The sequence below is a fragment of the Pseudomonas morbosilactucae genome, assembly GCF_023241665.1.
GTDB lineage: Bacteria > Pseudomonadota > Gammaproteobacteria > Pseudomonadales > Pseudomonadaceae > Aquipseudomonas > Aquipseudomonas morbosilactucae.
This window is the reverse complement of the sequence record NZ_JALQCX010000002.1, coordinates 1-56,316: the sequence shown is the minus strand read 5'-3', so window position 1 is coordinate 56,316 and position 56,316 is coordinate 1. Positions and strand designations below refer to the sequence as shown.

Sequence of the window (56,316 nt, the reverse complement as noted above, 5' to 3'; positions counted from 1 at the left end):
TACGCGGGCGCATCGCCGAGCACATGGCCCAGGCCGCGGACCTCTAGCCCGGGCTTGCGCCGGGGTGAAAGAGAGCACGTACATGCAATTTTTCCGTGACGGCCCATCGCACACTGCATGCCATTGATCACACCGACGCAGTGAAAGGAGGGGCCTTCATGGTGGCAACAGGGGAAGAGCGGGCCCAGGACGTTGGCCTGTTGTTTCTGCGGGTCAGCGCGGCGCTGTTCCTGCTTTGGGTCCATGGCTTGCCCAAGCTGCTGCACTTCAGCAGCGAGTTGCAGCGCATCGAGGACCCCTTGCACCTGGGGGCCCAATTGACCCTGTGCCTGGCGATTTTCGCCGAGGTGCTGTGCCCCTTGCTGATACTCGTCGGAATTTTTGTGCGCCTGGCCTGCGTGCCTATTCTCTTTCTGCTGGCGGTGGCGGTGTTCTGGGTCCACCCGGAATGGAGCCTGGAGCAGGGCCAGTTCGCCTGGCTGCTGTTGATCCTGTTCAGCACCTTGCTGTTGACCGGGCCAGGGCGCCTGGCCGTCAGTTCACGTTTGCCCGGAGTGCTGCGTCATGCCTGACACCCAGAACAACAGTGAAGTGGTGACCCTGGTGGTCAAGCACCGGATCAAGACCGGGCAAGAGACCGCCTATGAAGCCTGGCTGCGGCGCATCGTGCGGGTGGCGGGGCAGTGGCGGGGGCACCTGGGGGTGGATGTGGTACGCGGCAAGCAGGGCGGCCTGGCGCTGTTCACCTGCGTGCTGCGCTTTGCGTCCACCGCCGACATGCAGCAGTGGCTCGACTCGCCTGAGCGCCAGGAACTGATTAGCGAAGCCGAGCCGATGCTGGCCGACGGCGACCAGACCGAAATCGCCCCGCTCAAGGAGTTCTGGTTCGCCCCCCTGGCCGACGCCGCAACCCCGCCGCCGCGCTGGAAACAGGCGGTGGTGACCCTGTGCGTGATCCTGCCGCTGACCTTGCTGATTCCGCTGCTTTGGGGCCCGGTGCTGCATTTGCATCCGTTCCTCTCCAACTACCTGGTGAGCACCTTTCTGGTGACCCTGACCATCGTCCTGCTGGTGGTGTACCTGCTGATGCCGGCGCCACCCGGTTGTTCGCGCCGTGGCTGCAAGCCTCTGCCGCCCATGAACACCTGGAGGCCGAACATGGCCAATAAGGATGACCCCAGCGACCCGCTGCGCCGCCAATTGCTGGCTGCCGGCTCGTTGCTCAGCGCGGCAGCGGCGTTCTGGCCGCGGCTGTCTTTTGCCTCTTCATCCCTACAAGGAAATCCGATGAACGCCGATCTGATTCTGTTCAATGGCCAGTTCCACACCGTGGACCGGGAAAACCCCCGGGCCAGTGCCGTCGCCATCAGCGGCGGGCGTTTTGTCGCCGTGGGCACCGACGCCGAGGCCATGGCTTTGCGCGGCAGCGGCACCCAGGTCATCGACCTCAAGGGCCGCACGGTGATCCCGGGCCTCAACGACTCCCACCTGCACCTGATCCGGGGCGGCCTCAACTACAACTTGGAACTGCGCTGGGAAGGCGTGCCGTCCCTGGCCGATGCCTTGCGCATGCTCAAGGACCAGGCTGACCGCACCCCAACCCCGCAATGGGTGCGGGTGGTGGGCGGCTGGAACGAATTCCAGTTCGCTGAAAAGCGCATGCCGACCCTGGAGGAACTGAACCAGGCGGCGCCGGACACTCCGGTATTTATCCTGCACCTGTACGACCGTGCCTTGCTCAACCGCGCGGCCCTGCGCGTGGCCGGCTACACCCGCGACACGCCGAACCCGCCGGGCGGCGAGATTGTCCGTGACAGCAACGGCAACCCCACCGGGATGCTGGTGGCGCGGCCCAACGCGATGATCCTTTACTCGACCCTGGCCAAGGGGCCCAAGCTGCCCCTGGAATACCAGGTCAACTCGACCCGCCAGTTCATGCGTGAACTCAACCGCCTGGGCCTGACCAGCGCCATCGACGCCGGCGGCGGTTTCCAGAATTACCCCGACGACTACGCGGTAATCGAGCAACTGGCCAAGGAGGAGCAGTTGACGGTGCGTATCGCCTACAACCTGTTCACCCAGAAGCCCAAGGAAGAGCTCAGCGACTTCAAGAACTGGACCGGCAGCGTCAAGCTGCACCAGGGCGACGACTACCTGCGGCACAACGGTGCCGGCGAGATGCTGGTGTTCTCGGCGGCGGACTTCGAAGACTTCCTCGAACCGCGCCCGGACCTGCCGCTGACCATGGAGCAGGAGCTGGAGCCGGTGGTGCGTCACCTGGTGGAGCAGCGTTGGCCGTTCCGTCTGCACGCCACCTACGACGAATCCATCTCGCGCATGCTCGACGTGTTCGAAAAGGTCAACCGCGACATCCCCTTCAATGGCCTGCCGTGGTTCTTCGATCACGCTGAAACCATCACCCCGAAAAATATCGAGCGGGTTCGTGCCCTCGGTGGTGGTATTGCGATCCAGGACCGCATGGCGTTCCAAGGCGAGTATTTCGTCGAGCGCTACGGCGCCAAGGCTGCCGAAGCCACACCGCCGATCAAACGTATGCTGGCCGAAGGCGTGCCGGTGGGCGCGGGCACCGACGCCACTCGGGTGTCCAGCTACAACCCCTGGACCTCCCTGTACTGGATGGTCAGCGGGCGCACCGTCGGCGGCCTGGAGTTGCACGCCGAAGGCTTGCCGCGCCTGACGGCCCTGGAACTCTTCACCCACGGCAGCGCCTGGTTCTCGTCGGAGCAGGGCAAAAAGGGCCAGATCAAGGTCGGCCAATTGGCGGACGTGGCAGCCCTGTCGGCGGACTTCTTCAGCGTCGACGAAGAAGCCATCAAGTGGATCGAATCAGTACTGACCGTGGTCGGCGGCAAGGTGGTCTACGGCGCCGGCGATTTCGACACCTTGGCACCGCCTAGCGTGCCGGTGCTGCCGGACTGGTCGCCGGTGGTCAAGGTGCCCGGGCACTGGCGTCCGACCTCACCGTTGCAGGCCCAGGTGCACCAGTGCAGCGGCCCTTGCGCGGTGCACTCCCACAGCCATGAGCGGGCCCGACTGTCGTCGGTGCCGGTCAGCGACTTCCAGGGGTTCTGGGGCGCCTTCGGCTGTTCCTGCTTTGCCTTCTGATTGGCCGATTTTTTACGCGTCGGCCCTGGTGCCGACGCCTTGCGCTGCATCCCTCTAAAAGGAGCTACCCCCATGAGCAAAGAATACAAACGTCTGAACAAAGATGACGCCGTGGTGCTGCTGGTGGATCACCAGACTGGCCTGATCTCGCTGGTGCAGGACTTCTCCCCCAACGAGTTCAAGAACAACGTCCTGGCCCTGGCCGACCTGGCGAAGTTCTTCAACTTGCCGACCATCCTCACCACCAGCTTCGAGCAAGGCCCCAACGGCCCGATCGTTCCCGAGCTGAAAGAAATCTTCCCGGACGCGCCGTACATTCCACGTCCTGGCCAGATCAATGCCTGGGACAACGAAGACTTCGTCAAGGCGATCAAGGCCACCGGCCGCAAGCAACTGATCATTGCCGGTGTAGTGACTGACGTCTGCGTAGCGTTCCCGACCCTGTCGGCGCTGGCAGAAGGTTATGACGTGTTTGTGGTGACCGATGCGTCCGGCACCTTCAACGAAACCGTGCAGCAAGCTGCATGGGTGCGCATGACCGAAGCCGGCGCGCAGATGATGAACTGGTTCTCGGTCGCCTGTGAGCTGCACCGCGACTGGCGCAACGACATCGAAGGCCTGGGCAACCTGCTGTCCCAGCGCATTCCCAACTACCGCAACCTGATGAACAGCTACTCGGCGCTGACCGCCAAGTAAGCCGCCCCGTTCCAAACAAGGCCCGCCTCGCGCGGGCCTTGTTTATTGGGCGAACACAGTGACACGGAGAGTCGGGTGCTGCAGGCCCACGCAGAGCGTGGGAACGATCGGGCAGGGGAGGCGGGTCAGCGCTTTTGCAGCCAGCTGAGAAAACCGCCTTTGCGGATGTCCACGGGTTTGCCCAGCAGCACCGAGCGGCTGCTTTGCTGGCGCACGGCTTGGAGCTTGTTCAGGGCGCGGCTGATTTCTGTGCGCTGGGCCATGCAACCCCGGGTCAGGGTCTTGTCCAGGCGGTAGACGATGCACGAGGTCAGGGCGGTAAAGCGCGCCTGGGACGGGGTGTCGGCGAGGATGCTCTGTTCGCCCATCACTTCACTGGGGCCCATGCGCCCGGCTTCGAGCATGCGGTTGCCTTCGGGCACGCTGGCGCTGACCACGCCAGTGGCGATCAGCAGCAGGCTGTCGGGCACTTCGTCCAGGTCGAGGATCACCTCACCCGCGGCGTACTGAATGGGGGTCATGGCCTGGGCCAGTTGCTCCCGTTCCGGGTTGTCCAGGGTGCGGAAGATCTTCACCTCGTCGAGCAAGGCCCTGGCCCGGGAAATCGGCTCGTTGTAGCCCTCGGGCTGGCGGGAAATCCCGGCCGCCTCCAGGTGCCGATGGGCCAGGTCGAACAGTTGGTTGCGCACCTGGCTCTTCTGCCCCAGTTCGGCGATAAAGCCGCTGGCCACGTATTCCGACAGGCTCTCGCCGGCCTCCTTGAGCACCACCTTGGGCGCCGGGTTGAGCAGCAGGCTGTTGCTGCCTTGCAGGGCGCGCTCCAGGGCATCCAGCACCCGCTGTGGACGGATGTGGTTGGGCACTTGGATGCTGATGGACACGCCGTGCATGTTGCTCGGCCGGCTGAGGTTGACCAGCTTGGCCTTGGCCGCCACTGAGTTGGGAATCACCGCCGTGGTGCCAGCGCTGGTCAGCAGGTGGGTAGCGCGCCAGTCGATGTCCAGGACCTTGCCTTCGACACCGTCGATCAGCACCCAATCGTCCACCTGATAGGGCTTGGTGGTGTTCAGCACGATCCCCGAGAACACGTCGCTCAGAGTGCTTTGCAAGGCCAGGCCGACAATGATCGCCATGGCTCCGGAAGTGGCGAGCAGGCCTTTGACCGGCAGCTCCATGACGTAGCCGGCGGCGGCCACCACTGCGGCAAGGAACACCAGGGCGCCGATCACGTCCTGTAGCAGCCGCCCGCTGTGACCGATGCGCCGCATCAGGATCAGGCCGATCAGTTCGGTCAGTACCCTGGCGGCGTACACCCACCAGATGATGGCCAGGGCCGTGGCCCCCAGTTGCAGCACGTTATCGTCGGCAAAGACTTGGGCCTGCAGCGGGCTGATGCCGGCGTTGATGATCAACGCGCTGTAGCTGAGGAACAGCACCAGGCGCAGGCCGACTCGGGTCAGGCGCTGAGGGAAGGGCGCCAGGTGCCAGAGCAGCACGTCCACCAGCAACAGAACGGCACTCCACAGCAGCGGGTGTTGGGTGACAAGGTTCATGGCAGTTCCTGGCGCAGGGAAAGGGGCAAGACGCGGTACAGCCGACCCGAAGGTCGGCTGTACGGTCAGTGGAGATTATCAGTTGAGGTGGGTCTTCAGCTCGGCGGCGGCTTGGCGCATGGCGGCCTGGACTTCCGGGATGCCGTTGAGCGGGTTGAGCAGGCCGAAATCGTGAATCATGCCGTTGTAGCGTACGGCGGTGACTGCCACGCCAGCGCTGTCGAGCTTGCGGGCATAGGCTTCGCCTTCATCGCGCAACGCATCGAACTCGGCGGTCTGCACCAGGGCCGGCGGCAGGCCGCGCAGCTGTTCGACGCTGGCTTGCAGGGGCGAGGCGTGGACCTCGGCGCGTTGCTGGGCGTCAGTGGTGTAGCTGTCCCAGAACCAATTCATCATGCCCTTGGTGAGGAAATGCCCCTCGGCGAATTGCTGGTAGGACGGGGTATCGAACCGGGCATTGGTCACCGGCCACAACAACAGTTGGAAACGCAGGGCCGGGGTTTTCTGTTCCTTGGCCATCAGCGCCACCACCGCCGCCATGTTGCCGCCGACGCTGTTGCCGGCCACGGCCAGGCGCTGGCCATCGACGCCGATCTCCTTGCCGTGCTCGGCCACCCAGCGGGTCGCGGCGTAGGCCTGGTTGATCGCGGTGGGGTAGTGGGCTTCCGGCGATGGCGTGTAGTTGACGTAGACCGCCACCGCGCCGGAACCCACCACCAGGTCGCGGATCAAGCGGGCGTGGGTCGGGTAGTCGCCCAGCACCCAGCCGCCACCGTGGAAGAACATGAACACCGGCAGCTCACCCTTGACCTTGGCCGGACGCACCAGGGTCAGTTGCACGTTTTGGCCGGCCACCTGGATGTTGCGCTCGCTGACGTCCACCCCCGAAAGGTCGACCTTGACCGAGGCCTGGGCGCCGGTCAGCACCGCACGGGCGTCTTTCGGGCTCAGTTGCTCCAGGGGTTGACCGCCGCCCGCAGCCAGGGCGTTGAGGAAGGCTTGGGTCTGCTGTTCCACGCCTGGGCTGCCGGCAGCGAAGGCGCTGTTCACGGAGAGGGCGAGGAGGCTGGCGGCGACAACTTTTTGCACTGGGTTCATGGTGGCGATCCTTTTCGATTAATTGAGTTTTTAGTTTCGAATTCAATGGGTTGCGCTGTGGCTTAGCGGCCTCAGCTGCAACCTGTGCTCAGATTAATCTGGTGCCTAAATGAGAAAAAGCCGCTATAAAGCGTTTGACTGTCAACTGAGGTGTGACAATGAACCCGTTTGAAGACATGCGCATTTTTTGCCAGGTGATGGAGTCCGGCAGTTTTACCCACGCGGCCGATCAACTGGGGTTGTCCAAGCAGTTTGTCAGCCGCCGCCTGATCCAGCTCGAAGAGCGCCTGGGCGTGCGGTTGCTCAATCGCTCGACCCGGCGTCTGGACGTCACGCCCCTGGGGCAGAGCTACTACGAGTCGGCCTTGCGCCTGCTGAGCGAAGTGGAGCAGGTGGAGCAGGGCATCGCCGGGCAGAACAGCGAACCCCGGGGCACCCTTCGCTTGAGCGCGCCGCTGTCGTTTGCCCTGGCGCACCTGGGCTGCCTGCTGCCGCAGTTTCTGCAGCGCTACCCGCAGGTCTCGGTGGAAGTGGACCTGAGCGACCGCCCGGTGGACCTGATCAGCGAAGGCTACGACTTGGTACTGCGTATCGGCGTGCTGGAGGATTCGACCCTGATTGCCCGGCGCATCGCCAGTATCCAGCGGGTGTACTGCGCCAGCCCTGATTACCTGGCCCGGCGCGGCGTGCCCCAGTTGCCCGAGGAAGTGAGCAGTCACGACTGCCTGCCTTACGGCCACGGGCGGCAGGTGCAATGGCGCTTTCAGGTCAAGGGCAAGCCCGTGCCGATCAATGTCAGCGGGCGCATGCGGGTGAATAACGGCGAGGTGTTGAAAGACGCGGCGATTGCCGGGCTGGGCATCACCTACCTGCCGACCTTTATTGTCGGCGAGGCGTTGCAGGACGGGCGGTTGGTGCCGGTGCTGGAAGACTTTGCCCCCGAGCCGTTGACGCTCTCGGCGGTCTACCCCCAGCACCGCCAGGGATCGCGGCCGGTGCAGGCCCTGATCGAGTTCCTGCGCGAGCGCCTGTAGACCGCCTCTCGTTCCCACGGTCGCCGTGGGAATGCCGACCGGGGCGCTCCGCGTCCCGCCTTTATGCCACGGAATCAGACGCGGAAGCGGCCCACCATGGCGTTCAGGGAGTTGGCCAGCTGCGCCAGTTCGTGGCTGGAAGCGCTGGTCTGGCTGGCCCCGGCGGACGAACGCACCGACAGGTCGCGGATGTTCACCAGGTTGCGATCCACCTCGCGGGCCACTTGGGCTTGCTCCTCGGCGGCGCTGGCGATCACCAGGTTGCGCTCGTGGATTTCATGCACCGAGGCGGTGATGGTCTGCAGCGCTTCACCAGCCCGCTCCGCCAGTTGCAAGGTCTGCGCGGTGCGGTTGGAGCTGGCCTGCATCGAGTCCAGGGCCTGGGTCGAGCCGTCGCGCATGCCCTGGACCATCTGTTCGATTTCCTGGGTGGACTGCTGGGTGCGATGGGCCAGGGCCCGTACTTCGTCGGCAACCACGGCAAAGCCGCGGCCGCTTTCCCCTGCGCGGGCGGCTTCGATGGCGGCGTTGAGGGCCAGCAGGTTGGTCTGCTCGGCGATGGCGCGGATTACCTCCAGCACTTTGCCGATGTCTTGGGACTGGTTGGCCAGGGACTGCACCAGTTCGCCGGTGTGACGCACGTCACCGGCCAGGGCACCGATGGCGTCCACGGTTTCGCTGACCCGCTCCTGGCCGGCCTGGGCCGAGGCGCTGGACTGACGGGTGGCATCGGAGGTGGACACGGCGTTGCGCGCCACTTCTTCCACGGCGCTGGTCATCTGGTTGACCGCCGTAGCCGCCTGTTCGATTTCATTGTTTTGCTGTTGCAGGCCCTGGCTGCTGTCCAGGGTCACCGCGTTCAATTCCTCGGCGGCGCTGGCCAGTTGGCTGGCGGAACCGCTGATGCCCTGCAGCGTGTCGCGCAGGGTCTGCTGCATGCTGGCCAGGGCCTTGAGCAAGCGGCTGACTTCGTCCTGGCCGTGGGTATCGATGGGTTGGGTCAGGTCGCCCTTGGCCACGCTTTCCGCGGCTTCCACGGCCTGGCCCAGGGGGCGCACGATGCTGCGGGTCAGGAGCATGGCCAGGGCCACTGTGGCCAGGGCCGCGAGGGCGATAAACAGGCTGACGATGGTCCGCGAGCGGGCATAGTGCTCGGCGGATTTCTGACTCTCGGCGGCCACTTGCTGGGCGAACAGTTGGGCCAGGTCGCCCAGTTGCTTGCCCGAGCCGTCGACCACGGTCTTCATGTCCACCAGCAGCAGTTTGCTCAACTCGTCGCGCTTGCCCTGGTCGGCCAGGGTGAAGGACTGGGCGATGCCCTGACGGTAAGCGGCGAAGGTGGTCTTGAACTGCTCATACAAGGCCCGGGCCTCGGGGGTGGTGACCAGGCGCTCGTAGGCGCTGATTTTCTCGCTCAGCTCTTTGTCCCGGGTGTCCATCTGGCTGCGGTACTGAGGAACGTTCTTCGGGTCCTGATCCAGAGCCATGCGCAGGGAGATGGTGCGAATGCGCAGCATCAGCTCGCGGATTTCGTCACCGCCACGAATGCTCGGCAACCATTGGTTTTCCACGGCGATCTCGCTGTCGCGGATGCTCGACATCTGGCCCAGGGCAAACACCCCCAGCAGGGCCACCAACACCGCAATCAAAGCGAAACCCAGGGCGGCGCGTGGGGCGATATTCAGTTGGCGAAGAAACATGCGATGGCCTTTTTTGTTCTGTGGGCAGATGAAGGAGGACCGGGTTCGGCAGCGGCCACTGGCAGGCTATCGGCTGGTTATCGGACGACTTGAGGTGGTGCGTGGCCGGTGTTCGGGGAACTCTCCGGCCGCGACCGAATCTGTTCGCAGGCACGTGCGCGGATAGGCTAAAGTCCGCGCCTTCAGGATGATCAGCTCAGGTAACAGGCTCATGATGGCGCTTTTTCTACGGCACTCCCGTTTAGGGTGGCTGGCGGTTTTTCTCGGTGCGTGGCTCACCGCGACCTTGGCCCTGGCGGACACCGCGCCGCCCCTGGGCTTGGCCAATGTGCCGTTGAACCAGCGGGTCATCGACCTGACCCAGACCCTGGATGCCGCCACCCGCGAGCGTCTGTCCCAGCAGCTCGCCGCCCTGGAACAACGCAAGGGCGCGCAGGTCGCCGTGATGCTGGTGTCCAGCACCGATGGGCAGAGCATCGAGGATTACGCCAATACCCTGTTCCGCGCCTGGCAACTGGGGCGCAAGGACATCAACGACGGCGTGTTGCTGTTGGTGGCCAAGGATGATCGCAAGATGCGCATCGAAGTCGGTTACGGCCTCGAAGGGGTGGTCACCGACCTGCTGGCCGACCGAATCATCCGTGAACACATGACCCCCGCGTTCCGCCAGGGCGACTTTGCCGGCGGCATCGAACTGGCGGTCAACGCCTTGGTGTTGCTGGTGGAGGGCGGCGAGTTGCCCGAGGTGGCCCCCGAGCCCTTGCCGAAGACCCTGTATGCGGTGATCCTGGCGATTGTCCTTGGCGCTATTGCCGGGCCGTTGCTGGCGGCGGGCAAATTGTCCTGGCGCTGGGCCCTGTTCGCGGTGTTGGCGATGACTGTCGGGTCGGTGCTGCTGGTGGGGGGCAAGGACTGGCCGGCGCTGTTGCTGCTGGTGCCGGTGTGCATGCTGGTGGGCGGCGCCACCTTTGCCGGTCTGTGGCAGGCGCCCAAACTGTTCTTCGCCGTGCTCGGCTTGCTGGCCTACATCGGCGTGCTGACCCTGATCAATCACTTTGTGGGCGGCGTGTCCTTTATCTACGGCCTGGTGCTGCCGCTGGCCGGGCTGATGCTGATCGGCGGGTACTGGTTGTTGTATCGGATCATGCGCAACACCTACGAAAACGACCGTGCCAGCTTTTTCATTCGCCTGTGGATCCTGCTCGGGGTGTACCTGGTGCTGGGCTTCTTGAGCATGTTACGCAACGGCGCGATGGCTTGGGTGGTGGTCCTGCCGTTCTGCTCCATTGTCGCGTTCTTCATCTTCCTGATGGGCAAAGGCTCCTCCGGCTCCGGCTCGGATGATTCCTCAAGCTCAGGGTCCAGCTCGGGCTCGAGTTCCAGTTCGAGCTCCAGCAGCTCTTCCGGGGGCGGCGGCTCCAGCGGTGGCGGCGGGTCTTCGGGGAGTTGGTGAGCCCGCAGCCTGTCAGCCAGCATCGGGGGCGGCCCCTTGCCGCGATTGATCGGATGAATCCCATGCCAAAACAACTGCTGTTCCTCCCGGGAGCCTCGGGTAATACCCACTTCTGGGAGCCGGTGGCCCAGCGCCTTGCACACCCTGCGGAACGCGTGCACGTCGGCTGGCCGGGGTTCGGCTCGGTGCCGGCGGAGGCAGCAGTGAACGGTATCGATGACCTGGTGGCGCGGGTGGTGGCGCAGATTGATCGGCCGACGGCATTGATCGGTCAGTCCATGGGCGGGGTGATCGCGTTGTTGGCGGCCTTGCAGCGGCCGCAGTGGGTGACGCACCTGGTGCTGACGGTGACCTCGGGCGGCCTGGATATGAGCGATCTGGCCGCCGAGGACTGGCGGGAGGGCTATCGCGCCGGCTACCCGGCGCTGCCTCACTGGTTCGCCGATTATCAGGTCGACCTCAGCGACCGCCTGGGCAGCGTGCAGGCACCGAGCCTGTTGCTCTGGGGCGACGCCGACCCCCTCAGCCCGGTGGCGGCGGGTCAGCGTCTGGCGGCCCTGTTGCCACGGGCTGAGCTGCGGGTGCTGGCCGGCGGCGATCATGATCTGGGTTGCACGCTGGCCGATGACATCGCGCCGCTGATCGACGCCCACCTGGCGCGTTAGCCGGGGCGGTTCAGCGCGGAAGGGGGAGAGGCGTGCCAGATGTGCTTAAGGTGTTGCTCGATGCAGGCCCGGGCGTCGGGGGCTGCTAGGGGACGGTCACACAGCGCACTCCAGGCCCCAGCGGGCGCTGGTCCTGGAGTCGCGTAGGGGCTGCGGTCAGACTTTTTCGCGGATCAGCGGTGCCCACTCGCCCTTGCTCAGCAGCTGCTGGGAGAACTTGCCTTCCTTGGAACCCTTGGCGTTTTCGTCGAGGTTCAAGGTCGCCAGGTTAATGGTGCTGGCGAAGTTTTCCTGGGTCAGGAAGTACTGGCGATTGAGGCTGTTGACTTCCTTGGCGTCGATTTTCACGAAGTCGATCGCCGCTTCCACGAACTGCTGGGACACATCCTTGAGGGCTTCATCGCTGTTGAGCAAAGCGGTGAGCTGTTCAGTGTCCTTGGCGCTCAGGTTGCCGGTAGGGTCGAGCACCACCAGTTCGCCCTTGGCGTCGACGCTGAAGCCGAAATCCTTGCTGGCCAGGTCGGGGTTGGTGTCTTTGAGGGTGGTCTTGAAGTTGTCGAACAAGGTCTTGAGGCGGCTGTTGACCAGCTCCAGGTTGGCTTGTTTTTCCTCGTACTCGGCCGAGGGTTCCTTGACTTCGCGGGTGTCGGTGTTGGGCACCACTTGCTCGATGACTTCCATGGCGGCCTGCTGGATAGCGGCGTCCGCGAGCTTGGTGCTTAGGGCGTTGGAAGGCTGGTTGATGGTGGTCTTGGAAGACGGGGCTACCAGGGATTCCATGGAAACTCGGTACTGGCCCGTGGTTCTAATATCCATTTCAGTGCGTCCATTTCTGTAGGGGGTACAGGTTTGTAACGGCCGCGATACGCAGAACTTGATAGCTGCCCGCACTTTGTTGGTGCGGGCGTGTCACTGGATGTTGCGAGGTGCGCGTCGAACCCCGCTAGTCAGAAGTCGATGGTGGCGCTCAGGCGTGCGCTCAACGGTGCGCCCTGGAACAGGTAGCCATCGCCCAAGTACTCGCCCACGTCCCGCCAGTAACGCTTGTCGAACAGGTTGTCCACGGTCAGCCGGAACACCGTGTCGTAGCCCTCGATTCGTGTGCTGTAGCGGCTGCCCACATTGAAGATGGCGTAGGCGCCGGTCTGCACCTCGCCCTGGCGGTTGGCGTATTTGCGGCCGCTGTATTGCACCCCGCCGAGCAAGGCCAGGCCGTCGAAGCCGGGCAGGGCGTAGTCGCCGTAGAGGCTGGCCCGCAGCTTGGGCACGTTGAGCGCCTGGTGGCCTTCATAGGCCGCGGTGCCGCTGCCGCTGACCCGGGCACGGATCGCCGCGACGCTGGCCGAGACCTGCAGGCGCTGGGTCGCCCAGCCGTTGGCCGAGAGCTCCAGCCCGGTGTTTTTCTGCTCGCCTTGCTGCACGTAAGTGAAGACCCCGGCGTCATCGGGCCTAGCGTACTGGTTGGCCTGGCGCATCTGGAACAGTGCGGCAGCCAGGCTCAGGCGTTACCAGTCGTACTTGACCCCGGCCTCGATCTGCCGCGATACCGTGGGCGCAAGCATCTGCCCCGGGTTGCTGGCAAACCACGGCGCCGTGCCGCCCAGGGACAGGCCCTTGCTGTAGCGGGTGTAGAGCGACAGGTTGGCCAGCGGCTTGTAGATCAGCGCCGCTTGCGGCAGGAACACATAGCGTTGGGTGTGGCGGTCGCTCTGGCCTTGTTCGTCGAAGGCTTCCTCGTCCAGGCGCACTTCGCGGCCGCCGATCAGGGTCTGCCACTGTTCGTTGAAGCTGATCAGGTCATTGGCGAACAGCCCGTACTGGCGGCTGTCCAGGCGCCGGTGGGAAGGGTTGAGGGCACCGCTGTAGCGGGCCAGGTCCTCGGGTTCGCTGTAGATGTTGCCGCTGCCGAGCCATTCGTTGACGTCCTTGCGCTTGTCCACCACCCGGCGCGAGGCGCTGGTGCCCAGGGTCAACTGGTGCTCCAGGGAACCGGTGCTGAAGCGTCCGTCGAGGCTGGCCTGGAGTTCGTCGTTGCGCCGGGTGTCGTCGGGGCTGCGGAAGTCGTAGATGTCGTAGTTGCCTTCAGGGCTGAAGCTGTTGCCCAGCGCACCGCCGCCGCCCCAGGCAAAGGAGCTGTAGTCGTCGATCACCACCTGGCTGCGGGCGGCGCTGAGGCTGCCTTGCCACTGTTCGTTGAAGCGGTACTGGAACAGGCCGTTGAGGTTCAGTGCATCGCTGCTCACCGGCTTGGAACCGCTCTGGTGGGCCAGGAGTTTTTTCGGCGAGGCGTGGTGCGGCAGTTCGTTGCCGCCGAGCAATTGGTAGCCCGGCACCGAGCGTTGCTCCTTGGCCTGGTACTCGGCGTCCAGTTGCAGCAGGGCGTCGGGGCTGATGTTCCAGTCCAGGGCGATGGAGGCGAAGTCCCGCTGGCCGTTGGCGTGTTCCACATAGGAATGCAGGTCTTCGTGGGCCAGGTTGACCCGCAGCCCCAGTTGCTGTTCGGCGCCGAACCAGCCGCCGACATCGGTGGCCAGGTAGCCGCTGCCGCGGTCGTCGGTGGACAGGGTCACCGAGCGCACCTCGGCCGGGCGCTTGGTCACGTAGTTGACCAGGCCGCCGGGTTCGCTGATGCCGCTTTGCATGCCCGACAAGCCCTTGAGCAGTTCCACCCGCTGCTTGTTTTCCAGGGCCACGTTCTGTTCGCCGGCGATGGTCCGGCCGTTGATCTTGTAGCTGCTGGCGGCGTTCAGGGAAAAACCGCGGACCACGAAATTCTCGTAGTAACCGACCGGCGCATAGCTGTCGCCCACCGAGGCGTCGTTTTTCAGCACCTCGCTGAGCAGGCGTGCCTGCTGGTCCTTGATCTGGGCGTCGTTGATCACCGCGATGGACGCCGGGGTGTCGAGCAGCGGCGCGTCGCCGAAACCGCTGAGCGTGGTGCTCTCGGCCCGGTAGCTGGTGGAGGTGTCGTCGCCGACCACGGCGGTGGCCGGCAGCTCCTGGGTGTCGGCCCGCAGTTCGGGGGTGGCGCCAAGCAGGGCCAGGGTCAATAGGTTGAACGCGAACCGGGGGGCGGTCCGTGCCGCCAGGGAAGTCCGGTCAAACATAGCCATGCAACGCTCCTTGAAATGCCATCCGGGTCGGGGCCGGGCCCGAGCAGGGGGCGCCGGGGGCCGCCATCATACAGAAGAGCAGGACGCCGGGTGGCAGGCGCATCGGCGCACCCGGGCCAAACCCGGGCGCGCGGGGCCGTCAGAACAGTTTGGCCAGGCGCAGGTTGAGCCGGGCCTGTTCCTTGAAGCCCTGTTCCACCTGGATGTCGCGGCCCAGCTCGACCTGCACCTGCACCGACGGCGTGAGCATCTGGGTCAGCATGCCGCGCACGTAGGTGGTGCCTAGGCGGTCGTCCTGGTCGGCGCCGGCCACCGTGCTTTGCGCGCCTTCAATGCGGCCGACGCCGACCGCCACCCGGGTCTGGGGCGAGAATTTGTAGCTCAGGTGGGCCTGGTATTCGTAGCGCGCCTGTTGCTTCTGGGTCACGCCGGCGGGGCCGAAGTCGTTGTTGTGGCTGAACCAGGACACATCCGCCGCGGTGTCCAGGGCCCAATGCTCATCGAAGTGGTGGATGTACACCGCTTGCAGCAACAGGCGCCAACGGTTTTCCCCCAGGTTCAGGGCGTCGTCACGGTCGTAGCTGCCGGTGGGCAGGTAGACAAAGGGTGCGATGGAAACCACGTCCTTGTGCGCGGTGCCCAGGGTCCACTTCACCGGCACCCCGAGGATCAGGTCACCCACGCCGGTGGTCTGGCCCAGGGCGCTGGCGTCGCCGGACGCGTGCAGGTGGCCGTACGGCAGGATGAACTGCGGTTCCACCGAGACGTTGTCGCCGACATTGAAGGCGTGGATGTAACGCAGCAGGCTGACATCGGTCTTGAGCTTGAAGCGGTCCGAGACCTTGTCGCCGTTCTGGTAGAAGTCCGAGCTTTGCGCGTGTTGCAGGTACAGCAGCAGGGCATTGGCATCCGGCGGCAGCGGTTCATAGTCCCCGGCACTGATTTCCAGGGCCTGGGCCGACGTCGCGGCGAGGCACAGGGCAATGGTGGAGCACAGGGCAACAGCGGGGGACGGGGTGCGCGACAGTCTGGGCATGGCGAAAATCCTGGCGTGGGTGAGCCGCCGGCAGGGGCCGGCGGCAAGCGGGTTTCTAGGCGCGACTCGGTAGGGTGTTCAGCGACCCAGCAGGCCGCTGTTCGGGTGGCAGTTCAGGTACTCGAAAAACTGCGCCTGGGGCGGGATCACCGCGACCTCGTGGTACAGCCGCAACTGGACCTGGAAGTTCAGGGCCTGCACGTAGCGCATGAAGCCGCCGAAGATCGCCACATGGGTCGGGTGGGTCTTTGCCCAGCGCTCCAGGTTGCCCAGCTCGTCGAAGTAGGCGAGGCCGAAGGTCTTCTCCAGCGGTGCGCCATTGAGCGGGTCCAGCACCTGCATAAAGCGGCAATTCAGGCAGCCGATCTCGGCCCCCTGATCCCGCAGGAAGTGCATGCCGGTTTCCAGCACTGGCTGGATGTCCCCCAGGTACAGCGCCCGCTCCAGGTCGGTGGTGGCGCTCCAGTCCTGGCCCGAGCGGATCAGGCACAGGTTGTCCCGGCCGCGCACGCGCCGCCGTGGGCTGTCGTGCAGCGGCTCGGGCGACGTTTCGGCTACCAGGCCACCGGCCAGGGCATCGACCTGGGCGATGGGCAAGCGGTCCCGGGCGCTGCCCCAGTAACCGTGTTCGACAATCGGTGCGCTCAGGTGGCTGGCCAGATGGCCTACGCCCTCCGGCACCCCGACGGAGGAAAACAGCGTTTCGAAGCGGTCGGCCGTGGGGCACACCACTTCAAGGAACCAGCCCAACTCGCCATGCTCGCGTTCCGGCGCCTGCCACCATTGGGCAAAACCCGAGGTCTGGCGCCATTGGTCAAAGGCCTCGACATCGGCCCAGTAGGCGATGGCGATGCAGGTGTTGTAGCCCTGCGGGTCGACGCACTGGGCGGCGTCCCAATGCACAGGGCCAGCGGTGGCGGCGAAGCGCTCGGTGATCGGCGCCAGGTCGCTCAGGGCCACGGCGCCTTGTCGTTGTACGCCGAAGTAGGCCATCACCAGTTGGCCGATCAACGGGTCGAAACGTGCGGTCCAGGCAGGGAAGGGTGGCTGGTACTGCTCGGGGGTGGCGCTGTCACGCCGGCGCGGTTGGCGCAAGGCTTCAGGGATCGCGGATTCCACGTTACACCTCGCCGATGAGGGGGCTGGTATGGGCCGGTTCGCCCGGGCTCGCCTCCAGCTCCGGCGCCGGGGTGGCGCTGGGCAGGCTGAATTCCACCAGGCAGCTGTTGGCGGTGCGATTGAGCATCAGTCGGGTCACGTCCGGGCGCGAGTAATGGCCCACCGGGTCGGCGGCGGCCTTGGCGTAGATCAGTGCCGCCGGGTCGAGGGTGGCGTACAGCAGGCCTTCTTCATGCTCCCCCAGGGGCGTGGCCAGGTCGCTGCCGTCCGGGCCGAAGATCCGTGCGTGGCCACCACCGGCCTGGAGCAGGCTGTGCTTGGCTTCGGTGTCGCACAGCAGGTCGATCATCGCCGGCGAGACCACGGCGCAAGGGGCCAAGACAAAGCACTGGCCTTCCACGGCGTAGACCCGCGAGGCGGCGATGTTCACTTCAGGGCCCAGGGCCTGGGTGGCTTGGCGGTAGGCACTGAAGCTGGGCCAGGCGGCAACGTGGATCTGCTCGTTCTGGGCATACAGGGCGTACTTGGAGAGCGGCTGCAGGTGTTCCCAGCAGCACAGCGCGCCCAATACCCCCAGGGGCGTGTCGAAGGTGCGCAGGGACGAGCCGTCGCTTTCACCGAACAGGGTGCGTTCCACATGGGTGGCCTTGAGCTTGCGCCGCACGCCCACGGTCTGGCCCTGGTCGTCGATGATCCACTGGCCGATGTACAGGCTGCCGTTGACCCGTTCACTGTGCCCCAGTACCACGTAGATACCGGCCTGGCGTGCCGCGTCGCTGATGCGCCGGGCTTCGGGGCTGTCCAGTACCAGGGAGTTCTGGTGATAACGGTGCACCAGGGGCATGTGCCAGGCCGGGGCGTCGAGCCAGAGGAACCACGGGTAGCCGGGGATCCAGGTTTCCGGGAAGGCGATCAACTGGGCGCCGTTGGCGGCGGCCTCGTCGATCAGGGCAATGGTTTTCTGCACCCCGGCTTCCAGGTCGAGGAAGGCGGGAGCGGCTTGCACACAGGCGACTTTCAACGGTTTTTGCATGGCGATGGACTCAGGCGGTTGCGGTGAGCAAAAGCCTAAGGCGCTTGTTTGCCGGGCCATTAGGACCCAGAGGAAGCGATACTTGTCCGCTAGGGCTCAGGCCTTGGGGCTGGTGCCGGAATTGCATCGAAAATCGCTGAAAGCCCCCGCCGAGCAGGTCGAGCAACATGAGCACCCAGTTTGATACCCGCAGCGTCGAGCCCCGTCATCGCCTGGATTACTGGCAGGAAGTGGTGTGCAACACCTTTGTCGAACTCGACTGCAACTTCCCCAATCGCGAGCAGTTCCATGGTCATTTGCACGCCCATGAAGTGGGCGGCCTGTCGCTGGTGGAGGTGTCTGCGTCGGAGCAGAGCGTGGTCCGCGACGCTCGGCGCATTGCCCGCGGCGACCAGGAACGGGTGCTGCTCAGCCTGGCCCATGAGGGCCGTGCACAAGTGTTGCAGGAGGACCGCCAGGCCTTGCTGGATGTGGGCGGTTTTGCCATCTACGACACCCGGCGTCCCTATGAATTGCACTTTGATGGGGCGTTCCGCCAGACCGTGGTGCAGATTCCCCGGGCCAGCCTGCACCAGCGCCTGGGTAACATCGAGTACCTGACCGCGTTACCCCTGTCACGGAACAACCCATTGGATCGGCTGGTGTTCGACTTCTTCGCCGGCCTCTCCCGGCTTGACGGGCAACTGGCTGAGGCGCAGCAATTGCGCCTGGCCGAGCAGGGCCTGGACCTGCTGGCCATGGCCTTGTGCGAGCGTGGCAAAGGCCAGGTGCAGCCCGGGTCGCGGCGCACCGCCTTGCTGTTTCGGATCAAGGACCATATCCAGGTGCGGTTGGCCGACAGTGACCTGAGCCTGGGGGGCGTCAGTGCCCATTTCGGCATCAGCTCGCGCTACACCAACAGCCTGTTCCAGCAGGAGCAGACGTCCTTCGGCCGCTACCTGCTGGCGGCGCGGTTGCAGCGCTGTGCCCGCGACCTGCGAGAGCCGGCCCTGGCTGGCGCGCAGATCAGCGAAATCGCCTACCGCTGGGGTTTCAGCGACATGGCGTACTTCAGTCGGGTGTTCAAGGCACGGTTCGACTGCTCGGCCCGCGACTACCGTCGCCGCGAGCCCGGCGGCTAAGGCGCGCCGCCGGCAGATGCCGGGCCTGAAGGGATCAGGCCCGGGCGGGGGGCTGTCTTAGAGTTTGAACTTGGCCACCAGGGCGTTGAACGACACCGCCAGGCGCGACAGGTCTTGGCTCGAGACGCTGGTCTGGTTGGCGCCCGCAGCGGTCTGGGTCGACAGGTCCTGGATGTTCAGCAGGTTGCGGTCCACTTCACGGGCCACTTGGGCCTGCTCTTCGGAGGCCGAGGCAATCACCAGATTGCGCTCGTTGATGGTCGAGACCCCGGCGTTGATCTTCTCCAGCGCCGCCCCGGCATGTTCCGCCAGGCCTTGGGTCTGGGTCGCCAGCGCCAGGCTTTTGCCCATGGCTGCCACGGCGCCGTCGGCCCCGGACTGCACGGTGCCGATCATGCCTTCGATCTCCACGGTGGATGCCTGGGTGCGATGGGCCAGGGCCCGCACTTCGTCCGCCACCACGGCAAAACCACGGCCTTGCTCACCGGCACGGGCGGCTTCGATGGCGGCGTTGAGGGCCAGCAGATTGGTCTGGTCGGCGATGCTGCGAATCACTTCCAAGACCTTGCTGATCTGCCGGATGTTGTCGGCGAGCACGGTCACCGCCTGGTTGGAACCGGTGATCTCGCTGACCATGTGGCCGATGCCCTTGACCGTTTCCTGAACTTGGGACTGGCCTTGTTGGGCGTCGTCGCTGGCGGTGCGCGAGGCTTCGGAGGTGGACACGGCGTTGCGCGCCACTTCTTCCACGGCCGCGGTCATCTGGTTGACCGCCGTGGCTGCTTGCTGGATTTCATCGTTCTGGCGGGTCAGGCCGCGGGTGCTTTCTTCGGTGACCGCGCTCAGTTCTTCGGCAGCCGAGGCCAATTGGTCCGAGGCGCTGGCGATCTGCTGAATGGTGGTCTTCAAACCGTTCTGCATGCCGGCCAAGGCATTGAGCAACTGCCCGGCTTCGTCGTGGCGGTCGCTGCTGATGTGGCGGGTCAGGTCGCCTTCGGCAATCTGTTCGGCGCAGGACACCGCCAGGGCCAGGGGACGGGTGATCATGCGGGTGATCAGGATGCCCAGGGCGATGGCCACCAGGAACGCCAGGATGATGCCCACCAACAGCGACACGGAAGCGGTCTGCTTGAGGTCGTCGGCGGCCTGGGCGCCTTCACGGATCTGTCGGTTATTGGAATCGATCATCACCCGCAACAGGCTCCGGGCCTCGCGGAAGTCGGCGATGTTGCTGCCGTTGAGCAGCACGCGGGCCTGTTCGAAGTTCTTGCTGTCGAGCAGCTCGACGATCTTCTTCGAGCTGGCGATGTAGCCCGGCCAGATGCCGTCGAGCTTGTCGCCGGCGGCGCGTTCGTCATCTTCCAGCGGTGTGGCGCGGTACGTCTTGTAGGCCTTCAACGCGTTGTTCAAGTCGCTTTCCAGGGATTCGTGCAAACGTTTGTTTTCTGTGGCGTCCAATTCGCCGCTGTGGGTGTCCACCAAGCGGTACAGGCCACGGTTGTGGGCGGTCAGGCTGCCCAGGGTCTCGGCGGTATTGGCCACCGATACCAGGTTGTTAGAGAAGGTCAGCGACAGGGCGGTTGCCAGTTTGTTGATGCCCAGCATGCCGCCGGCGCCGATCAGCAGGGTGATCAGGGCACAGAGGACAAACGCGGTGAGCAGTTTGGTGGAGAACTTGAAGCGGTTGAGAAGGGACATGGGCAACACTCAGCGGTCTGGATGGCGGCCAGATGATTGGCAGCAAAGGGGGAGTCAGGGGGTAATGATGTCATAGTGACACTGCTGCGCTGAAGCGGTTCATCTTTTCTCACCGATTTTTTCTGCTCGGGTTCACAGGTGTCGCTCGCCCCTCAGGCGGGGGCTTGAGGGGGCGAGGGGGGTCCGCCTGCCGAGCTTATTCCAACCCCTGAAGAACCTGATCCAGGGTGTCGACCAGCAGGTCGCAGTGTTCGCGTTCGAAGATCAGTTGCGGGCGGATTTTCAGGATGTTGGCGTGGGGGCCGGCGGCGCTGAGTAACACGCCGCGTTCGCGCAGGCCGTTGACCACCCGTGTCGTCTGCTCGCTGGCCGGGGTCTGGCTGGCGCGGTCGCTGACCAGTTCCACGCCGAGGAACAGGCCGGCGCCGCGCACGTCGCCGATCAGCGGGTGGCGGTGGGCCAGGGCCTCGAAGCGGCTTTTCAGGTAGGCGCCCTGGGTGGCGCAGTTGTGCAGCAGGCCTTGCTCCTGGATTACGTCCAGCACCGCGTTGGCGGCGGCGCAGGACACCGGGTTGCCGCCAAAGGTATTGAAATAGCGCGCGGTACGGCCGAACTCGGCAATCACCTCGGCACGCATCACCGCAGCGGCGATTGGCTGGCCGTTGCCCATGGGTTTGCCCAGGGTGACGATGTCCGGGGCCAGGCCGTGGCGTTCAAACCCCCACATCTGCGCGCCGGTGCGGCCGAAGCCCGATTGCACTTCGTCGGCGATGTACAGCAGGCCTTCACGGCGGGCCAGGGCCACGGCTTCGGCCATAAAGCCCGGCGGGTCGGCGAACACCCCGTCACTGGCGAAAATACCGTCCAGTAGCAGGGCGGCCGGCTGGATGCCGTGGGCCCGCAGGTCGTCGATGGCCGCTTGCACGTCCTCGGCAAAGATCCGGCTGACATTCTCTGCCCCCAGGCGATAGGCGTCGGGGGCCCTGACGGTGCGCACGTTGGTCCCCAGGGGCACGCCGGCGCCGAGGGACGGCGAGGCTGCGGCGATCTGTTCGGTGACCCCGTGGTAGGCCAGCTGGGTGACGATCAGGCCGCTGCCGCCGGTGTGGTGGCGGGCAATGCGCAGGGCCAGGTCGTTGGCCTCGCTGCCGGAGCAGGTGAACATCACGTGTTGCAGGTCGGCGGGAAAGGTCGCCAGGAGTTTTTCCGCGTAATCGAGGATGCCCTCATGCAGGTAGCGGGTGTGTGTGTTGAGCACCTGGGCCTGGGCACTCAGGGCCTGTACCACTCGGGGGTTGCAGTGGCCCACGGAGGCAACGTTGTTGTAGGCGTCCAGGTAGCGTTTGCCCTGGGCATCGTAGAGCCAGACGCCGTCACCGCGCACGATGTGCAGTGGGCGTTCGTAGAACAGCCGGTAGGCTGGGCCCAACAGGCGCTCGCGGCGTTCGATCAACGCCCGTTCGGCGGCGGGCAGGCGGTCGGCGTCGGCGGCGGTGAAACCATTGAGCATGGTCATTGCGGGGTCTCCTGTTGGCAGGCTTGACGGATCTGTTGTTGGGCCACGTCCCGGGGCAGGGCGGCGAACCCGCGCAGGCCGCGCCAGGCCGCGGGGGCATTGCGCAGAATGTAGGCGCGGTTCTCCGGGTACAGCGAGGCGCGCCAGTGGGTGATGGCCACGGTCATCACCAGGCGTGCGGCGATCAAGTCGAACAGCAGTAGCTGTTCCTGTTCTTCCAGCGGGCAGACCCGGTGATAGGCGCCGATCAATTCACAGGCCGGGGCCAGCGGGTTGTCTTCGCTGCCTAGTTGGTAGGCGGCGGCAACCGCGAGGTCGTTGATCAGCGGCGCGTGCACCATGTCGCCGAAGTCGATGATGTTGCGGATCAGTTCGTCCTGGCCCTGGTCGACTATGACGTTGTGCAGGTTCAGGTCGTTGTGGATCACCTGGGCCCGCAGGCCCTTGAGCCGGGGCTCGGCATGCTGGCGGAAGTTGTCGAAGAAGTGCTGGGCCAGGCGCTGTTCCTCGGGGTCCTGGATGTACTGCACCAGATCCCCCAGACGCCCGCAGTGCTTGATGTCCCACAGCAGTTCATGACCGGCCGCAGGGTGGAAAAAACCGCGCAAGGCCAGGCCCAGGCGGGCCAGGTGGGTGCCCAGGGCAATGCGCAGTTCGCGGCTGGGCTCGCTGACCCGGACCAGGGGCCGGCCCGGGGCAAAGGACAGCAGGCGGGCCAGGACCCGGTCGCTGCCCAGTTCGACCCAGACCTGATAGTCACCGTTGAGGGCCGGGTAAATGCGTTGCACCGGCAGGCTCGGGTCGCAGGCGAGGATGTGCAGCAGCGCGCGGTTCTGGAAGTCCGCGACCTCGGGGTCTTCCACCGGGTTGGAGAGTTTCAGCAGCCATTGGCCGCCATCGGCGTCGTGCAGGTGAAAGTTCAGGTCTCGTTCGCCGGCCAGGCGTTCGGCCCGGGCCTGCAGGCCGAAATGGCTCAGGGCCACGGCTTCGGCCTGTTGCTCGGTGGCCTCGGCGACGGCGGCACTGAGCAGTGCATCAGGGCTGGCGGGGGTAGGGCGGGTCAGGGCATTCACGGTGGCGACAACCTCATGGGAGGGCAGCGAGAACCCCGGGGCGGGCCTCAAGACGATGACGCGACCTTAGGGCAGAAATGGCCCTAGGCTTTATAGCCAGGTGTGTTTTTTTGATAAGGCCAGTTGTGGCGGTGCAAAAGGGGCTGACAACCCCGGTTGCCGGCTTTAGTCTGCGAGCCTTCCTCCTGCCACCACTGGGCGCCGCCTATGCCTTCGCTGCTCCACGACCTGCTGATCGGCACGCTTGAACGGGGCTCCGAGCTGAGCCTGCAGCGGCAGATTTGCCAGGTGATCCAGGCGTCGATCCTGCAAGGCCACTTGCCGGTGAATTACAAGATGCCCTCGACCCGGGCCCTGGCCGAGCAACTGGCGGTGTCGCGCATCACCGCGGCCCTGGCGTATGAGCGCCTGACCGACGAGGGCTACCTGTACACCCGTCCCGGCAGTGGCACCTTTGTCGCCGACACGCTGCCCCAGGGGTATGACCCGCGGCAGGCCCCTGTCGTGGCCGGTGCTGAAGCCGAGGGGGTGCTGTCCCGGCGTGGCGCGGGGATTACCGCCCGGGTCACGGCCCTGGCCCAGTCCGGCGGAGCCTTTGTGCCGGGGGTCGCGGATGCCGAGGCGTTTCCGTTCCACATCTGGCGGCGCCTGCAAAACCGCTATTACCGCAAGCACCCCAGTGCCTTGAGCGGTTACGTCGAGCAGGGTGGTTATCGCCCCTTGCGCGAGGCCCTGGCGGCGTACCTGTATGCCTCGCGGGCGGTGAAATGCACCGCGGCGCAGGTCATCGTCACCCAGGGCACCCACCAATCCATGGACCTGATCGCCCGGCTGTTGACCGACCCCGGTGACCGGGTGCTGGTGGAGACGCCGACCCATTGGGGCGCACCGGTGGTGTTCGCGGCCGCCGGCCTGCAACTGATGCCCCTGGAGGTGGATGCGGATGGCGCCTGCTTGCCCGAGGACTGCTCTGCGCCGGCGCCGCGCTTTGCCTTTATCACACCGTCGCACCAGTACCCCAGCGCCAGCATCATGAGCCTGCAGCGGCGCCGAGAGTGGCTGGCCTTGGCCGAGGCTCGCAAGCTGTGGGTGCTGGAGGACGACTACGACAGCGAGTTCCGCTACGACATCGAGCCGCTGCCCTCGCTGCAGGGCCTGGACCGCCATCAGCGGGTGATTTACCTGGGCACCTTCAGCAAGGTCACCTTCCCGGGGATGCGCCTGAGTTACCTGGTGCTGCCCGAGGCCTTGGCGACGGCGTTCAGCCAGGGCCTGACCCAGCTCTACCGCCCGGGTTTCCTGCCGATCCAGGCAGCCATGGCGGACTTTATGCGCGAGGGCCATTTCGCCCGGCATATCCGCAAGATGCGAGCGGTCTACGCGGCCCGTCGCAGCCTCTTGCAGCGCTGCCTGAAGGCCAGTTTTGGCGACGCCGTGAGTTTTTCCTCCGGGCAGGCGGGGCTGCACCTGGCGGTGACCCTGGGCACACCGGCCTGCGTGCAACGGATGATCGAACGGGCGCCGGAACACGGCCTGACCTTGCGCGGCAGCTATCACCTGGACCCGCAACGTGGCCATGACGCTCTGCTGGTGCTGGGCTACGGCGGGGTCAAGGACAGCGAGATCGAAGCGGCGGTGGGGCGCTTGAAAACCTTGTATGAGCAGGTGCGGCAGGCCGATGCCGTTGACGGATGCCCTGCATGACGCTGATCGACACACCGGGACTTTGCTTTAGGATAGGCGGCTCTTTTTTTGGCCCACAGGGAGTAATGGCTGGATGAACGACTTTGATTTTGCTCAATTGCAGGCCGACCTTGAGGTCGCGGCACGGGTGGCCCTGGCGCAGATCGCCAGTGAGCACCCTGACGAAACCCTCTGCAGCTTTGCCCTGTACAGCGATGGCGATGCGATGACCGCCTGCGTCGCTATCAATACCTTGAGCCACCTGCAGCGCCACCAGGCGGAAAACCCCGACGACCAGGCGTACTACAAGTTTTCTCCGGCGGAATGGCACTTCGAAGGCGAGGGCGCCGATCACGAGATCGAGCAGATCTGCACGCGGTTGCGGGAGCGGGTACTGGCCACCGAAGACGACCCCGATTTTGATGCGTTCCGCGAGCGCGTGTACCAGACCTGTGTCCTGGCCCTGGACAACCTGCGTAACCAGGGCGTATTCGCCCCTTGGGGCGATGACTTCCTGCTGGTGTTTGCGGTGTCCGACAGTGACCCGGAACCGGCCGAGGAACTGGCGATTATCACTCGCCTGAACTCGACCGCCACGGTGGATGAGTTCAAGGCGTGGCTGGCGACCTGGCGCGAGTAAGCGCTGCGCACCGCCGTGATCAAGGTTGGGTGGCGGGCAGCCGGGCAATGAAGCAGGTGCCGTTTTGCTCCGTCGACGTCACGCTCAAGGTGCCGTTGTGCGCCACGGCGATTTGCGCAGCGATGTACAGGCCCAGCCCCAGGCCTTCGCCTTGCTGGCCCGCTTCCGAACGGGTGAAGGGTTCGAACAGGCACGCCAGCAAAGACGGTGGGATCGGCGGGCCCTGGTTGGTGACAGAGAGGGTCAACAGGCCGTCTTCGATCAGCGCCCTGACCTGGATCGGCGTGTCTCGCGAGCCGTGGGTGACCGCGTTGCTCAGCAGGTTGGAGAACAACTGGCTGACCCGCAGCACGTCGCAATACAGGCCTGAAGGCACGTCTAGCAGGGCGTCTATCCGGGCGCTGGGGTTCGAGGCGCGGATTTCATCCAGGCTCAGTTGCAGGCTGGCTTGCAGGTCATTCACCAGGCTGGGTTGACTCGGAATACCGCTGCCCATCCGGCCCCGGGCAAAGTCCAGGATGTTTTCGATCAAGGCACCCATGCGCGCGGAGCTTTTGCGGATGGCCGAAATCAGGTTCAACGAGCGCTTATCGGCGGCTTTGCTTTCCAGCAGGTCGGTGCTCATGCGAATGGCACTGAGGGGCGTTCGCAGGTCGTGCCCCAGGACCGCGACAAACTGCTCGCGAAGCTTGCCCAGTTTGTGCGCCTCAGCCAACGCCACCTGGGTGTCTTCCAGGGTGTTCTGGCTGTCCAGGTTCATGGCGATCAGTTGGGCGAACAGGGTCAGGGTCTGGGTGATGGTTGCGTCCTGAAGCTCGGCCGGCAGCGAATCAATGGCGCACAGGGTGCCGAAAAAGGCCCCGTCGGCCCTGATGATCGGAATCGAGATATAGCTTTCGAGCCCGTAGGTCCTGGGGGTGTGATGCAGCGAGAACACCGGGTGCGCACTGGCCTGGCCGAAAATCACCGGTTGCCGGTGCTGGCGGATTTCATGGCAAATGGTCGATTCCAGCACCAGTTCGCCACCGGGTTTCAAGCCGAAGTCGATGGAGTCATCCACCGCACAGGCCACCCATTTCTGCTCGGTGACCCGCGCCACGGCGGCAAAACGCATGCCCGTGATGTTTTTGACCAGGCTGAGGATCACCGGCACGGCATCGATGCGCTGGACCGCGTCCACGTCTAAAGCAATTTCTGAATGGGGCATCGGCGTGACTTCAAACCTTGGCAAAGGGTGGGACGCTGGCGACGCTCTCCTGCTTAGAGGGGCTGCCGCCAGCCTGCATATGGACGGGAGTTTAGTGGCGAATTAAGACAGGGTCCGACATTTTAATCGGCATGCAACATGCCATGTGGGGCGGGAGACGTGCACCTGTTTTTCGCGGCCAAGCGGCGTGGCGACCGCAAAACGAACACGCCACTCGGCTGAGTGGCGTGTGAATTACGTGGCGGCAATGCCCGCGCCGGGCGTGCCGATGCCGGGGTTCAGAACAACGAAAAGGCGTAGCTGGCGATCAGGCGGTTTTCATCGATGTCGCGGCCATCATCGCTGCGGTAGGTGGCGTTGCGCAGGCGGATGGACAAACCCTTGAGCCGGTCTTGAAAGGCGTAGCTGACGTCGATGTCGCGCTCCCATTCCTTTTCTGCACCGGGTTTGTCCAGGCCGGAACCGCGGATGTAGGCGGTGAAGAAGCTCAGCCCGGGAATGCCCAAAGCCGCGAAGTTGTAGCCGTAGCGCAGTTGCCAGCTGCGTTCGCCGGCGCTGCCGAAGTCATGGTATTGCACATAGTTGGGCAGGTAGGGGTTGTTGATGTAGGGAAAACCGGTGGCGCCCTGCATGACTTGATAGGTGGCCAGCAGGCTGTGGCCGCTGTCCAGGTTGTAGCCCAGGGCGGCGGAGTAGGCGCGGTTGTCGACCTCGCCGGCCTTTGCGGCGCCGATCTCGCGACTGGAAAACGCCCGCACATCGGTGGTGATTTTGCCGCTGCCCAGGCGCGTGGCGTGAACCAGGCCGAAGAATTGCTGGCGGTACACGTCATCCAGTGCACCGTAGTAGTAGCTGGCGCTCAGGGTCGGCGTGAGCTGATAGCTGCCGCCCCCATAACGAAAGTGCTCGCCGATGCCGGTGGCGCGATAACGCCCGTCCTTGGTTGCGATGGCGATGTCCCGTTGGTCGGTGGAGTCCGGGGTGACCGTCTTATCAAACTGGGCGAGGTTCAGCGTCAGGTGTTCGATGTCGCCGGAACTGAGCTGGGTGCCCTGGAAGGTCTGGGGAAACAGGCGGCTGCCGTTGAATTGCAGCACCGGCACCTTGGGCAGTGCAATGCCATAGCTGAGGGTGGTTTTCGAAAGCCTGGCCTTGGCCGCCAGCCCGCCCTTGGCGTACTCGCCAGCCGCCTCGCCGGACGCACGCCGGGGCAGCAGGCCACTGCCGGTGCGGTCGGGGCTGGAGTCCAGCTGGAAGCCGGCATAGCCCAGGGCATCGATGCCAAACCCCAGGGTGCCCTGGGTAAACCCCGATTCGTAGTTCAGCAGGAAGCCTTGGGCCCATTCGTCTCGCTTGGAAACGCCGGCGCCGTCTCGAAAGTCGCCGTTGTAGTAGAAGTTGCGGGCTTCCAGGCTGGCCTTGCCGTCTTCGATAAAACCTTGGGCCAGCGCGCCCAGGCTGCAGCAGACGCCGGGTACGAACAGGGCGATAGACAGGGTACGGTTCATTTTTATTATGTTCCTGGCACGACGAGGCGCTGTTCGGTACAGGACCGAACAGGCACTCGATTAACGGGAAGTGAGGGGGGAGGGGGTTAAGCCTTGTTGCCCAACTCTTGGGCGAGTTTTTCGCGGTCCAGCTCTTTTTCCCAGGCGGAGACCACCAGGGTGGCGACCCCGTTGCCCACCAAGTTGGTCATGGCCAGCCCGGTGCCCATGAAACGGTGGATGCCGAGGATCAGCACCATGCCCGCGACGGGCACGATCGGCACCACCATCAGGGTGCTGGTCAGCATCACGAAGGCCGCGCCGGACACGCCACTGGCGCCCTTGGACGTCAGCATCGCCACGACCACCAGGGTCAATTGCTGGGACAGGCTGAGGTCGATGTTCAACGCCTGGGCAATGAACAGCACGGCCATGGTCAGGTAGATGTTGGTGCCGTCCAGGTTGAACGAGTAACCGGTAGGGATCACCAGGCCCACCACCGGTTTGGAGCAGCCCAGGCGCTCCATTTTGTCCATGATTTGCGGCAGCACCACTTCAGAGGAACTGGTGCCGAGTACCACCAGCAATTCCTCTTTGATGTAGCCGAGGAAGCGCAGGATGCTGAAGCCACAGAGCCGGGCGACCCCGCCGAGCACCACCACCACAAAGAACACGCAGAGCAGGTAGAAGCTGCCGATCAGCTTGAGCAGGGGCAGCAGCGATTCCACACCGTAGGTGCCGACGGTGAACGCGATGGCGCCAAAGGCACCCACGGCCGAGAGTTTGGCGATGATGTGGACGATGCGGAAGAACACCCCCGACAGGCCTTCGATGATCTCGTACACCGGCTTGCCTTTCTCGCCCATGGCCGACAGCGCGCAGCCAAACAGCACCGAGACCAGCAGGATGCACAACACATTCCCCTCGGCGAAGGCCTGGGTGAAGGTACTGGGGATGATGCCCATGAGGAAGTCGACCATGTGCAGGTGCTGGGCTTTTTCCGCGAACCCGGTCACGGCCCTGGCATCCAGGGTGTTGACGTCGACATTGAAGCCGCCGCCGGGGTTGAACAGGTGGCCGCCGATCAGGCCGATCAGCAGCGAGACCGTGGAGATGATTTCGAAATACAGCAGGGCCTTGCCGCCGACCCGGCCGACCTTTTTCAGGTCCCGCATGCCGGCGATGCCGGTCACCACCGTGCAAAAAACCACGGGGCCGATGATCATCTTGATCAACTTGATAAACGCGTCGCCCAGGGGCTTGAGGTCTGCCGCGAAGTCCGGCCAGAAGTGCCCCACCAGCACCCCGACGATGATCCCCAGCAGGACCTGGAAATACATCGCGCGGTAGAAGGGTTGCTTGGTTTTGGCGTTGGGCCGGGGCGGGGCTCCGACCTGATCAGTCACAGGGATAGGGTTCATTAGCGTTACTCACTGCCATCTTATTGTTGGAGGTGTGGCAAAGGGTCGTGCGGTCAGCGGCCGTACAGTTTCAGCGGGTTGTCCACCAGGAGCTTATGACGCAGGGCCGGGTCGCTGCAGAAGTCCAGCATCAGGTCCACCAGGCCACCGTCGTTGGGCATGTCTTGAGTGATATTCGGGTGTGGCCAGTCGGTGCCCCAGAGCACCCGGTCCGGCGCGGCCTGGATCAGGCGTTCGGCGAAGGGGATGGCGTCGGCGAAGGGCCGACGACCCACCGACACGCGCTCGGCACCGCAGACTTTGACCCAGGCCAGTGGATTTTCCATCAGGTCGAGCAGGGCCAGGAAGGACGATTGTTCAAGGCCGTCCTGTGCCTTGATCCGCCCCATGTGGTCGATGATGAACGGCACGGGGATGCGTTCCAGGCGCTCGACGTGGGTCAGGATGTCTTGCGCGTCCAGGTGCAGCACCAGGTGCCAGCCCAGCGGGGCCAGCCGCTCCACGGTGCGGTCGAAAACCTCCAGGTCGGGGCGCCCCCCAGGTGTGCGACAAAGTTGAAACGCACCCCGCGCACCCCGCCGGCGTGCATCTTGGCCAGTTGGGCGTCGGTTTCGCTGCCATCGACGATGGCCACACCGCGGTAGCGCCCGGCGCTGCGGGCAATGGCGTCGAGCATTGCGCGGTTGTCGCTGCCATGGCAGCTGGCCTGGACGATCACGGCCCGGCTGATGCCCAGATGATCGTGCAGCGCCCGCAGGGTTTCATAGGGGGCGTCGGGCGGGGTGTAGCTGCGGTCGGCCGCATAGGGGAACTGCGCGGCGGGGCCGAACACGTGGCAGTGGGCATCCCAGGCACCCGCAGGCAGGGCGTGGGTGGGCGTGCTGGGGTTGGGGTCCGGCGCCAGGCAAGTTTTCATCAGGTATCCCTTATTGGTCTGTGTTTGAAAGCGATGGCTGATGGTCAGGGTTGCCAGCGTGTCGAACAACAGAGCCTGGGTTCTAGCAGTTATGCGGTTTTTGCATGCCTGTTGTCACGGTATGCAGATTTCGCGAACCACCGCCAAGGTTTTCTCGGCCAGGCGGGTCAGCGGTCGCTGCTTGGAGGTGGCAATGAACAGGTGGGTGGGGATGGCCGGTTCGACAATCTGCGCGGCTTTCAAGCCGTCGGGCAGGCTGTCGCTGCCGGCCAGGGCCGAGCGGAACAGCACGCCGTAGCCCATGTTCAATTTGATCAACTCCAGCAGCGACGGAATGCTGTCGATTTCCAGGCACACGTCCAGCGCCAAGTCATGGCGCGAGGCCTGGGTCTCGATCAAGCGCCGCAGGGAATGGGGTTCGCTGGGAATGATCAGGGGATAGCGCCCGAGGTCGGCCATGGGCACGGTGTGCGGCAGGTCCGAAGCGCTGGCGCCGATCAGCATCAGGGGTTCGGAGTGGAGGTGCTCGTAGTGCAGTTGTGCGCTGAGAGCCGGGTTGAACAGCAGGGCGAAATCCAGGCGGCCGAGCAACAGCCATTCGCGCATCGAGTGGCTTAAACCTTCCTTGATGCCCAGGGAGCAACCGGGAAACTGCTCACGAAAGGCGGACACCAGGGCCAGGGTGTGGCAGCGGGAAATGCTCGGTGGCAGGCCGATCACCACTTTGCCGGACAAGGTGTCGCGCTGCTCGCGCAACTCTTCGCGAGCCACTTGCACCTGCCGCAAGATCCCTTTCCCGTGGTCGAACAGGCGCTGGCCCGACGCCGTCAGCAACACCCCTCGGCCATTGCGCAGCAGCAGGTGTTCTTGCAGTTCGACTTCCAGTTGCCTGACCTGGCGGCTGACCACCGATTGGGAAATGTTCAACACGGCAGCGGCCTTGGTGAAGCTGCCGAATTCGGCGACCCGTACGAAGCATTCGAGTTGTTTTAAGTCCATGAGCCGCTCGCGAGGGAAAAAAGTCATGGTACTGGTTTTTTTCTTCGTCGCTTTCGCCGGCGACACAGCCACACGCGGCCACCATTCGTCAGCAAGGCCCCTTGACCCTGCTTGACAGCCAGGCGCGCGAGGCAAATACTCGCCACAAAATTCATATAGATGACTAGATAGCAAGGTGCATAAAGTCGATGAATTCCCTCTCCAGTGATGTTCGCCTGCCCCTTTACCAACGCCTGCGTGACCACTTGGCCCAGCAGATCGCCAACAACCGCTGGCGCCCGGGAGAGGCCATCCCCACCGAGGCCGCGCTGTCGGCGGAATACCAGCTGTCCACGGGCACCGTGCGCAAGGCCGTCGATGCGCTGGTCAGTGAGGGCATCCTGGAGCGCCAGCAAGGTCGCGGGACCTTTATTCGCCGGCCTCAGTTTCAGTCGTCGCTGTTCCGGTTTTTCCGCTTTCAAACTGCGGCGGGCGAACGCCAGGTGCCCGAGAGCCGGATTTTGTCGATCGAGCCGGTGACGGCGCCGTCGGCGGTGGCCCAGGCGTTGGGGCTGCCCCTGGAGGCGCCGGTGATTCGTATCGTGCGGGTGCGTCTGCTGGAGGTTCAGCCGGTGCTCGCGGAAGAAATCTGGCTGCCGCGCAGCCGCTTTCAAGCGTTGCTGGAGATCGACCTGAATCGCCAGGGGCCGTTGCTCTATCCGATCTACGAAGAGGTCTGCGGCCAGGTGGTGGCCTATGCCGAAGAAACCCTGACCGCCGAATCGGTGAATGACCTGCATGCGCGGTTGCTGCAGGTGCCGGTCAACAGCCCGGTGGTGGTGATCGAGCGGCTGGCCCGTGACTACGCCGGTACGCCGTTGGAGTGGCGCCGTTCACGCGGGCATGCCGAGCATTTCCGCTACAGCGTGGACATTCGCTAACCCGTGCCCGGCTAGCGGCTCTCTCAGCGGCGAATCGTTCGCCGCTGTTTTTATCGTGTTGTTTCCCTGACTGGCCCAGCAGCGGTGCGGTTCGCTCTCGGCTGCCTCTCGTTTCACTTATAAGGATAAGAACCATGTTCAGTTGGTATCGCCAAGTCACTCCTCGGGAGCGCAAAACGTTTTGGGCCTGCTTCGGCGGATGGTCGCTCGATGCACTGGAAGTACAGATGTTCGGCCTGGCGATACCGGCGTTGATCGCCGCGTTCGCCTTGACCAAGGGCGATGCGGGGTTGATCAGCGGCGTCACCCTGGTCACCTCGGCCATTGGCGGCTGGGTCGGCGGAACCTTGTCCGACCGCTACGGCCGGGTGCGCACGCTGCAATGGATGATTCTGTGGTTCTCGTTCTTCACATTCTTGTCGGCCTTCGTCACCGGCTTTCACCAACTGCTGATCGTCAAGGCGTTGCAGGGCTTCGGCATTGGCGGGGAGTGGGCGGCCGGTGCGGTATTGATGGCCGAAACCATCAATCCCAAGTACCGCGGCAAGGTCATGGGCACGGTCCAGAGTGCCTGGGCGGTGGGTTGGGGCCTGGCGGTCGGGATCTTTGCGCTGATCTATTCCTTCGTGCCGCAAGACATGGCCTGGCGGGTGATGTTCATCATCGGCTTGCTGCCGTCGTTCCTGATCATCTGGGTACGGCGTAACGTTGAAGAGCCCGACAGCTTCCAGCGCCTGCAAAAAGAACAGGTCATTCCACACAGCTTCTTCAAGTCCCTGAGCGGCATCTTCCGTCCGGAGCTGATTCGCGTGACCTTGTTCGGCGGCCTGCTGGGGCTGGGCGCGCATGGCGGTTACCACGCGGTGATGACCTGGTTGCCGACCTTCCTCAAGACCGAGCGCAACCTGTCGGTGCTGAACTCCGGCGGCTACCTGGCGGTCATCATCTTTGCCTTTTGGTGCGGCTGCGTGGTCAGCGGGTTCTTGATCGACCGCATTGGCCGCCGTAAAAACATCGTGTTGTTCGCGCTGTGCTGCGTGGTCACCGTGCAGTGTTATGTGTTCCTGCCGCTGAGCAACACTCAGATGCTGTTCCTCGGGTTCCCGCTGGGCTTCTTTGCGGCGGGTATTCCGGCGAGCCTCGGGGCGCTGTTCAACGAGCTGTACCCGGCGGACGTGCGCGGGGCCGGGGTGGGCTTCTGCTACAACTTTGGCCGTGTGCTGTCGGCGGTGTTTCCGTTCCTGGTCGGGCACATGAGCGACTCCATGTCTTTGGGGTCGGCGATTGGCATCGACGCCGGGATTGCCTACGGCGTGGCCGTGATCGCCGCGCTCTGCCTGCCGGAAACCCGTGGCCGCAGCCTTGAAGCCAGCCCCCCACCAGCGTCGCCCAGCATCCATGGCGATGAACGCGCCGCGGCCTGATGACCTTTACTTTCGATAGATGAAACCCATGCCCGATACCCGTTCCACGCCGATCACCGGCATCGATGCCCATGCCCATGTGTTCAGCCGTGCGCTGAACCTGGCCGCCACCCGGCGTTACACCCCCGGCTACGACGCCATGCTTGCGCAGTACCTGACGCATCTGCAAAACCACGGCTTGAGCCATGGCGTGCTGGTGCAGCCGAGCTTCCTCGGCACCGACAACAGTTACCTGCTGGCGGCGTTGCAGCAGGCGCCGGAGCAACTGCGTGCAGTGGTGGTGTTGGAGCGCGACGTCAGCCGCAGCGTGTTGGATGACATGGCCCGACAGGGCGTGGTCGGGGTTCGCCTGAACCTGATGGGCAAAGCCTTGCCCGACCTGCTTGACCCGGCCTGGAGGGATTTCTTTGGTCACATCGCCGCCCTTGGCTGGCACATCGAGCTGCACCGCCACGTGGAGGATTTGCCCGGGCTGGTCCGCCAACTGCTGCCCTTCGGCAGCCCGCTGGTTATCGACCATTTCGGCCGCCCGGATGCGCGCCTGGGCCTGGATCAACCCGGCTTTCACCAGCTGCTGGAATTGGGGCTGGGCGGGCAACTGTGGATGAAAGTGTCCGGCATCTATCGGCTGGCAGGGACCGACCCGCAGAACCTCGACTTTGCCCGTGCGGCTCTGCCACTGCTGGTACAAAGCTTCGGCCCGCGCCGGCTGGTCTGGGGCAGCGACTGGCCCCACACCCAACACGAAGCAACCGTCGGTTTCGGCAGCGTGGTGGAGCAACTGGCGGCGCTGGGCTGCTCGGCGGCATTAAGGCACGCGCTGCTGGTGGAGGCGCCGAGCGTGTTGTTTGGTTTTGAGGGTGGGCGGGGTTAGGCGTTGAAAGGCCGCGGAGCGGGGTAGGGGCGATTACATTGGCTGGCGCTTCTTTCCACACTGACCGAGCGCTTGGAAAGGTAGTATGGCCACCCGCAAGCTCGGGTGCTAAAGGACGAAAAGTAGAGAATTATGGACAATCAACGTGATGTGCAGCGCGTAATCGTTGCGTTCTTGATCATTATCGCCAGCCTCGGCGGCATTGCTTTTGTTGGCTGCCTGGCCAGCCCTCCCGGTTTTTTCCCTGGCCTGAGAATGGTGCTGGCGATCATCGCCCTAGGGCTGACCTGCCTGCTGTGCTACCCGCTGGTGATCGCTTACTGGCTGGTCTCCGGTCGACCGACCAGCGTGCGCAACCTACTGGTTATCCATACCGTGGCATTAGGCGCATTTGCGGCGTGGTATGGGGTGATTGTTTTTGATTGAGGGGCGTGAATCGCCCCGGATTTCGTAGAGACCTCCAAGCCTTGAAATGAGGTCCATAAAAAGGTGCCATATGCGCCTGCATCATCGTCGTGCCGACGTCTTCCTCGTCCCATCCAGCGCACTGAGGAGGCTTGAGCGGCATCTGTTAGCCCCGGCAGCTTCCTCGACTGTTGCGAAGAAATAAATTGCCTCTGGCTTTCGTACTCACAAGGTGACCGCTGTTGGCTGAAAGCAGCTGCTTACAAGGGCAGAGCTCGGCCAGTTTTCCTTAAAAATGAAGAAGATGCTCATCTCAAGAGCTTGGCCGCGGTAAGGCCGATTGCCCAGTCCTCCAAAGCACATAGCTCAGCGTTGAATCCGACGCTCCAACACTCACTCTGCCCCCCGCCCCTTACGGTTTTGTCGTCCTGACTTTTGATGTCGACAGTTCCCCGTCCGATGAAATTAAGCAGTTCTCTTACACATAAAATTGCTCGTCATACATTTGTATAGTCGAACGTTCAGTGGTGTGGAATATGACGATTTTCACCTTCGTCGAACGTGCATACCCTTCGAATAGGCAGTGTCGATTACTAAAACAAAAGGAGACGAGCTATGCCTATTCAGTCAGAACACGATCCGCGCTTGAAGCGTGCACTCAAGACGCGACACATCAGCATGTTGGCCCTCGGCGGGGTCATTGGCGCAGGGTTATTCGTAGGCTCCAGCGCAGTCATCGCTTCAACCGGTCCAGGCGCTTTTATCACTTATGCCATCACCGGTCTCATCGTTGCTCTCGTGATGCGCATGCTCGGTGAAATGGCTGCTGCGCATCCTTCAAAGGGCTCGTTCGTTGACTACGCTCGCATGGCTTTTGGCCGGCCGGCGGGTTACATGACGGGTTGGCTCTACTGGTATTTTTGGGTCATCGTCGTCGCTTCGAAGCCGTTGTCGGCGGGCAGATCATCAATGGCTGGTTCCCTGATGTACCGGTCTGGGTGATTGCCCTTGGCCTGATGGTCAGCATGACCCTGCTGAATCTGATGTCGGTGCACTCGTTCGGGGAAGCCGAATACTGGTTCGCCGGCATCAAGGTCGTGGCTATCGTGGTATTCCTGGCCGTTGCGGGGGCTTATGTCTTCAACCTGTGGCCGGGATCGACCGCAAGCTTCAGCAACCTTACCGCGCACGGTGGATTCCTGCCCCACGGTGTAGCGTCGCTGTTCACCGGAGTCGTCGTGGTCATCTTCTCGATGACCGGCGTGGAAGTGGCCACCCTCGCCGCGGCCGAGTCCGAAGACCCTTCACGCAACATCCGCAAGGCTGTGAATACCGTGATGGTGCGGATTCTGGTGTTCTTCGTATTGGCGACGTTTTTCATCGTGGTTGCACAGCCTTGGACGGACATCGTTCCAGGCAAGTCCCCCTTTGTGACCACCCTTGAACGCATCGGCATTCCTGGTGCGGGCGACATGCTCACCGTGGTGATTTTGGTGGCAGTGCTGTCGGTACTGAACGCCGGGCTGTACACCTCGTCACGCCTGCTGTTTGTGCTTGCTTCTAATGATGAGGCACCGCGCTGGGTCGCTGCCGTCAGCAAAAGGGGCGTTCCGGTACGTGGCGTGCTTGCTTCGACATTGGTGGGTTATGGATGTGTGGTCATCGCGGCACTCTGGCCCGACACCGTATTCCAGTTCCTCATCAACTCCTCCGGCACGGTGTTCCTGTTCGTCTACCTGGTTATCTGCCTGTCGCAAATCAAGCTTCGCCCCAAATGGGTGGCAGAGGGGACGCTGAAGTTTGCCATGTGGGGCCATCCCTGGCTGCCGCTGTTAGTCACTGCCGCGATTATTGCCGTACTGGTCAGCATGGCCTTTGACCCGACGATGCGTATCAGCCTTGTGCAATGCCTGCTTGCGATTGCTGCAATAGCTGCCTCCTACGCTCTGTTGCGCGCGTCTCGCGCCCGTCGCAGCAACGCCACCGCCAAGGCCGACCCGGCCAGCAGTCTCTAGCGTACACAGCCGTTTCAGATGGGCCCCATGTTCAGGGTAGGAAGCCAATAAATGTCAGCGAAATTTGATTTGACCCAGTTGCCCAATCAGCCGCTTTGGTTCGAGGCTAGTGAGCATCGCGAGCGCTTGGAAAACACAGAGCAAGCCGATGTCGTCATCATCGGCGCGGGGTACACAGGACTGTGGACGGCGTATTACCTGCTCAAAAGTGATCCGTCTCTGCGCGTGGTGCTGTTGGAAAAACACCAGGTCGGCTTCGGCGCCTCCGGACGTAATGGCGGGTGGGCATCGGCGATTTTCCCGATTTCCCTGGACCGGGTGGCGCAGATGTATTCCCACCAGGCTGCGCTGAATCTGCAGTTTGCCATGAATGATACGGTCGATGAAATCGGTCGGGTGCTCAACCTCGAAGGCGTCGAGGCGGACTACGCCAAGCAGGGCTTCCTCTCGCTGGCCCGGAGTGCACCGCAGCTTGAACGGGTGCGGGCAACGGTCGACGCGTCGACGCGCTTTGGTTTACCGGACCAGTGGCAGGCTCTGGATGCGGCGCAAGCCAGCGCCAGGCTCGGCGCCCATGGTGTGTTGGGCGGGCTGTACACCGAGCATTGCGCGCTGATTCACCCTGGAAAACTGGTGCGTGGTCTGGCGAAGCTGGTCGAGCGGATGGGGGCGAAGATCTATGAAGGCTCAGCCGTCACAGAGCAAGCGCCAGGGGTGGTCCGCACGGCGCAGGGTTCGGTGAGGGCAGGGTTCACCGTGCGTGCCACAGAGGCCTTCACCTCGCAACAACCTGGCTACTCGCGTTTCGTCATCCCGCTGTACTCACTGGTACTGGCCACGGAGCCCTTACCGCGAGACCTGCTCGCCCGGTTAAACCTCAATCATCGTCTGGCCTTCAATGACATGCGTCACCTGCGCGTTTACGCACAGGTGACGGCAGAAGGGCGCCTGGTGTTCGGTGGTCGCGGTGCTCCCTATCAATGGGGCTCACGGATAACCGAGCAGGCCGATTTGGTGGACAACGTGCATAGCAAGATCCACGAGACGCTGATCGAGTTTTTCCCGGCGCTGGCGGACGCACGCATCAGCCATCGTTGGGGTGGCGCACTCGGTGTTTCTCGTGACTGGTGCCCGACGGTGAGCATGGATCGCAAGAACCGCATTGCATGGGCCGGCAACTACGTTGGCGATGGCGTCGCCACCAGCAACCTGGCTGGGCGTGTCCTGCGCAATCTGATTCTGGAACAAGACGAAGACATCAACGCATTGCCTTTCGTCAATCATCGCTCGCCATCGTGGGAGCCTGAGCCACTGCGCTGGATCGGTATCAACGGTGGCCTCGCCGCCGCCTCGCTGAGCGATTTCGAAGAGCGCATCACCCACCGTCCATCCCGTACTGCGAAGTTGCTTGAAAAGCTGACCGGTGCGCATTAACAGGAGAATGCTGTGACAACTTTCACGATTATCAAGGCTGCCGCCATCGAGTCGCTGCCGTTAAAACCTGCGGGCCAGCGTGCTGGCGCGGACAAAGGCGACCCACAGATTGCGCTCCAGCAACTGGCACCCGAGGCCGTGGGCAACCTCGGTGTCTGGGAGTGCCAGCCCGGCGGGTGGCCGGTGGTCGATCGTCCTGACACCGAATTCACTTACATCCTCTCGGGCCGCGCGGTGTTAACCGATGACTCTTCCGGTGAAGAGGTGCTGGTGACCGGCGGCGACCTGATCATCCTGCCGCCTGGCTGGACCGGACGCTGGGATGTGCTCGAGACGGTCAGGAAGGTCTATGCGATCTATTGATCTACCGGTTCCCCCGACGACGACACACGCCCCTCTGCGCATCATTCAAGATTGAGAGAAAATCCATGACCCACTCCATTACAAACTGGATCTCCGGCACTCGTACGCAAGCGACCAGCGGCCAGCAACAGCCGGTCTACAACCCCGCGACCGGTGTTGTTACCGGCACGGTCCAACTGGCCAGCCATGCCGACGTGGATTCCGCCGTCGCTAGCGCCAAGGCGGCGTTCCCGGCCTGGAGCAACCTGTCGCCGTTGCGCCGTTCACGAGTGCTCAACAAATTTCTGGCGCTGCTCAACGAACACCGTGACGACCTGGCCCGGTTGATCACCGCTGAGCACGGCAAGGTCTTCACCGACGCCCAAGGCGAAGTCATGCGCGGCATCGAGATCGTCGAGTTCGCCTGCGGCGCGCCACAATTGCTCAAGACCGACTTCACCGATCAGGTCAGTACCAACATCGACAACTGGACGCTGCGCCAACCGCTCGGTGTGGTGGCCGGTGTCACACCGTTTAACTTCCCGGTCATGGTGCCGATGTGGATGTTCCCGGTGGCATTGGCGACCGGGAACACCTTCGTGCTCAAGCCCAGCCCCATCGACCCGAGCCCGAGCCTGTTCATTGCCGAGCTGCTCAAAAAGGCCGGCCTGCCGGACGGCGTATTCAACGTTGTGCAAGGTGACAAGGAGGCAGTGAACGCGCTGCTCGAACACCCCGACGTGCAGGCGATTTCCTTCGTCGGTTCCACGCCCATTGCCAACCACATCTATGAGGTCGGCGCCCACCACGGCAAACGTGTCCAGGCGTTGGGCGGGGCCAAGAATCACTTGGTGGTGATGCCCGACGCGGATATTGACCAAGTCGTCGACGCATTGATTGGCGCGGCCTACGGGTCAGCGGGCGAGCGCTGCATGGCAATCAGCGTTGCGGTGTTCGTGGGCGACGAAACGGCCGACAAGGTCATGCCCAAACTGATCGAACGCACCCGCACGCTGAAGGTGCTTGACGGTACCAATCTGGACGCCGAGATGGGGCCGATAGTGACGCGTGCTGCCCACGAACGCATCACCGGCTATATCGAGCAGGGCATCAAGGAAGGCGCGACGCTGCTGGTCGATGGCCGGGGTTTCAACGGCGAGGCTGCTGGCGAAGGCTGCGGTGACGGCTTCTGGATGGGCGGTACGTTGTTCGATGATGTCACCCCCTCCATGCGCATATACAAGGAAGAGATCTTCGGTCCGGTGCTCGCGTGCATCCGGGTCAGGGATTTCGCTGAGGCGGTGCAACTGATCAATGACCACGAATTCGGTAATGGTGTGAGCTGCTATACCCGTGACGGCCACATCGCCCGCGAGTTCGGCCGCCGGATCCAGGTTGGTATGGTTGGCATCAATGTGCCGATCCCAGTGCCCATGGCCTGGCACGGTTTCGGCGGCTGGAAGAAAAGCCTATTCGGAGATATGCATGCGTACGGAGAGGAGGGGGTGCGTTTCTACACCCGCCAGAAGAGCATCATGCAACGCTGGCCGCAGTCGATTGCCAAGGGCGCGGAGTTCGCAATGCCGACCAGTCACTGACGCGTTGCGCTAGTTGAACGCAAACGGCCCCGCCCACGCAGGCGGGCGTTTGCATTTCAGTGATGGTCCTCGAACAGTTCGGTGCTCTTGCCGGCCTGGATCGCAATCCAGAAGCGCGCTATGCCTTGAGTGGTGGTGGGTTTGATGCCGGTCAATTGTTCCACCTGCTTGAGTCGATAGACGAGCGTTTGTCGATGCACGCCAAGATCCACGGCGGTGGCTTTCCAGTTGCCGTCGTTTTCGAGGAAGGTTATGAGCGTCTGCAACAGCGCCGCGCCCTGCACACGGTCGTGCTCAATGAGCGGACCGAGGTAGCGACCGACCAGTGCCCGGGCTTCCGCCAGGGATTTAGGCGCCATGATCAGCCCGGTCTCGGCTTCCCCATAACGCAGTGCCGTTGCGCCAAGTTCTTCAGCCTGGGTCAGTGCCAGGCGCGCTTGGCGAACGCTTTCGCGAAAGCCCGTGGCCATTGCGATGGGCCCGCTGATGCCGATCACTGTGCCTGCGCCAAGATTAACTCGCAGGGAATCGATCGCTTCGATGTCGTCCCGGCACAGGGCCAGCAGCAGACCTTTGTCCGCCAACAGCAATGGCGTTGAGTGGTGCACGGGTGGGGCCTGATGGATCTCGCTCGCAGACCAAGGGCCATTGACGTCAGGCTGGATCGCTAGGCTCACCAACGTGCCGTCAAGGCTGCGGCGTTCCAGAAGCGGACGAGCGAGCGTCAATTCCGTCTCGTTCTCCAGCAGGCTGCGCAGCAAGGCCGCGCCCTCTTCACGTTGTTGATCGCGATAGATCATCAGTCGCTCAAGCTCCACGCCGAGCAGGCCGATCAACGACCGCACCAGAATGGAGTCACCCTGTGTGCGTTTGCCAGTGTGGGCCATCCTCAAAGCTGCACGCGTGCGACCACCGATCGGGATGCGCTCGACCTGCTCTGGCGCCTGTTTTGTGGTCCATCCGGTGTCGAGTATGGTGTTGCCACTTTGTACGTCCTCAATGGCCAGCGTCAGATTGAGTGAGTTGGCAAGGATGGACAGGCGACCGGCCATGTCGGGCGCTTTGTGCAGCGCTTCGGCGTAGGTCTGGAACAGACGTTCACTGGCATTGAAGCGTTCGCGCTGGGCCTGGAGGACACTTTCAATTACGTAGTGCGAGAGCTTCACGAATTCGAGATCGAAACTGGCTTGCAGCACGGGAAACAGAAGACGATCCGCGGCCTCCAGAAACGGCTGCGAGAGTTGCGGTGCATCTGGGCGGGGAGCGACAACCAATGCGCTGGCGCTGCTCTGCACCAGTTGCTGCAGCCACGTGACCTGGTCCAGTGGCGCGGTGGGAATACCCAGCCCGGTGGTCATGACCAGGTCGCCGGGTGAAATCCAGCGCCACGGGTCGGGCAGGTCAACCGCATGGGCCCAGGTGATATGCCTGTTAACGCCGGCCAAGCCGGCGACTGGTAATAGTTTCAGCAGTTCGATATTCATCAGATCCTGAACTGTGAGCATGGTCATACCAGTGTGCGATTAGGATTCGGAATGGTACCGGGTGGGTGCGGATGGAGCCATGATCAGGAGGTAATTCCTGGGGCTGGCCTGTCTGAAGAAGGCTTTGATGGGTTTTGACGACGCACGGGTAAACGTTTCTGGCACCGTTGACTATGACTGTGTTGCCAAACCGAAGAACACTCGGAGCAAGCTAATTAGCGTCCATGTAACCGCTGCGCCCGGCATCACGCGCTAGGGAGTTTGCATCTGGGATAGTCTGCTCAATCGTATCGATCCACCGATACGCGGCACTTGTTTTGATGGCAAGGTCACATGCAACAGTCGTTTCGCTGGTACCTGGAAGGCCGCTGAAGAAAGGGTATTGAAAGGGGAGGGTTGCGCAAATGCATCGTAATGATGCGCAGACGATATAGAAATGACGCGGCAGAAATGACGAATCCCGGAAACGACAAAGCGCTGAATAATCAGGGCTTTGTCGTTTGAAATAAGGCGGAGGCGAAGATACCCGACGGCATAAAAAATTCGACACCTATAGGTAAATGAGAATGTCAGAGTCTGCAGAAAAAATAAGTGAGATATTGCAAGCTTTTCATCGTTTCGAAGATGGGTTGCTATTGTCGTTTGAGTTTAATTACCTGCCAGGTGAGAAACTCGCAGCGCAGGTTTTATTTCATGCAAGAGATCATCGAGTTGATGGCAATGTATGGAAGAGGGTTAAAGTGGTTGTTAGTGGTGTTGAAGAGTTGAGTGCGAAAGTTAGAGGGTGTCAATTTAATTCAATTTGTTCAGGGGTTCGGTTGTTAAGGTTTGACGATTATTGGTGCGTCGATATTGATGGGAATTACGCTTTGGATGCTGATCCATCATCGGTTGATGAAATACGACAAGATGGAGATCTGTATATTATTGGTCGTGATATTGAGGTTTATGAGTTTGAGGGTTGATCTGAAAAATTACGAGCTTTAAATTTCCTGAGTCAATTTAAAGTTCTTGGTGTCAAGTAGGCTCGCGATTTTTGGCAGTACCATTATTCTTGTGGTCGAGAAAAAATATTCAATTAAGCCCGATTGCAAAACTGTAAATCGCCTAATCGCGCCACAGCCTTAGGTACTGCCAGCGTCAGAAATGGGTTCGCAAAATTATTTTTGAAATGGTGCCCGGCGAGCATAATTAGTCCCCTGCGTCTGTAGAATCAATTTTTTATGGAGCTATAAGGAGATTCTATCCGCTATGTCGGCGGTTTGAGTTTTTATGCATATGCTCCAAATCCAGCAAATTGGATTGACCCGATTTGGGGTAGCAAAGTCTGGTTGTTGGGAGCCTGTTGGCAATGGTCAAATTCGAATAGACTACACCGCATGTGGGAAATGCGAACCAACAGGTTCATGCATCACTGCCGATGCAAGAAAAGAAAGTTTGAAGTTGTAGTTAGCAAGGATGGGGTTCATAGGCATGCTGCGCGGAGTAGCGTCTCTGAACCCACACGGAAAGAAAAGGAATATCTTCGGGGTCAAGGTTTCAATCTATGAAAAAACTGAATAAATTCACTGTGTACGGAACGGCTGCCGGGAGTGATAAAAATATCCGGCTGGATGAGGTTTCGATTCTTGCTGATTCACAAACGATTAGAGAGCTTGGTGTTTTTCTAATTAATGCATCATATGAAATGTCAACGAATGGCCTTGAGCATATGCACCTTCAAGATATAGTTGAAGACTTCGACTATGAAGCGAATGTGGACTTTATAGCACTCAATAGCAGCGTAGTTAAATCGTGAGCGGGTACTGAACATGCCCCCGCTGATCGAGCTTCCAGAGAGCCTACTTTCACTGTTTTTGGCCGCAGGCTGGCCTACCACCTGCACCGAACCACTGCCGGGCTTCGTCCCTCCCGCACACCCGGCCGCGGCCCTGCTTGAACAGCTCGCCGGGCTTCATGTGGGAACCTGCGGTGCAGGTGAGGAGTGCGCTACTAGCGATGTCGAATTCGGCACCTTTGAACATCTGCATGGAAGCGAGGAACTCATTGAGTGGCAGCAACGCCTGGGCAGTACTTTGGTGAGCATCGCCGAAATCCATCATGGCCACGGCGCGCTGTTGATGGACGAGCAGGGGCACTGCTACGTCTTGAGTCTTATCCATGATGGGTTCTGGATACAGGGAAAGACCTTTGTTAAAGCCATGGAAACTCTGATATTTGGGCGTAAGGCCGGTGAGTCGGTGCAACTGGCCGTACCGGGCGCGATACCGGATATTTGAGTCGTGCCGCTGCCGCGCACGAAAGCCCCGGTCTACATTGGCGATCGAAAAAATCGTTTGCCTGCGCCCGCTCAGATTCAAAAAATACCCACTTCGTGCGATCTGCAGGACGCCGGAGATGGGTGAGAGCTGGTCGTTTAAATGGATTTATGAGGGCGAGTTGCGGAAATTGCCAAAAAGAAGCGGAAGCGATGTGCAAAGGCGGGAGTAGAAATCTCAAAAGCCAGAAACGACAAAGCCCTGAATAATCAGGGCTTTGTCGTTTGAAATATGGCGGAGGCGTAGAGATTCGAACTCTAGGACCTGTTACAGTCGGCGGTTTTCAAGACCGCTGCCTTAAACCACTCGGCCACACCTCCACTTGCATTGCGGGCGCCATAATACCCGAATGAAACACACTGTCAAACTCTCTGCATCGCGTCTTGCAGAGCGTCTGCTATGATCCCGCCACTGAATGTTTCAACCCAATAGGAGTGTCGCCATGCGCGAACAGGATTACGCAGTTAATAACGGCGTGCAGGCTGAGCAGCTAGAGGTTAGCCGCGTCCTGCGCAACACTTACGGTTTGCTCGCTCTCACCCTGGCGTTCAGCGGTGTCATGGCATTTGTAGCTCAGCAGATGCGCGTGGGTTACCCGAACATTTTCGTGGTGCTGATCGGTTTCTACGGTCTGTTCTTCCTCACCAACAAACTTCGTGATTCGGCCTGGGGCCTGGTGTCGGCGTTTGCCCTGACCGGTTTCATGGGCTTCCTGCTGGGCCCGATCCTCAACCGCTACCTGGGTATGCAGGGCGGCGCTGAAGTGGTCAGCTCGGCGTTTGCCATGACGGCCCTGGTATTCGGTGGCCTGTCGGCTTACGTGCTGATCACCCGCAAGGACATGAGCTTCCTGGGTGGCTTCATCACCGCCGGCTTCTTCGTGTTGATGGGTGCGGTGCTGGCTAGCTTCTTCTTCCAGATCAGCGGCCTGCAGTTGGCGATCAGCGCCGGTTTCGTGCTGTTCTCCTCGGTCTGCATCCTGTTCCAGACCAGCGCCATCATCCACGGCGGCGAGCGCAACTACATCATGGCCACCATCAGCCTGTATGTATCGATCTACAACCTGTTCGTCAGCTTGTTGCAGCTGTTCGGCATCATGAGCCGGGACGACTGATCTCAGCGTTGAGCCCATAAAAAAGCCCGCTTCGGCGGGCTTTTTGCTGTCTGGGTTTCCTGTCGAGGGTCAAGGGGTCTGCACTTGCAAGCGTGCGCTGGCCACGGCGTCCTGGTTGACCTCGATGGAAAACGATTGCACCTGGACTTGTTGCTGTTCCAATTGGTCGATCCAACTGATCAGGCTACTCAAGGGGCCTTCCAGGGCCAGGTTGATCTGGCCCGGGGCGTCATGGTCCATGCGTTCCAGGTTGAGGCCGGCCTGGCTGCTGGAGCGGGCCAGCAGGCCGGGCAGGGCCTCGGCGGTAATAGCAGGTGTGGCGTGAACCGGGAGGGTGGCGGGCAGTTGTTGAAGCTGTTGATGCAAGTCGGTGACCTCGATAAAGCGTTGCTCTGCTCGCAGCAGGGCTTGCTGTTGTGGCTGCCAGAGCAGCAGATAAAACAGGGTCGCGCCGCTGAACAGGGCCAGCCCCTGAAGGGCCCGTTGCTCCCGTTTGGCCAGGCGCCGCCAGTGCCCTAGGACGTGCTGGCGCAGGCGGGGCAGGGGCGATGTATTCCGTGCGGTTCGGGGCATGTTCACTCCTTGATCTGCAATTGCGCGCTGACCCCTTGGGCGTTGCGCACGGAGGATTCAGTACGGGCGTCCAGGCCCTGTGCAATCAGGCCCTCGCGCAGTTGTTGCAGGTCGGAGAAGGCCGGCGCGCTGATATGCAGGCTCCAGCCTTCGCCAGCCTGGTAATCGAGGCGATGGACCCGCGCCAGGGCACCGTGGCTGGCACTCCAGTGTTCAGCCAACCGCGACAGCTGGCCGGCGCTGCCGGTGATTTTCGCCACCTGCGGTTGTTGCTTGGCGCGGATTTGCGCGGCCAGGTCGCTGACCGGGCCCTCGCTGGGAAACCGCTGTTGCCACAGCGCCTGGCTTTGCGCCTGCTGTTGGTCGCTCTGGCGATCCAGGTACTCGCGCTGGCCGATGCTTTGCAGCAGGTGCGCGCTCCCCACAATCACCGCCATCAGCAAGGCCAGACGCCAGGCCGGCGTCTGCGGGGCATGTAACCGGAACTCACCCTGACGCAGGTTGATGGCCTGTGGCGTGCCCTGGCTCAGGCAGTCCCATGGGCGCTCATCGGCGTGCCAGCCTTGGACGTCAATGCCGGGGAGGGCCGGGGCGCAAGGCCCTTGCCAGTGCAGGTCTGTGGGCAGCAACGGCGCCAGCGCCCGCAACTCGGTGTCTCCCAGGGCCTGGCGCAGGGGCGCGCTGCCCCCCAGCAGCCAGCGGCTGTCCCAGGCCAGGGCCCGGGGTTGATCCTGGGGCAGGCAGTCGGCGTCGATATGAATGCGTGAAGGCCGTAACCCGAACCGAGCCAATTGTGCCAGGCAGTGGCTCAGGCGCTCGCGATTGACCGCCAGCACCGGGCAATGGCGTTTGCCTTTGAGCGGTCCATGGGCCAGGTGCAGGCTGTCCAGCTCATCGATCAGTTGCTCTTCCAGGGCGCTGTGCAGCGCCTGGCGCAGCCAGCGACCGCTGCGTGCGGGCACGCTGACCTGATGATGGCTGGCCATTTCCATGGGCAGCAGCAGGGTCAAACGCTGCAGGTTCAGGTCCGCTGCGGCCTGCTCCAGGTTGCCCTGATGCAGGGGGCCGTCGGCCTGCCACCAGAAACAGCGCCATGGCGTCGCCCCGGTGGCGTGGGGTGAAAGGTAAAGCCACTGGCTCATGTCGATTTACTCGGTCTTCGATTGATCGGGAGGTGGGCTGGGCAGCAGCGTGCGCTGCTGAACCCGCACGTTCTCGGCATCCACCACCCGCAGGTCGCTGACCAGCCGCAGCCGGCGCTGGCCCTGTTCGACGTCGATGGTGGCGCGAAACTGCCGACTGCCGACCCCCAGCCCCTGGGGGCTGATATCGCGGCCCTGGAGCATCGGGTTGGCGAGAAACGCCGCCACGTCGGGGTAGCCCTTGCTCGGGCGCGAGTTGGCCAGGGTGCGAGCCGTCGGCAGGTCGATGCCTTCGATACTGGCCAGAACCTCGGCGCGGGTGGTGTTGACGTTGATCGCGCTGTTGTCGAAGGCACCGACCCAGGGTTCGAGCAGTTGCAGCACCTGGCTGTCCACCTGGGGCAGTTGCCGAAGTTCGGTGAGGTCGCTCAAGGGCAGCGGTGCACCGTCGCGATGAGTCCGGCCCATCAGCAGCGCCGGGTCATGGGCGCGGATGCCTTGCTGGGCCAGCAAGCGCTGGTAGCGGGCTCGCAGGTTCAGGTCATTGCCCTGGCGCAGGCTGTTGAGGTTGAGCCGGGCACTCAGGTCTTCCAGTTGAATGTGAATGCGCCCGCCGTCGATCTCGAACAGCGGCGCCGGTTGCGCCCAGCGCTGGCCACGGTGGGTCACCCGCAGGCCGCCTTCACTGCGGGCGTCTTCCAGCAGTTGCTGGCGGGCCCAGCTTTCACCGCTCAAGGCCAGATTCCACAGCTGTTGCTGTTGCAGCAGGTTGCTACTGCTGTGTAGGTTCAGTCGCTGCCGGGCCAGCATATTGCTCACCACCAGGGTCACCAGGGCGGTGATCAGCAACACGCTAAGCAGGGCCACGCCCCGTTGCCCGGCCGGGCTAGTCATGGCCGGGCTCCGCGTCAGTATCGAGGCCACCGGGCAGCAGGATCACCCGGCGTACCTGGGGATAGCCCGGCGCATCCAGTTCAATCTCCAGCGCCGCCGGCAGGCTCAGGCTTTCGCTGCCCACCGGCCAGTGCTCATGGGCCTGGCCAAGGCTGTCGATGTAGCGCAGGTACTTGAGTTGCACGCCGCTGAGCAGTTGCTGTTGTTGGCTGCTGGGGCCTGCGGGGCGTTGCTGGGCGCCGGGGACCGCCATGGGTTGCGACAGGGCGCGGGTTTCCCGCAGCCACACGCCGTCCTGCCAGCGATGGCTGACCTGCAACAGATTGCTCCGGGCATGCTCCAGCGGGTTGCTCCAGCCGCCACGCACCAGGCGGAGGCCGTCGGGCTGGCTGAGCAATGCCTGGCTGTGGCTGGGATCGTCCACCAGGGGCTGGCGGCGAGCTTGCACCAGGTCCCGCTCGAACAGGCTCATGGCCCGTTGCAGGTCCCGCAGTTGCTGCTCATGCAGGCCGATGCGCTGGTCGCTGCGCATTACCCGGTCGAGCAATTGATAGCTGGCCAGGCCCAGCAGACTGAACAGGGCGATGGCCACGACCACCTCCAGCAGGGTGAAACCCTGTTGCTTCATGGTCGGACCTCGATGTAGCCGAGCAGCCGTGCGCGGCTGTACTGGCGGGCGCGTTGCGGGTTGGCTTCGGCGGAGACCCGCAGTTCGATCTTCAACAAGCGGGCGTCGGGTGCGGCCTCGACATCGCTGAACAGCCACCAGCTGCGGCCGCCGAACGCCACGCGCTCTTGTGTGTGGCGCGTGTGTACGGGGTGCATGCCGGCCCGCAGTTCATTCATGCGGTTGTCGGCGATCCACAAGGCCTGGGTGCGTTCGGCCAGGTTGGCGCTGTTCACGGCGATGTGTTGCACCGCGCTGAACAGGGCGATGGACAGGGTGGCGAAAATCGCCAGGGCCACCATCACTTCCAGCAGGGTGAAGCCTGAGTCAGTCCTGGGTTGCAAGTTGCACATCCTGTATGCCGTCGCTGGAAAGACTCAGCAGCGCCTGATGGCGGTACTCGATCCACACGGTGTAGGCGCTGGTTTCATCGCTGGAGAGCACCAGCAGTTGGGGCAAGCCTGGGCGGCCAGGGGTGCGGCCCAGGCTCGGCCCGGCTTCGGGCACTTCCAGGCGCAGGCGCAAGGAGTCGGGCAGGCGATGGGCACGAAACTCCGCCGCCGCCTGCCAGTGCCCCCGGTCATCCAGGCGCTGCACCGCGTAGCCGTCAGGTTCGATGCGCAGGCCGTAGTCCTGGTAGCCCAGCACCGCTTCCTGGCGCAGCAACTGCAGCAGGGCTTGCAGGCGCTGGGCTTCCTGGCGTGCCTGGCGCGGTCCGGAGTCGGGATTGACCAGACCCACCAGGCCGGCCGTCAGGGCGATCAGCAGGATCACCACCAGCAACTCCAGGAGGGTGAAGCCCTGGGCGTGGCGCCTGTGCACCGCTCAACGGTCCCAGTTGCCGATCTCGGCGTTCAGGCCGTCGCCGCCGATCTTGCCGTCGGCGCCGAAGGAAAACAGATCGTAGGCGCCGCCCCGAGTGCCCGGTACCCGGTACTGGTAGTGGGTGCCCCAAGGGTCGATGGGCAAGCGCTTGAGGTAGCCGTCGGGGTTCCAGTTACGGGCCGCCGGGGTGCCGCCCGGCTTACTGACCAAGGCTTGCAGGCCTTGCTGGCTGCTGGGGTACTGGTGGTTGTCGAGCTTGTAGATGTCCAGGGCCATGGCGATGGCCTTGATGTCGCTTTGCGCCGCGGAGGCCTTGGCCTGGTCGGGACGGCTCATGATCTGCGGCACCACCAGGGCGGCGAGGACGCCGAGGATCACGACCACCACCATGATTTCGATCAGGGTGAAACCGCGTTGTTTTTTAGCTGCGTACACGTTGGGGGCTTTCCAGGTTCAGGTAATCAATTGGTTCAGGCTGAGGATCGGCATCAGGATCGCCAGCACGATGACCAGCACCGAGGCGCCCATGAACACCAGCATCGCCGGTTCGAACAGGCCCACCAGCAAGGCAATGCGGTTGGCCAGTTGTTGTTCCTGCTGCTGGGCGGCGCGTTCGAGCATGCTGTCCAGCTCGCCGGAGCGTTCACCGCTGGCGATCATGTAGAGCATCATCGGCGGGAAACTGCCGTTGAGTTCCAGCGCTCGGGTCAGGCTGATACCTTCGCGCACGCCCCGGACGATGTCTTTCAGACCGGTACGAATTTTCTGGTTGGCCACCACTTCACTGGCAATCGCCAGGGCGTCCAGCAGCGGCACGCCACTGCGTCCGAGAATCGCCAGGGTGCTGACAAAGCGCGTGCAGTTGCTGGCCCTGACCAGGCCGCCGATCAGCGGCAGGCGCAGCACCAGGGCGTGCCAGCGCTCCCGGTTGCCCGGCTTGCCCAAGGCCACTCGGGCAGCCGTGAAACCGAGGCCCCCCAGGATCAGCATCAGCAGGCCGTAATCCCGCAGCACGGCGCTGCTGGCGATCAGGCCGCGGGTCAACAGCGGCAGCTCCTGGCCGCTGTCGATAAACACCTTGATCACGTCCGGCACCACGAAGCCCAGGAGAAAGCCGACGATGCTGATGGCCGCCACCATGAGGATGCTGGGGTAGAGCATGGCCAGCTGGATCTGCTGGCGCGCGGCCTGGCTGGCTTCGGTGTAGTCGGCGAGGTTCATCAGCACCTGATCCAGGTGCCCGGAACGTTCGCCCGCAGCCACCGTGGCCCGGTACAGGTCGGGAAAGGCCTTGGGGTAACCGCCCAGGGCCACGGCCAGGCTGTAGCCCTCCAGGACTCGGGCACGGATCGCCAGTAGCATGCTTTTCAGGCGCTGCTTTTCACACTGCGCGGCCACGGCAGCCAGCACTTCCTCCAGCGGCAGCGAGGCCTGCACCAGGGTCGCCAATTGACGGGTCATCAGGGCCAGCTCGGCGCTGCTCAATCCGCCGCTGCTGGTGTTTGTGGGCCCGGCAGCGCCTCGACGCTTGCCTTGGGTCGCGGTGATTTTCAGGGCGATCAATTGCCGCTCCCGCAGCAGTTGCCGGGCCTGGCGCGGGCTGTCGGCTTCCAGCACGCCGCTGGATTTTTTCCCGGCGGCGCACATGGCCAGGTATTCGTAGGCGGCCATCTTCAGTCCCTCTGGGTCACCCGCAACAACTCTTCCAGGCTGGTCAGCCCCTGCAACACCATGGCCTGGCCGTCGTCGAACAGGCTGGGGCTGTGCTGGCGGGCGTGGTTCACCAGGTCATATTCACCGGCGCCGGTGTGGATCAACTGGCGCAGGGTGTCGTCGAACAGCACCAGTTCGTAGATTCCCCGGCGGCCGCTATAGCCCGACTGCTGGCAGCTCGGGCAACCCACTGGCCTATACAAGGTCGGCGCGCGTTCAACCCTCAGGCCCAGGCGCTCGCAGGCCGCCGGGTCGGCGGCATGGGGCGCCTTGCACTCGGGGCACAGCAGGCGCACCAGGCGCTGGGCCAGCACCCCCAGCAACGAGGTGCAAAGCATGAACGGTGCGATGCCCATGTCCACCAGCCGGGTCACCGCGCCGATGGCACTGTTGGTGTGCAGGGTCGAGAGCACCAGGTGCCCGGTGAGGGAGGCTTGGACGGCAATTTCTGCGGTCTCGCGATCGCGGATCTCACCCACCATTACCACGTCCGGGTCTTGGCGCAGGATGGCCCGCAGGCCCCGGGCAAAGGTCATGTCGACCTTGGCGTTGACCTGGGTCTGGCCGATGCCGGTGAGGTGGTATTCCACCGGGTCCTCGATGGTCAGGATGTTGCGCTCCAGGCTGTTGAGACTGGCCAGCCCGGCGTACAGGGTGGTGGTCTTGCCCGAGCCGGTGGGGCCGGTGACCAGAAGGATGCCGTGGGGTTTGTGCAGGGCGTGTTCCAGGCGCTGGCGCACCTGCGGGTTCATGCCCAGGTGGCCCAAGTCGAGGCGCCCGGCCTGTTTGTCCAGCAGGCGCATCACCACCCGTTCACCGTGGCTGGAGGGCAGGGTCGAGACCCGCACATCCACCTCGTGGCCGGCAATGCGCAGGGCAATGCGGCCGTCCTGGGGGATGCGTTTTTCGGCGATGTCGAGCTTGGCCATGACCTTGATCCGCGACACCAGCAGGGTCGCCAGCTCGCGCCGGGGCCGCAGTACTTCGCGCAGCAGGCCATCGACCCGCAGGCGCACCGACAGGTGTTCCTCGAAGGCCTCCAGGTGCACATCGGAAGCCTTGCTTTTCACCGCCTCGCTGAGGATCGCGTTGATCAGGCGGATGATCGGCGCGTCGTCCTCCTGCTCCATCAGGTCAGTGGTTTTAGGCAACTGGTCGGCCAGGCTGCACAGGTCGAACTCTTCGTCGAACTGCTCCCCCAACCCGTCGGCCACCTGCTTGGCGCCATCCTGGCCGTCACGATAGTGGGTCGCCAGGCGCTGGGCGAAGGCCTGTTCGTCGAGCACTTCACTGCGCAACGGTGCGCCGTTGAAGCGGCGTACTTCGGCGATTACTGACCAGGGCGTATTGGCCCTGCAATAGAGCACGGCGCCCTGGGCCTGATGTTCTAGGACCACGCCATGGCGGCGGGCGTAGGCAAAGGCCAGGCGCGGGCTTTCGATGGGCGTGATCATGGCTGTTGCGCCGCGTCGGTGGCGCGCATGTCGATCAGGCCCTGATCGCCGTCACTGTTGGCGTCGAACAACTGGTGCGGGTTCTGCGGCAACTGGCCCCGGGTCTTGCCGTCCAGGGTGCGCAGGGAGCGCAGGTTGTTGTACTTCTGGGTGCTGAGCTTGTCGGCGTGGCCGCTGCTGCGCAGCAGGGTCGGGCGCAGGAACACCATCAGGTTGGTCTTCTCGTTGACCTCTTTGCTGCTGCTGAACAGCCGGCGACCCAGGGGATATCCCCCAGCAACGGCACTTTGCTGACCTGGACCTTGACGTTGTCCTTGATCAGGCCGCCGAGGACGATGATCTGCCCGTCATTGGCCAGGATGGTGCTCTTGACCGAGCGCTTGTTGGTGATCACGTCGCTGGTGCTGATGCCCGGCGGGGCGGCGGCCAGCTCGGAGCTTTCCTGTTCGACTTTCAGGCGCAGGAAGTTGCCTTCATTGATGTGTGGGGTGACCTTCAAGGTGATCCCCACATCCTTGCGCTCCACGGTGGTGAAGGGGTTGCTGGCCCCGGCGGTATCGGTGGTGTAAGAGCCGGTCTGGAATGGCACGTTCTGGCCGACAAGGATTTCCGCCTGCTCGTTGTCCAGGGTCAGCAGGCTTGGGGTGGACAGCAGGTTGTTGTTGGAGTCGCTGGACAGGGCGGTGATCAGCGCACCGAAGTTGCTGCTGCCCAGGCCAATCACCGCGCCGTCCGGCAAAGTCGGGCTCTTGCCGCTTTCCAGGTTGCCCAAGAGGGTGCCGATGGTCATACCGGCGCTGTTGAAGTTGCTGGCCGCGCCCCAGTTGCCACGGCCGGCGGCCCACTGCACGCCCAACGCCCGGTTGATGTCGCCGCTGACTTCGACGATGGCCGCTTCCACCAGCACCTGGGCGCGGGGCTGGTCGAGTTCGTCGATGATGGTTTCGAAGGTCGCCAGTTGCCCCGGCGAGGCCATCAGCACCAGGGCATTCTGGCTTTCGTCGGCGCTCACCAGCACTGGGTTGTCCTGCTTCTGACCGTCACCGCGGCCGCCGGATTCCAGGCGCTTGCCGATGCCGCTGAGCAGCTCTTCGAGTTTTTTCGCATCGCTGTGGTTGAGGCGTCGTACCCGGGCGTTTTCACCGGCATTGTTCGGTACGTCGAGGCTCTGGGCCAGGCGTTGCATCTGTTGGCGAATGGGCGCCGGGCCCACCAGGATCAGGCGGTTGCTGCGGGCATCGCCAATCGCCTTGGCGCTGGTCTGGGCCCCGTTGCTGTCGGTCAGGCTGTCACTCAGGGTCTTGGCCACATCGCCGGCCCAGGCGTGCTTGAGCTGGAGGATGTTGAACTGGCGGCCACCGGCGTTATCCAGTTCTTCCACCACTTGGCGCACCCGCTGCACATTGTTGGCGCTGTCGGAAACGATCAGCGCGTTGGAGGTGGTGGACGGTGCCATGTAGGCATCCACAGCCACCAGCGGGCGCATGGCGGCGGCCACTTCACTGGCATTGGCGTTGTGCAGCTCGATGACCTGGGTCACGAACTCTTCACTGGCTCCGCTGGCTTTGACATGGGCCTTGGTCTTGGCTTCGGCCACCGGCAGGATCAGCACCCGATCGCCCTGGTCCATGGCCACGTAACCTTGGCTGCGCAGGGCGGTGAGAAACAGCGAATAGATGCCTTTCTGGTCCATGGCGGTGCTCGATTGCACTGTCACCTTGCCGCTCAGGCGCGGGTCGAGAATCATCGTCTTGCCGGTGATCTGCCCGACTTCGTTGACCAGGTCGTGCAGTTCCGCGTCTTTCATGTTCAGGGTCCACTGCTGCGCCAGGGGCAGTTTTTCAGTGGCGTGAAGGGGGCCGATCAGCGTGCCGAGGGCCAGCAGGGAACCTGCGATAAATGCTCGTTTCATGATGTCTTGGGGCGTCACAAGGAAGGTGGGACAGGGCTGCTGTGCTCGGCCTGCATGGCGTTGCTTGAAGGCCGGTCGTCGGTGGCAGGCAATGGAATCAGCAAAGGGCTGGCAGGGCTGCTCAGTGACAGGGCCTGCTCCTCGCCATAGCGCTGGATACGCACCTGGGTGGTGCCGATCTCACGCAGGCTGCCGCCCCCGGGCAAGGGCTCGCCGAGGCGGTAGAAACGGCTGCCTTCAGGCGATTCGATCAACGCCCGGGACAGTTCCGAGCGGCTTTCCACCAGGCTTGCCAACAGGGTCAGGGGCACCGCAGGCGGGTCGCCGCCGGCCTCCTGGGCTTGCACTCCGAACAAGCGGGCGATGGCCGCCGTGTCTGGCGGCTGATGGGCAGGCGCCGAGGGTTGGACGGTTGCCGGGTTGCCGCGGCTGTCCAGGGTCTGCAACCACCGCCAGCTGTCATGGGCGAGCCAGGCCAGCCAGCTCAGCAGCAACAGCCACGCGCCGGCCCGTAGGGCGCTGCGCGGGCAAAGGCGCAAGGCGTTCACAGGGCCATGCGCCGCAGGCGTTTTTCAGCGCGCCAGTGGTGCAGCGCGACGGCGGCCACGTGCCCGGCACCGAGCAGGGCCAGGGCCACGCAGGCGTGCTGGTGCACGACGTTGAAAAAACGCGTGAGCAGCGGTTCCTGCAGCGGCTGGTACAGCGACAGCAGGCCAAACAGGTTGATCGGTCGCTCCATCATCAGCACACCGCTGAGCAGGACCACGCCGGTCGTGAGGTAGAGCGCCAGGTGGCCGGCCTTGGCCAGCCAGCGCAGCGCCCGGTGGGTGTGCGCCGGTGGTTGACGGTCCAGGGCACAGAGGATTTTCAGGCCAAGCAGAGGAATCAGCATGAAGGTCAACGACACGTTGATAAAGCTGATGCCGTCGGCGAGGGCCGTGGGCAGGTCGAGTACGGCGCTGCCGAACCCGCTCGCTGTCGCCCAGAGGATGATGGCGGCGAAGGTCCAGTGCAGCAGCACCTGGGGTCTTGAGTCATTGCAAGTAGGCATAGGGGGCATGACAGGCAAAAGGCAGCGTGGCGCCGGGGCGCCACGCTGGAGTTGACGAAGGTGTGACTTACTGGCGAGTCCAGGCCGATTGCCAGTTGGCGCCTACGCCCGGCTCGAACGCCGTGGCACCGCTGTTCCACTGAATGCAGTAGCCGCTGTACGGGAATGGGTTGCACTTGTAGGTCTTGCCGTCTTTAGGCTGCAGGACCAGGGTGCCGGCTTTGTAGGTGCTCAGGCCCTGAGGGAACACGTGGTCGTACTTGCCACCGTTCTCGCCGCCGTCTTCAACGCCACCGCTGCTCTGTTCCTGCTTGAGGGTGAAGCTGGCGGTCTGTTGCAGCAGGTCGCCCTTCTTCGAGGTGGCCACCACGATCAGGTCGTACTTGCCCGGGCTCTGGCCGGTGAGGGCCATGGAGAAGTGCGGGGTGTTGCCGGCCGGGGCCTGCTGGAACGCCACGCTTTCCTGCTTGGCGTTGTACACCGTGGCTTTCACGGTGTAGTCACCGCCCTTGGCGATGGCGTTGAAGTGCAGGTCGACCTTGCCGTCCTTCAGGGTGTACTCGGGCTGCATGCCGGTGATGGCCAGTTCGCCCGGTTTGGCGGCCTGTTCCTTGTCGATCATCACGTTGACGATGTCGCTGCCTTGCTTGACCAGGATGTCGTTCTTGCCGAAGTTCGGCACCACTTCGTCCTTGTCGTTGAGCAGGCCCATCTGGTAGCCCTGCTTGGCGGCGTTGACCTTCTTCGCCAGTTCGCGCGGCCACACGTCG

49 protein-coding genes, 1 tRNA gene and 5 pseudogenes (1 of these 55 only partly in view) are annotated in these 56,316 nt (G+C 63.3%); 23 read left to right on the top strand and 32 right to left on the bottom strand.

The features are described 5' to 3' along the window. The 5 genes and pseudogenes from M1B35_RS00310 to ycaC form a co-directional block, all read left to right on the top strand. Positions 1-47 carry the 3' end of a LysR family transcriptional regulator gene (locus tag M1B35_RS00310; RefSeq protein WP_268260869.1) on the top strand. 868 nt of this gene lie to the left of the window's left edge, so only the last 47 of its 915 coding nucleotides appear in the window; its start codon lies beyond the left edge, outside the window; the stop codon is at positions 45-47. Positions 48-158: 111 nt separating this feature from the next. Next, positions 159-572 (top strand): DoxX family protein, encoded by a 414-nt coding sequence (locus M1B35_RS00305; RefSeq protein ID WP_123335832.1) that lies wholly within the window; start codon positions 159-161, stop codon positions 570-572. Next, positions 565-1,169 (top strand): annotated as a pseudogene (locus tag M1B35_RS00300) (antibiotic biosynthesis monooxygenase). The gene M1B35_RS00305 and the pseudogene M1B35_RS00300 overlap by 8 nt, the downstream one beginning before the upstream one ends. Before the next feature lie 118 nt (positions 1,170-1,287). Beyond that, entirely contained in the window at positions 1,288-3,126 is a 1,839-nt protein-coding gene (locus tag M1B35_RS00295; RefSeq protein ID WP_123336123.1) for an amidohydrolase, read from the top strand. A 72-nt stretch (positions 3,127-3,198) separates the two neighbouring features. Then, on the top strand, positions 3,199-3,822 hold the full coding sequence (gene ycaC / locus M1B35_RS00290; RefSeq protein WP_123335836.1) for an isochorismate family cysteine hydrolase YcaC: 624 nt from the start codon (positions 3,199-3,201) through the stop codon (positions 3,820-3,822). 125 nt (positions 3,823-3,947) lie between these two features. Here ycaC and M1B35_RS00285 read toward each other — a convergent pair whose 3' ends face one another. Continuing rightward, positions 3,948-5,375: a mechanosensitive ion channel family protein gene (locus M1B35_RS00285; RefSeq protein WP_268260868.1), complete on the bottom strand. Its 1,428-nt coding sequence runs from the start codon at positions 5,373-5,375 to the stop codon at positions 3,948-3,950. Between the two features lie 78 nt (positions 5,376-5,453). Further along, positions 5,454-6,473 (bottom strand): alpha/beta hydrolase, encoded by a 1,020-nt coding sequence (locus M1B35_RS00280; protein WP_268260867.1) that lies wholly within the window; start codon positions 6,471-6,473, stop codon positions 5,454-5,456. A gap of 158 nt (positions 6,474-6,631) precedes the next feature. Here M1B35_RS00280 and M1B35_RS00275 point away from each other — a divergent pair, with 158 nt between their 5' ends. Continuing rightward, positions 6,632-7,507 (top strand): LysR family transcriptional regulator, encoded by an 876-nt coding sequence (locus M1B35_RS00275; RefSeq protein WP_123335841.1) that lies wholly within the window; start codon positions 6,632-6,634, stop codon positions 7,505-7,507. Positions 7,508-7,581: 74 nt separating this feature from the next. Here M1B35_RS00275 and M1B35_RS00270 read toward each other — a convergent pair whose 3' ends face one another. Continuing rightward, complete coding sequence (locus tag M1B35_RS00270) at positions 7,582-9,207, bottom strand: methyl-accepting chemotaxis protein (protein WP_123335843.1); 1,626 nt, start codon at positions 9,205-9,207, stop codon at positions 7,582-7,584. A 214-nt stretch (positions 9,208-9,421) separates the two neighbouring features. Here M1B35_RS00270 and M1B35_RS00265 point away from each other — a divergent pair, with 214 nt between their 5' ends. Beyond that, positions 9,422-10,660 (top strand): TPM domain-containing protein, encoded by a 1,239-nt coding sequence (locus M1B35_RS00265; protein ID WP_425273373.1) that lies wholly within the window; start codon positions 9,422-9,424, stop codon positions 10,658-10,660. A 62-nt stretch (positions 10,661-10,722) separates the two neighbouring features. Next, a complete protein-coding gene (locus M1B35_RS00260; protein WP_259740448.1) occupies positions 10,723-11,325 on the top strand; it encodes an alpha/beta fold hydrolase in 603 nt (200 codons plus the stop codon). A 156-nt stretch (positions 11,326-11,481) separates the two neighbouring features. Here the strand turns inward: M1B35_RS00260 and M1B35_RS00255 are convergent, their stop codons facing one another. The 5 genes and pseudogenes from M1B35_RS00255 to M1B35_RS00235 all read right to left on the bottom strand — a co-directional run bounded on the left by M1B35_RS00255 (position 11,482) and on the right by M1B35_RS00235 (position 17,626). Then, positions 11,482-12,141 carry a hypothetical protein gene (locus M1B35_RS00255; RefSeq protein WP_148053489.1) on the bottom strand — a complete coding sequence of 220 codons (660 nt, stop codon included), beginning with the start codon at positions 12,139-12,141 and terminating at the stop codon, positions 11,482-11,484. A gap of 131 nt (positions 12,142-12,272) precedes the next feature. Next, positions 12,273-14,438 (bottom strand): annotated as a pseudogene (locus tag M1B35_RS00250) (TonB-dependent siderophore receptor). Between the two features lie 139 nt (positions 14,439-14,577). Then, the gene (locus M1B35_RS00245; RefSeq protein ID WP_268260865.1) at positions 14,578-15,474 is read right to left on the bottom strand and encodes a transporter; all 897 of its coding nucleotides are present in this window, start codon (positions 15,472-15,474) and stop codon (positions 14,578-14,580) included. Between the two features lie 78 nt (positions 15,475-15,552). Next, positions 15,553-16,593 (bottom strand): phenylacetaldoxime dehydratase family protein, encoded by a 1,041-nt coding sequence (locus M1B35_RS00240; RefSeq protein ID WP_268260864.1) that lies wholly within the window; start codon positions 16,591-16,593, stop codon positions 15,553-15,555. Between the two features lies 1 nt (position 16,594). Beyond that, positions 16,595-17,626 (bottom strand): nitrilase, encoded by a 1,032-nt coding sequence (locus tag M1B35_RS00235; RefSeq protein ID WP_268260863.1) that lies wholly within the window; start codon positions 17,624-17,626, stop codon positions 16,595-16,597. Between the two features lie 167 nt (positions 17,627-17,793). Between M1B35_RS00235 and M1B35_RS00230 the strand changes: the two genes are divergently transcribed. Continuing rightward, on the top strand, positions 17,794-18,747 hold the full coding sequence (locus M1B35_RS00230; protein WP_268260862.1) for an AraC-like ligand-binding domain-containing protein: 954 nt from the start codon (positions 17,794-17,796) through the stop codon (positions 18,745-18,747). Between the two features lie 57 nt (positions 18,748-18,804). On the opposite strand, the gene M1B35_RS00225 is transcribed toward M1B35_RS00230, so the two are convergent. From M1B35_RS00225 to M1B35_RS00215, 3 genes are all read right to left on the bottom strand, one after another. Next, a complete protein-coding gene (locus tag M1B35_RS00225; RefSeq protein ID WP_268260861.1) occupies positions 18,805-20,445 on the bottom strand; it encodes a methyl-accepting chemotaxis protein in 1,641 nt (546 codons plus the stop codon). A gap of 196 nt (positions 20,446-20,641) precedes the next feature. After that, positions 20,642-21,961: an aspartate aminotransferase family protein gene (locus tag M1B35_RS00220; protein ID WP_268260860.1), complete on the bottom strand. Its 1,320-nt coding sequence runs from the start codon at positions 21,959-21,961 to the stop codon at positions 20,642-20,644. Next, complete coding sequence (locus M1B35_RS00215; RefSeq protein ID WP_341870137.1) at positions 21,958-23,034, bottom strand: phosphotransferase; 1,077 nt, start codon at positions 23,032-23,034, stop codon at positions 21,958-21,960. The genes M1B35_RS00220 and M1B35_RS00215 overlap by 4 nt, the downstream gene beginning before the upstream one ends. A 207-nt stretch (positions 23,035-23,241) precedes the next feature. Between M1B35_RS00215 and pdxR the strand changes: the two genes are divergently transcribed. Beyond that, on the top strand, positions 23,242-24,738 hold the full coding sequence (pdxR, locus tag M1B35_RS00210) for a MocR-like pyridoxine biosynthesis transcription factor PdxR (protein WP_268260859.1): 1,497 nt from the start codon (positions 23,242-23,244) through the stop codon (positions 24,736-24,738). A gap of 73 nt (positions 24,739-24,811) precedes the next feature. After that, positions 24,812-25,357 carry a DUF4303 domain-containing protein gene (locus tag M1B35_RS00205; protein WP_268260858.1) on the top strand — a complete coding sequence of 182 codons (546 nt, stop codon included), beginning with the start codon at positions 24,812-24,814 and terminating at the stop codon, positions 25,355-25,357. 19 nt (positions 25,358-25,376) lie between these two features. Here the strand turns inward: M1B35_RS00205 and M1B35_RS00200 are convergent, their stop codons facing one another. The 5 genes and pseudogenes from M1B35_RS00200 to M1B35_RS00180 all read right to left on the bottom strand — a co-directional run bounded on the left by M1B35_RS00200 (position 25,377) and on the right by M1B35_RS00180 (position 31,387). Continuing rightward, positions 25,377-26,564, bottom strand: coding sequence for a GAF domain-containing sensor histidine kinase (locus M1B35_RS00200; protein ID WP_268260857.1), 1,188 nt, complete (start codon positions 26,562-26,564; stop codon positions 25,377-25,379). A 278-nt stretch (positions 26,565-26,842) separates the two neighbouring features. Further along, the gene (locus tag M1B35_RS00195; protein WP_268260856.1) at positions 26,843-28,072 is read right to left on the bottom strand and encodes an OprD family porin; all 1,230 of its coding nucleotides are present in this window, start codon (positions 28,070-28,072) and stop codon (positions 26,843-26,845) included. Between the two features lie 86 nt (positions 28,073-28,158). Continuing rightward, positions 28,159-29,472: a dicarboxylate/amino acid:cation symporter gene (locus M1B35_RS00190; RefSeq protein ID WP_268260855.1), complete on the bottom strand. Its 1,314-nt coding sequence runs from the start codon at positions 29,470-29,472 to the stop codon at positions 28,159-28,161. Between the two features lie 53 nt (positions 29,473-29,525). Continuing rightward, positions 29,526-30,388 (bottom strand): annotated as a pseudogene (locus M1B35_RS00185) (amidohydrolase family protein). 114 nt (positions 30,389-30,502) lie between these two features. Then, complete coding sequence (locus M1B35_RS00180) at positions 30,503-31,387, bottom strand: LysR family transcriptional regulator (protein ID WP_123335876.1); 885 nt, start codon at positions 31,385-31,387, stop codon at positions 30,503-30,505. 188 nt (positions 31,388-31,575) lie between these two features. Between M1B35_RS00180 and M1B35_RS00175 the strand changes: the two genes are divergently transcribed. The 8 genes and pseudogenes from M1B35_RS00175 to M1B35_RS00140 all read left to right on the top strand — a co-directional run bounded on the left by M1B35_RS00175 (position 31,576) and on the right by M1B35_RS00140 (position 40,399). Further along, the gene (locus M1B35_RS00175) at positions 31,576-32,307 is read left to right on the top strand and encodes a GntR family transcriptional regulator (protein WP_268260854.1); all 732 of its coding nucleotides are present in this window, start codon (positions 31,576-31,578) and stop codon (positions 32,305-32,307) included. Positions 32,308-32,441: 134 nt separating this feature from the next. Continuing rightward, a complete protein-coding gene (locus tag M1B35_RS00170; protein ID WP_268260853.1) occupies positions 32,442-33,731 on the top strand; it encodes an MFS transporter in 1,290 nt (429 codons plus the stop codon). Between the two features lie 28 nt (positions 33,732-33,759). Continuing rightward, positions 33,760-34,605, top strand: coding sequence for an amidohydrolase family protein (locus M1B35_RS00165; RefSeq protein WP_268260852.1), 846 nt, complete (start codon positions 33,760-33,762; stop codon positions 34,603-34,605). A gap of 132 nt (positions 34,606-34,737) precedes the next feature. Then, positions 34,738-35,031, top strand: coding sequence for a hypothetical protein (locus tag M1B35_RS00160; protein WP_123335885.1), 294 nt, complete (start codon positions 34,738-34,740; stop codon positions 35,029-35,031). 594 nt (positions 35,032-35,625) lie between these two features. Next, a pseudogene (locus M1B35_RS00155) lies at positions 35,626-37,025 on the top strand (amino acid permease). Positions 37,026-37,076: 51 nt separating this feature from the next. Next, positions 37,077-38,459, top strand: coding sequence for an NAD(P)/FAD-dependent oxidoreductase (locus M1B35_RS00150; RefSeq protein ID WP_123335889.1), 1,383 nt, complete (start codon positions 37,077-37,079; stop codon positions 38,457-38,459). A gap of 12 nt (positions 38,460-38,471) precedes the next feature. Then, entirely contained in the window at positions 38,472-38,822 is a 351-nt protein-coding gene (locus tag M1B35_RS00145; RefSeq protein WP_123335891.1) for a cupin domain-containing protein, read from the top strand. A gap of 65 nt (positions 38,823-38,887) precedes the next feature. Then, positions 38,888-40,399 carry a CoA-acylating methylmalonate-semialdehyde dehydrogenase gene (locus M1B35_RS00140; protein WP_123335893.1) on the top strand — a complete coding sequence of 504 codons (1,512 nt, stop codon included), beginning with the start codon at positions 38,888-38,890 and terminating at the stop codon, positions 40,397-40,399. A 56-nt stretch (positions 40,400-40,455) separates the two neighbouring features. Here M1B35_RS00140 and M1B35_RS00135 read toward each other — a convergent pair whose 3' ends face one another. Further along, complete coding sequence (locus M1B35_RS00135) at positions 40,456-41,883, bottom strand: PucR family transcriptional regulator (RefSeq protein ID WP_268260851.1); 1,428 nt, start codon at positions 41,881-41,883, stop codon at positions 40,456-40,458. 566 nt (positions 41,884-42,449) lie between these two features. On the opposite strand from M1B35_RS00135, the gene M1B35_RS00125 reads away from it, so the two are divergent. The 3 genes from M1B35_RS00125 to M1B35_RS00115 all read left to right on the top strand — a co-directional run bounded on the left by M1B35_RS00125 (position 42,450) and on the right by M1B35_RS00115 (position 44,162). Further along, positions 42,450-42,848 (top strand): hypothetical protein, encoded by a 399-nt coding sequence (locus tag M1B35_RS00125; protein ID WP_185039385.1) that lies wholly within the window; start codon positions 42,450-42,452, stop codon positions 42,846-42,848. Between the two features lie 581 nt (positions 42,849-43,429). Further along, on the top strand, positions 43,430-43,681 hold the full coding sequence (locus tag M1B35_RS00120; RefSeq protein WP_268260850.1) for a hypothetical protein: 252 nt from the start codon (positions 43,430-43,432) through the stop codon (positions 43,679-43,681). A gap of 13 nt (positions 43,682-43,694) precedes the next feature. Beyond that, entirely contained in the window at positions 43,695-44,162 is a 468-nt protein-coding gene (locus tag M1B35_RS00115; RefSeq protein ID WP_268260849.1) for an SUKH-3 domain-containing protein, read from the top strand. 271 nt (positions 44,163-44,433) lie between these two features. On the opposite strand, the gene M1B35_RS00110 is transcribed toward M1B35_RS00115, so the two are convergent. Beyond that, a tRNA-Ser gene (locus M1B35_RS00110) sits at positions 44,434-44,521 on the bottom strand. 122 nt (positions 44,522-44,643) lie between these two features. On the opposite strand from M1B35_RS00110, the gene M1B35_RS00105 reads away from it, so the two are divergent. After that, complete coding sequence (locus M1B35_RS00105) at positions 44,644-45,315, top strand: Bax inhibitor-1/YccA family protein (protein WP_123335899.1); 672 nt, start codon at positions 44,644-44,646, stop codon at positions 45,313-45,315. Positions 45,316-45,384: 69 nt separating this feature from the next. Here M1B35_RS00105 and gspM read toward each other — a convergent pair whose 3' ends face one another. The 14 genes and pseudogenes from gspM to M1B35_RS00035 all read right to left on the bottom strand — a co-directional run. Continuing rightward, complete coding sequence (gene gspM, locus M1B35_RS00100) at positions 45,385-45,888, bottom strand: type II secretion system protein GspM (protein ID WP_268260848.1); 504 nt, start codon at positions 45,886-45,888, stop codon at positions 45,385-45,387. Positions 45,889-45,890: 2 nt separating this feature from the next. Beyond that, positions 45,891-47,030, bottom strand: coding sequence for a type II secretion system protein GspL (gene gspL, locus M1B35_RS00095; protein WP_268260847.1), 1,140 nt, complete (start codon positions 47,028-47,030; stop codon positions 45,891-45,893). A 6-nt stretch (positions 47,031-47,036) separates the two neighbouring features. Further along, positions 47,037-47,924, bottom strand: a complete 888-nt coding sequence (gene gspK / locus M1B35_RS00090; RefSeq protein WP_268260846.1) for a type II secretion system minor pseudopilin GspK — start codon at positions 47,922-47,924, stop codon at positions 47,037-47,039. Continuing rightward, positions 47,917-48,552 carry a type II secretion system minor pseudopilin GspJ gene (gene gspJ, locus M1B35_RS00085; protein ID WP_268260845.1) on the bottom strand — a complete coding sequence of 212 codons (636 nt, stop codon included), beginning with the start codon at positions 48,550-48,552 and terminating at the stop codon, positions 47,917-47,919. Before gspJ ends, gspK begins: the two co-directional genes overlap by 8 nt. Next, positions 48,549-48,944, bottom strand: a complete 396-nt coding sequence (gene gspI / locus M1B35_RS00080) for a type II secretion system minor pseudopilin GspI (protein ID WP_425273372.1) — start codon at positions 48,942-48,944, stop codon at positions 48,549-48,551. Before gspI ends, gspJ begins: the two co-directional genes overlap by 4 nt. Continuing rightward, on the bottom strand, positions 48,919-49,413 hold the full coding sequence (gene gspH, locus M1B35_RS00075; protein ID WP_268260843.1) for a type II secretion system minor pseudopilin GspH: 495 nt from the start codon (positions 49,411-49,413) through the stop codon (positions 48,919-48,921). Before gspH ends, gspI begins: the two co-directional genes overlap by 26 nt. A gap of 3 nt (positions 49,414-49,416) precedes the next feature. Continuing rightward, complete coding sequence (gene gspG, locus M1B35_RS00070; protein ID WP_268260842.1) at positions 49,417-49,851, bottom strand: type II secretion system major pseudopilin GspG; 435 nt, start codon at positions 49,849-49,851, stop codon at positions 49,417-49,419. 18 nt (positions 49,852-49,869) lie between these two features. Beyond that, positions 49,870-51,087: a type II secretion system inner membrane protein GspF gene (gene gspF, locus M1B35_RS00065; RefSeq protein WP_268260841.1), complete on the bottom strand. Its 1,218-nt coding sequence runs from the start codon at positions 51,085-51,087 to the stop codon at positions 49,870-49,872. Between the two features lie 2 nt (positions 51,088-51,089). Beyond that, positions 51,090-52,583, bottom strand: coding sequence for a type II secretion system ATPase GspE (gene gspE / locus M1B35_RS00060; protein ID WP_268260840.1), 1,494 nt, complete (start codon positions 52,581-52,583; stop codon positions 51,090-51,092). Beyond that, on the bottom strand, positions 52,580-52,792 hold the full coding sequence (locus M1B35_RS00055) for a hypothetical protein (RefSeq protein WP_268260839.1): 213 nt from the start codon (positions 52,790-52,792) through the stop codon (positions 52,580-52,582). Before M1B35_RS00055 ends, gspE begins: the two co-directional genes overlap by 4 nt. Further along, positions 52,792-54,495, bottom strand: coding sequence for a type II secretion system secretin GspD (gspD, locus tag M1B35_RS00050; protein WP_268260838.1), 1,704 nt, complete (start codon positions 54,493-54,495; stop codon positions 52,792-52,794). Before gspD ends, M1B35_RS00055 begins: the two co-directional genes overlap by 1 nt. Positions 54,496-54,509: 14 nt before the next feature. Then, entirely contained in the window at positions 54,510-55,043 is a 534-nt protein-coding gene (locus tag M1B35_RS00045) for a type II secretion system protein N (protein ID WP_268260837.1), read from the bottom strand. Then, the gene (locus tag M1B35_RS00040) at positions 55,040-55,516 is read right to left on the bottom strand and encodes a cytochrome b (protein WP_268260836.1); all 477 of its coding nucleotides are present in this window, start codon (positions 55,514-55,516) and stop codon (positions 55,040-55,042) included. The genes M1B35_RS00045 and M1B35_RS00040 overlap by 4 nt, the downstream gene beginning before the upstream one ends. A 97-nt stretch (positions 55,517-55,613) precedes the next feature. Further along, positions 55,614-56,316, bottom strand: a pseudogene (locus tag M1B35_RS00035) (N-acetylglucosamine-binding protein GbpA); the annotation flags it as partial.

Excerpts from the sequence above, each read along its gene's own strand:
- M1B35_RS00305 (WP_123335832.1), top strand. The coding sequence starts at position 159 with ATGGTGGCAACAGGGGAAGAGCGGGCCCAGGACGTTGGCCTGTTGTTT.
- M1B35_RS00295 (WP_123336123.1), top strand. The coding sequence starts at position 1,288 with ATGAACGCCGATCTGATTCTGTTCAATGGCCAGTTCCACACCGTGGAC.
- ycaC (WP_123335836.1), top strand. The coding sequence starts at position 3,199 with ATGAGCAAAGAATACAAACGTCTGAACAAAGATGACGCCGTGGTGCTG.
- M1B35_RS00285 (WP_268260868.1), bottom strand. The coding sequence starts at position 5,375 with ATGAACCTTGTCACCCAACACCCGCTGCTGTGGAGTGCCGTTCTGTTG.
- M1B35_RS00280 (WP_268260867.1), bottom strand. The coding sequence starts at position 6,473 with ATGAACCCAGTGCAAAAAGTTGTCGCCGCCAGCCTCCTCGCCCTCTCC.
- M1B35_RS00275 (WP_123335841.1), top strand. The coding sequence starts at position 6,632 with ATGAACCCGTTTGAAGACATGCGCATTTTTTGCCAGGTGATGGAGTCC.
- M1B35_RS00270 (WP_123335843.1), bottom strand. The coding sequence starts at position 9,207 with ATGTTTCTTCGCCAACTGAATATCGCCCCACGCGCCGCCCTGGGTTTC.
- M1B35_RS00265 (WP_425273373.1), top strand. The coding sequence starts at position 9,422 with ATGGCGCTTTTTCTACGGCACTCCCGTTTAGGGTGGCTGGCGGTTTTT.
- M1B35_RS00260 (WP_259740448.1), top strand. The coding sequence starts at position 10,723 with ATGCCAAAACAACTGCTGTTCCTCCCGGGAGCCTCGGGTAATACCCAC.
- M1B35_RS00255 (WP_148053489.1), bottom strand. The coding sequence starts at position 12,141 with ATGGATATTAGAACCACGGGCCAGTACCGAGTTTCCATGGAATCCCTG.
- M1B35_RS00245 (WP_268260865.1), bottom strand. The coding sequence starts at position 15,474 with ATGCCCAGACTGTCGCGCACCCCGTCCCCCGCTGTTGCCCTGTGCTCC.
- M1B35_RS00235 (WP_268260863.1), bottom strand. The coding sequence starts at position 17,626 with ATGCAAAAACCGTTGAAAGTCGCCTGTGTGCAAGCCGCTCCCGCCTTC.
- M1B35_RS00230 (WP_268260862.1), top strand. The coding sequence starts at position 17,794 with ATGAGCACCCAGTTTGATACCCGCAGCGTCGAGCCCCGTCATCGCCTG.
- M1B35_RS00225 (WP_268260861.1), bottom strand. The coding sequence starts at position 20,445 with ATGTCCCTTCTCAACCGCTTCAAGTTCTCCACCAAACTGCTCACCGCG.
- M1B35_RS00220 (WP_268260860.1), bottom strand. The coding sequence starts at position 21,961 with ATGACCATGCTCAATGGTTTCACCGCCGCCGACGCCGACCGCCTGCCC.
- pdxR (WP_268260859.1), top strand. The coding sequence starts at position 23,242 with ATGCCTTCGCTGCTCCACGACCTGCTGATCGGCACGCTTGAACGGGGC.
- M1B35_RS00205 (WP_268260858.1), top strand. The coding sequence starts at position 24,812 with ATGAACGACTTTGATTTTGCTCAATTGCAGGCCGACCTTGAGGTCGCG.
- M1B35_RS00200 (WP_268260857.1), bottom strand. The coding sequence starts at position 26,564 with ATGCCCCATTCAGAAATTGCTTTAGACGTGGACGCGGTCCAGCGCATC.
- M1B35_RS00195 (WP_268260856.1), bottom strand. The coding sequence starts at position 28,072 with ATGAACCGTACCCTGTCTATCGCCCTGTTCGTACCCGGCGTCTGCTGC.
- M1B35_RS00190 (WP_268260855.1), bottom strand. The coding sequence starts at position 29,472 with ATGAACCCTATCCCTGTGACTGATCAGGTCGGAGCCCCGCCCCGGCCC.
- M1B35_RS00180 (WP_123335876.1), bottom strand. The coding sequence starts at position 31,387 with ATGGACTTAAAACAACTCGAATGCTTCGTACGGGTCGCCGAATTCGGC.
- M1B35_RS00175 (WP_268260854.1), top strand. The coding sequence starts at position 31,576 with ATGAATTCCCTCTCCAGTGATGTTCGCCTGCCCCTTTACCAACGCCTG.
- M1B35_RS00170 (WP_268260853.1), top strand. The coding sequence starts at position 32,442 with ATGTTCAGTTGGTATCGCCAAGTCACTCCTCGGGAGCGCAAAACGTTT.
- M1B35_RS00165 (WP_268260852.1), top strand. The coding sequence starts at position 33,760 with ATGCCCGATACCCGTTCCACGCCGATCACCGGCATCGATGCCCATGCC.
- M1B35_RS00160 (WP_123335885.1), top strand. The coding sequence starts at position 34,738 with ATGGACAATCAACGTGATGTGCAGCGCGTAATCGTTGCGTTCTTGATC.
- M1B35_RS00150 (WP_123335889.1), top strand. The coding sequence starts at position 37,077 with ATGTCAGCGAAATTTGATTTGACCCAGTTGCCCAATCAGCCGCTTTGG.
- M1B35_RS00140 (WP_123335893.1), top strand. The coding sequence starts at position 38,888 with ATGACCCACTCCATTACAAACTGGATCTCCGGCACTCGTACGCAAGCG.
- M1B35_RS00135 (WP_268260851.1), bottom strand. The coding sequence starts at position 41,883 with ATGAATATCGAACTGCTGAAACTATTACCAGTCGCCGGCTTGGCCGGC.
- M1B35_RS00125 (WP_185039385.1), top strand. The coding sequence starts at position 42,450 with ATGTCAGAGTCTGCAGAAAAAATAAGTGAGATATTGCAAGCTTTTCAT.
- M1B35_RS00120 (WP_268260850.1), top strand. The coding sequence starts at position 43,430 with ATGAAAAAACTGAATAAATTCACTGTGTACGGAACGGCTGCCGGGAGT.
- M1B35_RS00115 (WP_268260849.1), top strand. The coding sequence starts at position 43,695 with ATGCCCCCGCTGATCGAGCTTCCAGAGAGCCTACTTTCACTGTTTTTG.
- M1B35_RS00105 (WP_123335899.1), top strand. The coding sequence starts at position 44,644 with ATGCGCGAACAGGATTACGCAGTTAATAACGGCGTGCAGGCTGAGCAG.
- gspM (WP_268260848.1), bottom strand. The coding sequence starts at position 45,888 with ATGCCCCGAACCGCACGGAATACATCGCCCCTGCCCCGCCTGCGCCAG.
- gspL (WP_268260847.1), bottom strand. The coding sequence starts at position 47,030 with ATGAGCCAGTGGCTTTACCTTTCACCCCACGCCACCGGGGCGACGCCA.
- gspK (WP_268260846.1), bottom strand. The coding sequence starts at position 47,924 with ATGACTAGCCCGGCCGGGCAACGGGGCGTGGCCCTGCTTAGCGTGTTG.
- gspJ (WP_268260845.1), bottom strand. The coding sequence starts at position 48,552 with ATGAAGCAACAGGGTTTCACCCTGCTGGAGGTGGTCGTGGCCATCGCC.
- gspI (WP_425273372.1), bottom strand. The coding sequence starts at position 48,944 with ATGTGCAACTTGCAACCCAGGACTGACTCAGGCTTCACCCTGCTGGAA.
- gspF (WP_268260841.1), bottom strand. The coding sequence starts at position 51,087 with ATGGCCGCCTACGAATACCTGGCCATGTGCGCCGCCGGGAAAAAATCC.
- gspE (WP_268260840.1), bottom strand. The coding sequence starts at position 52,583 with ATGATCACGCCCATCGAAAGCCCGCGCCTGGCCTTTGCCTACGCCCGC.
- M1B35_RS00055 (WP_268260839.1), bottom strand. The coding sequence starts at position 52,792 with ATGGTGTTCCTGCGCCCGACCCTGCTGCGCAGCAGCGGCCACGCCGAC.
- gspD (WP_268260838.1), bottom strand. The coding sequence starts at position 54,495 with ATGAAACGAGCATTTATCGCAGGTTCCCTGCTGGCCCTCGGCACGCTG.